The organism is Bacillus fungorum, assembly GCF_002746455.1.
Classification (GTDB): Bacteria; Bacillota; Bacilli; order Bacillales; family Bacillaceae_G; genus Bacillus_A; species Bacillus_A fungorum.
The window spans coordinates 114,855-172,525 of the sequence record NZ_NWUW01000007.1 but is presented as its reverse complement, the minus strand read 5'-3'; the positions used below and the strand labels follow the sequence as shown (position 1 = coordinate 172,525).

42 protein-coding genes and 5 pseudogenes (2 of these 47 cut by a window edge) are annotated in these 57,671 nt (G+C 35.6%); 13 read left to right on the top strand and 34 right to left on the bottom strand.

Annotated features, from left to right (window positions below; genetic code table 11):
- Positions 1-16: the end of a Sau3AI family type II restriction endonuclease gene (locus tag CO726_RS12735; protein ID WP_099684479.1), read on the top strand. The gene continues 1,376 nt to the left of window position 1, outside the view; 16 of the gene's 1,392 nt are visible here — the last part of the coding sequence; its start codon lies beyond the left edge, outside the window; it ends in the stop codon at positions 14-16.
- A 150-nt stretch (positions 17-166) separates the two neighbouring features.
- Here CO726_RS12735 and CO726_RS12730 read toward each other — a convergent pair.
- From CO726_RS12730 to CO726_RS12675, 13 genes and pseudogenes are all read right to left on the bottom strand, one after another.
- Positions 167-1,377 (bottom strand): annotated as a pseudogene (locus CO726_RS12730) (TerD family protein).
- Positions 1,378-1,508: 131 nt separating this feature from the next.
- Positions 1,509-3,275 carry a UvrD-helicase domain-containing protein gene (locus tag CO726_RS12725; RefSeq protein WP_099684478.1) on the bottom strand — a complete coding sequence of 589 codons (1,767 nt, stop codon included), beginning with the start codon at positions 3,273-3,275 and terminating at the stop codon, positions 1,509-1,511.
- Positions 3,276-3,546: 271 nt separating this feature from the next.
- Positions 3,547-4,095, bottom strand: a complete 549-nt coding sequence (locus tag CO726_RS12720) for a restriction endonuclease (protein ID WP_099684477.1) — start codon at positions 4,093-4,095, stop codon at positions 3,547-3,549.
- A gap of 37 nt (positions 4,096-4,132) precedes the next feature.
- Positions 4,133-4,330 (bottom strand): hypothetical protein, encoded by a 198-nt coding sequence (locus CO726_RS12715; protein ID WP_099684476.1) that lies wholly within the window; start codon positions 4,328-4,330, stop codon positions 4,133-4,135.
- Between the two features lie 163 nt (positions 4,331-4,493).
- Positions 4,494-4,875, bottom strand: a pseudogene (locus CO726_RS12710) (hypothetical protein).
- Between the two features lie 69 nt (positions 4,876-4,944).
- A complete protein-coding gene (locus CO726_RS12705) occupies positions 4,945-6,786 on the bottom strand; it encodes a PDDEXK-like family protein (RefSeq protein ID WP_099684475.1) in 1,842 nt (613 codons plus the stop codon).
- A gap of 131 nt (positions 6,787-6,917) precedes the next feature.
- A pseudogene (locus CO726_RS12700) lies at positions 6,918-7,463 on the bottom strand (hypothetical protein); the annotation flags it as partial.
- Between the two features lie 286 nt (positions 7,464-7,749).
- Entirely contained in the window at positions 7,750-8,067 is a 318-nt protein-coding gene (locus CO726_RS32415; RefSeq protein ID WP_245916632.1) for a hypothetical protein, read from the bottom strand.
- Between the two features lie 154 nt (positions 8,068-8,221).
- Positions 8,222-8,488, bottom strand: a pseudogene (locus CO726_RS32410) (IS4 family transposase); the annotation flags it as partial.
- A gap of 124 nt (positions 8,489-8,612) precedes the next feature.
- A complete protein-coding gene (locus tag CO726_RS12690) occupies positions 8,613-9,950 on the bottom strand; it encodes a hypothetical protein (RefSeq protein WP_245916629.1) in 1,338 nt (445 codons plus the stop codon).
- A gap of 42 nt (positions 9,951-9,992) precedes the next feature.
- Positions 9,993-10,703, bottom strand: a complete 711-nt coding sequence (locus CO726_RS12685) for a plasmid pRiA4b ORF-3 family protein (protein WP_099684473.1) — start codon at positions 10,701-10,703, stop codon at positions 9,993-9,995.
- A 106-nt stretch (positions 10,704-10,809) separates the two neighbouring features.
- Positions 10,810-14,031, bottom strand: coding sequence for a hypothetical protein (locus tag CO726_RS12680; protein ID WP_099684472.1), 3,222 nt, complete (start codon positions 14,029-14,031; stop codon positions 10,810-10,812).
- Positions 14,028-14,810 (bottom strand): hypothetical protein, encoded by a 783-nt coding sequence (locus CO726_RS12675; protein ID WP_099684471.1) that lies wholly within the window; start codon positions 14,808-14,810, stop codon positions 14,028-14,030. The genes CO726_RS12680 and CO726_RS12675 overlap by 4 nt, the downstream gene beginning before the upstream one ends.
- 235 nt (positions 14,811-15,045) lie before the next feature.
- On the opposite strand from CO726_RS12675, the gene CO726_RS12670 reads away from it, so the two are divergent.
- Positions 15,046-15,384, top strand: a complete 339-nt coding sequence (locus CO726_RS12670; RefSeq protein WP_099684470.1) for a hypothetical protein — start codon at positions 15,046-15,048, stop codon at positions 15,382-15,384.
- A gap of 103 nt (positions 15,385-15,487) precedes the next feature.
- On the opposite strand, the gene CO726_RS12665 is transcribed toward CO726_RS12670, so the two are convergent.
- Together CO726_RS12665 and CO726_RS12660 are read right to left on the bottom strand one after the other, a co-directional pair.
- Entirely contained in the window at positions 15,488-16,465 is a 978-nt protein-coding gene (locus tag CO726_RS12665; protein WP_099684469.1) for an ornithine cyclodeaminase family protein, read from the bottom strand.
- A gap of 19 nt (positions 16,466-16,484) precedes the next feature.
- On the bottom strand, positions 16,485-17,537 hold the full coding sequence (locus CO726_RS12660; RefSeq protein ID WP_136699597.1) for a proline racemase family protein: 1,053 nt from the start codon (positions 17,535-17,537) through the stop codon (positions 16,485-16,487).
- Positions 17,538-17,626: 89 nt separating this feature from the next.
- On the opposite strand from CO726_RS12660, the pseudogene CO726_RS32975 reads away from it, so the two are divergent.
- A pseudogene (locus CO726_RS32975) lies at positions 17,627-17,868 on the top strand (YflJ family protein).
- A gap of 137 nt (positions 17,869-18,005) precedes the next feature.
- Here CO726_RS32975 and CO726_RS12650 read toward each other — a convergent pair.
- From CO726_RS12650 to CO726_RS12640, 3 genes are all read right to left on the bottom strand, one after another.
- A complete protein-coding gene (locus CO726_RS12650) occupies positions 18,006-18,959 on the bottom strand; it encodes a TRM11 family SAM-dependent methyltransferase (RefSeq protein WP_099684467.1) in 954 nt (317 codons plus the stop codon).
- Between the two features lie 149 nt (positions 18,960-19,108).
- The gene (locus CO726_RS12645; protein WP_099684466.1) at positions 19,109-20,698 is read right to left on the bottom strand and encodes an N-acetylmuramoyl-L-alanine amidase; all 1,590 of its coding nucleotides are present in this window, start codon (positions 20,696-20,698) and stop codon (positions 19,109-19,111) included.
- Positions 20,699-21,103: 405 nt separating this feature from the next.
- Complete coding sequence (locus tag CO726_RS12640) at positions 21,104-22,153, bottom strand: M42 family metallopeptidase (RefSeq protein ID WP_099684465.1); 1,050 nt, start codon at positions 22,151-22,153, stop codon at positions 21,104-21,106.
- Between the two features lie 126 nt (positions 22,154-22,279).
- Between CO726_RS12640 and CO726_RS12635 the strand changes: the two genes are divergently transcribed.
- Positions 22,280-22,459 (top strand): hypothetical protein, encoded by a 180-nt coding sequence (locus tag CO726_RS12635; protein ID WP_098759176.1) that lies wholly within the window; start codon positions 22,280-22,282, stop codon positions 22,457-22,459.
- Positions 22,460-22,480: 21 nt separating this feature from the next.
- Here the strand turns inward: CO726_RS12635 and CO726_RS12630 are convergent, their stop codons facing one another.
- The 3 genes from CO726_RS12630 to CO726_RS12620 all read right to left on the bottom strand — a co-directional run bounded on the left by CO726_RS12630 (position 22,481) and on the right by CO726_RS12620 (position 24,035).
- On the bottom strand, positions 22,481-22,807 hold the full coding sequence (locus CO726_RS12630) for a nucleoside triphosphate pyrophosphohydrolase (RefSeq protein ID WP_098759177.1): 327 nt from the start codon (positions 22,805-22,807) through the stop codon (positions 22,481-22,483).
- Between the two features lie 17 nt (positions 22,808-22,824).
- On the bottom strand, positions 22,825-23,145 hold the full coding sequence (locus CO726_RS12625) for a hypothetical protein (protein ID WP_099684464.1): 321 nt from the start codon (positions 23,143-23,145) through the stop codon (positions 22,825-22,827).
- A 101-nt stretch (positions 23,146-23,246) separates the two neighbouring features.
- Positions 23,247-24,035, bottom strand: a complete 789-nt coding sequence (locus CO726_RS12620) for an enoyl-CoA hydratase (RefSeq protein WP_000454182.1) — start codon at positions 24,033-24,035, stop codon at positions 23,247-23,249.
- Positions 24,036-24,344: 309 nt separating this feature from the next.
- Between CO726_RS12620 and CO726_RS12615 the strand changes: the two genes are divergently transcribed.
- Positions 24,345-25,724: an O-antigen ligase family protein gene (locus CO726_RS12615; RefSeq protein WP_099684463.1), complete on the top strand. Its 1,380-nt coding sequence runs from the start codon at positions 24,345-24,347 to the stop codon at positions 25,722-25,724.
- A 53-nt stretch (positions 25,725-25,777) separates the two neighbouring features.
- Here the strand turns inward: CO726_RS12615 and CO726_RS12610 are convergent, their stop codons facing one another.
- The gene (locus tag CO726_RS12610) at positions 25,778-26,809 is read right to left on the bottom strand and encodes a hypothetical protein (RefSeq protein ID WP_099684462.1); all 1,032 of its coding nucleotides are present in this window, start codon (positions 26,807-26,809) and stop codon (positions 25,778-25,780) included.
- 9 nt (positions 26,810-26,818) lie between these two features.
- Entirely contained in the window at positions 26,819-28,276 is a 1,458-nt protein-coding gene (locus CO726_RS12605; RefSeq protein ID WP_099684461.1) for an MBOAT family O-acyltransferase, read from the bottom strand.
- A gap of 227 nt (positions 28,277-28,503) precedes the next feature.
- On the opposite strand from CO726_RS12605, the gene CO726_RS12600 reads away from it, so the two are divergent.
- Together CO726_RS12600 and patB1 are read left to right on the top strand one after the other, a co-directional pair.
- Entirely contained in the window at positions 28,504-29,919 is a 1,416-nt protein-coding gene (locus CO726_RS12600) for an MBOAT family O-acyltransferase (protein ID WP_099684460.1), read from the top strand.
- 163 nt (positions 29,920-30,082) lie between these two features.
- Positions 30,083-31,273: a secondary cell wall polysaccharide O-acetyltransferase PatB1 gene (patB1, locus tag CO726_RS12595; protein WP_099684459.1), complete on the top strand. Its 1,191-nt coding sequence runs from the start codon at positions 30,083-30,085 to the stop codon at positions 31,271-31,273.
- Between the two features lie 105 nt (positions 31,274-31,378).
- On the opposite strand, the gene CO726_RS12590 is transcribed toward patB1, so the two are convergent.
- The 4 genes from CO726_RS12590 to CO726_RS12575 form a co-directional block, all read right to left on the bottom strand.
- Positions 31,379-34,015, bottom strand: coding sequence for an S-layer homology domain-containing protein (locus tag CO726_RS12590; RefSeq protein ID WP_099684458.1), 2,637 nt, complete (start codon positions 34,013-34,015; stop codon positions 31,379-31,381).
- 713 nt (positions 34,016-34,728) lie between these two features.
- Positions 34,729-37,200 carry an S-layer homology domain-containing protein gene (locus tag CO726_RS12585; protein ID WP_099684457.1) on the bottom strand — a complete coding sequence of 824 codons (2,472 nt, stop codon included), beginning with the start codon at positions 37,198-37,200 and terminating at the stop codon, positions 34,729-34,731.
- Positions 37,201-37,878: 678 nt separating this feature from the next.
- Positions 37,879-38,982 (bottom strand): polysaccharide pyruvyl transferase CsaB, encoded by a 1,104-nt coding sequence (csaB, locus tag CO726_RS12580; protein ID WP_099684456.1) that lies wholly within the window; start codon positions 38,980-38,982, stop codon positions 37,879-37,881.
- A 140-nt stretch (positions 38,983-39,122) separates the two neighbouring features.
- Entirely contained in the window at positions 39,123-40,643 is a 1,521-nt protein-coding gene (locus CO726_RS12575) for a putative polysaccharide biosynthesis protein (RefSeq protein ID WP_099684455.1), read from the bottom strand.
- Between the two features lie 282 nt (positions 40,644-40,925).
- Between CO726_RS12575 and secA2 the strand changes: the two genes are divergently transcribed.
- Both secA2 and CO726_RS12565 read left to right on the top strand, forming a co-directional pair.
- Positions 40,926-43,292 (top strand): accessory Sec system translocase SecA2, encoded by a 2,367-nt coding sequence (gene secA2 / locus CO726_RS12570; RefSeq protein WP_099684454.1) that lies wholly within the window; start codon positions 40,926-40,928, stop codon positions 43,290-43,292.
- Between the two features lie 14 nt (positions 43,293-43,306).
- Entirely contained in the window at positions 43,307-44,188 is an 882-nt protein-coding gene (locus CO726_RS12565; protein WP_099684453.1) for an accessory Sec system S-layer assembly protein, read from the top strand.
- A 112-nt stretch (positions 44,189-44,300) separates the two neighbouring features.
- Here the strand turns inward: CO726_RS12565 and CO726_RS12560 are convergent, their stop codons facing one another.
- Both CO726_RS12560 and CO726_RS12555 read right to left on the bottom strand, forming a co-directional pair.
- A complete protein-coding gene (locus CO726_RS12560; protein ID WP_097950019.1) occupies positions 44,301-44,672 on the bottom strand; it encodes a hypothetical protein in 372 nt (123 codons plus the stop codon).
- Between the two features lie 198 nt (positions 44,673-44,870).
- Positions 44,871-46,349 (bottom strand): SulP family inorganic anion transporter, encoded by a 1,479-nt coding sequence (locus CO726_RS12555; protein WP_099684452.1) that lies wholly within the window; start codon positions 46,347-46,349, stop codon positions 44,871-44,873.
- Positions 46,350-46,536: 187 nt separating this feature from the next.
- Between CO726_RS12555 and CO726_RS12550 the strand changes: the two genes are divergently transcribed.
- Positions 46,537-47,001, top strand: coding sequence for a hypothetical protein (locus CO726_RS12550; protein WP_098759192.1), 465 nt, complete (start codon positions 46,537-46,539; stop codon positions 46,999-47,001).
- Between the two features lie 27 nt (positions 47,002-47,028).
- Here CO726_RS12550 and CO726_RS12545 read toward each other — a convergent pair whose 3' ends face one another.
- Both CO726_RS12545 and CO726_RS12540 read right to left on the bottom strand, forming a co-directional pair.
- Positions 47,029-48,585: a fatty acid--CoA ligase gene (locus tag CO726_RS12545; protein WP_098759193.1), complete on the bottom strand. Its 1,557-nt coding sequence runs from the start codon at positions 48,583-48,585 to the stop codon at positions 47,029-47,031.
- Between the two features lie 232 nt (positions 48,586-48,817).
- Positions 48,818-50,308 carry a coproporphyrinogen III oxidase gene (locus CO726_RS12540; RefSeq protein WP_136699595.1) on the bottom strand — a complete coding sequence of 497 codons (1,491 nt, stop codon included), beginning with the start codon at positions 50,306-50,308 and terminating at the stop codon, positions 48,818-48,820.
- A 257-nt stretch (positions 50,309-50,565) separates the two neighbouring features.
- Here CO726_RS12540 and CO726_RS31470 point away from each other — a divergent pair, with 257 nt between their 5' ends.
- On the top strand, positions 50,566-52,305 hold the full coding sequence (locus tag CO726_RS31470; protein WP_136699594.1) for an S-layer homology domain-containing protein: 1,740 nt from the start codon (positions 50,566-50,568) through the stop codon (positions 52,303-52,305).
- Positions 52,306-52,361: 56 nt separating this feature from the next.
- On the opposite strand, the gene CO726_RS12525 is transcribed toward CO726_RS31470, so the two are convergent.
- Together CO726_RS12525 and CO726_RS12520 are read right to left on the bottom strand one after the other, a co-directional pair.
- Positions 52,362-54,845: a SpaA isopeptide-forming pilin-related protein gene (locus CO726_RS12525; protein WP_099684451.1), complete on the bottom strand. Its 2,484-nt coding sequence runs from the start codon at positions 54,843-54,845 to the stop codon at positions 52,362-52,364.
- A 394-nt stretch (positions 54,846-55,239) separates the two neighbouring features.
- The gene (locus CO726_RS12520; RefSeq protein ID WP_098761282.1) at positions 55,240-56,112 is read right to left on the bottom strand and encodes a Cof-type HAD-IIB family hydrolase; all 873 of its coding nucleotides are present in this window, start codon (positions 56,110-56,112) and stop codon (positions 55,240-55,242) included.
- Positions 56,113-56,246: 134 nt separating this feature from the next.
- Between CO726_RS12520 and CO726_RS12515 the strand changes: the two genes are divergently transcribed.
- Entirely contained in the window at positions 56,247-56,864 is a 618-nt protein-coding gene (locus CO726_RS12515; protein WP_099684450.1) for a DNA-3-methyladenine glycosylase, read from the top strand.
- 21 nt (positions 56,865-56,885) lie between these two features.
- Positions 56,886-57,242 carry a hypothetical protein gene (locus tag CO726_RS12510; RefSeq protein WP_099684449.1) on the top strand — a complete coding sequence of 119 codons (357 nt, stop codon included), beginning with the start codon at positions 56,886-56,888 and terminating at the stop codon, positions 57,240-57,242.
- A 36-nt stretch (positions 57,243-57,278) separates the two neighbouring features.
- Here the strand turns inward: CO726_RS12510 and alsD are convergent, their stop codons facing one another.
- Positions 57,279-57,671, bottom strand: partial view of an alpha-acetolactate decarboxylase gene (gene alsD, locus CO726_RS12505; protein WP_099684448.1) — the 3' portion only. 366 nt of this gene lie beyond the right edge of the window; 393 of the gene's 759 nt are visible here — the last part of the coding sequence; the start codon falls outside the window, past its right edge — the gene reads right to left on this strand; it ends in the stop codon at positions 57,279-57,281.

Below are 57,671 nucleotides of genomic sequence, written 5' to 3'. Positions count from 1 at the left end.
CAAAACGAATAAATAATTATCTTTCTTATTAACAAAAATGGATTATATCTAGATAGTATATAAAAACTTACCTAGCTATAATCCATTTAATATATATCATAAAAATTAACACATATTATATACAATATTTAATAATACTTCCATCTATGCAAAATCAGTTATTTCTTCATTTCCCCTTAAAATACTTCTGATAATCCTCTTCATTTTTAAATTCAATCGCCCAACATCCATTCGAAACTTCCCGTTCTCGTACAACAGTGGTGAAGCCTCTGAATGGTCTTTTGAGTAACTTTCTACGTGTGAAATTTTCATCTCATTTGAATTCGTGAAATCAATATGAGCAATACACACCCAATAAGCATGGTCATTTATTTCTAATAATGGTGCTGTTACAACGCTTCCCATATGATTATCGACAACAGCTTTAGCCTTCATAGAATAGAAACTCCCTATCCCATTTCCGACAGCACTATATGCAGCAAATAAAACATATTTTAAAGCTTCTGGTCGATAAATACGGATTGTTTCTTTTCCTGGTTCTTGCGAATCACCGTCCAACACAATATACGGCGATACTTTAGACGAACCTAGATTTTTATAATAAACCTTTCCTATCTCACCCTTGGTTGTTACGTAAAAACAATATAAGTCTAAATCTTTATTTGTTTCCCACTCTAAAGTAGCGGTTACCATTTTAGATTTTTGTATATTTATAGATTGTTTTTTCTTCAATTCAACCTTCACTGCATTAATAGTTTTTTGTACTGGAGGCGGAGTAGGAACTACTTTCTTCTCTACAGGAGGGGCAGTTTGTTTTTCATCATCTGCGATCTCTATTCCAAAACTTGTACACAATGCAGCTAACCCACCAAAATAGCCAGCTCCAATAGGATTGAACTTCCATCCTCCTCCATGTCGATATAGCTCTCCAACAATAATGGCACTTTCATCCGTAAATGGATACGTGATAGGAAAATGAATAATTTCTAACCCTGATTGTGCGTTGTTTATTTTCAATTGAATATGGGAAACATCTCGTAGCGCCTGTTTCTTCTCTTCCGCATTATGAATTGTAATCGAAAATACAATCTTTTGTACCTCATCTTTTATATGAGTAAAATCTATCGAAAATCTTTGTTTACTTCCATTTGTTTCATTTTGATGCAATTGAACAGATCGACAACTAGAATAAGGTTGTCCATAGAAAACGAAATCTTCTTCTTTAGTAATTTTCCCATTAAACCCTACTAAAAAAGCTGATGCATCTACATCCATATTCATCGGGGCATTCCAAGTTAAATCTACCAGTAACCCTTTAATCTCTGGATGATTCTTTGTAACGTCTATCTTTTGTCCCCTTACTAAAGTATGTATCATCATAATTCCTCCGTCCTACCCCTTTAATATTTTATCATTCAGTTCAATTATACTCCTCTTCAGATTTCTAAGGATATTCTAATTATTATTTTCAACTTATATCCCTAAACATATAAACACCCTACATGTCCTCAAGATATTTCATGCCTTAATACCTGCCCAAAAGAAGGTTTATCATAACTTCCAGCATGAATGTATAAATGCTCAGATGATCTTGTCATGCCTACATATAATAGCTTACGTAGTTTAATATCATTTTGTTCGAGCTCCATTCTTTCAAACTTGTCCACATCAACTAAAAATACAATTGGTGCCTCAAGACCTTTCGACGAATGATACGTTGTTATAATTAAATGTCCCTCAGTAATATTTTTTGTAACTTTTACTTTTTGACGTATTTCATGATTTAGTTTTTCCTGTATACTCTCACAATCTTTTCGCTCTCTGCATAAGATCAATATATCTTCTGGCTTATAGCCCTCGCGCTTAATCAGCTGGTAAACTTTATTACTAATATCTTCATATGATCCTTCAATAAAACTAACTCCATCTTTCATTTCATTCTCAAAAGATAGTTCACTCATTGGACAATAAAATTTATTTACTTCCTCTTCCAACTTCTTTTCTTGTTTCAAGAAATTAAGGGCTAAATCTATATGTTGGCTACCGGCACGATATGATTTCTTTAGTAAAGAACTTCGCCCACGCATATCAATACCTAAGCTCTTCCAACTATGATCTGAGTTGTTATAAATACTCTGTAGTCTATCCCCTGCTAAAAATAAATTTATCCCAGTAACGGTTTCCTTTTGATTATTAATATACGTATGTTCTTTACAAGATTTCACACATAATCTAATCCAATCATCTAGAAAGTCTTGATATTCGTCCACTAAAACAGCATCATATGATGATTGCGCTCGCTGTATAGCTATTTCAGGCAACTCTTCATTCCACCATTTCACTGTATATTTTTTCGGTACGCATACACTCGCTGTATCTAGTGCAAATTTATGAAAAGTACTAACATCTATATTTTCCAAACGTACATTCATAAAAGTAAGATCAGCTGCTAAGGAATTCAATTTGTTTTCAATTTTTGTTTGTAACGACTTATTATACGTTAATATTTTTATTTTCCATTCTGGATGTTCACGTACCAGATGAATCGCACGAGCTAGCAATAAAACTGTTTTTCCACTACCCGGAACCCCAGTTACCATATAGTGACCATATGGTACACGTTTTGCAAAACGTTCTTGCTCTGCATCTAGTGCTGTAATTAATTCTTTTGTACTGATTTGATTATCACTACAACTAACTTTAATTTCCGGAAATAATAGAGTTCGTATTGCAATAATTTCATCTTCTTCTACGAAACTAAATTCATTTTTGAATAACTGATTTATATTTACTTTACTTAACATATCAGATGAAATATATTGCGCTGGTGGCTGATTAAATACTTGCTCTAATCCACTCTCTTCAATCTTATTAGAATGGAGATACGGAAATATAACATTAGTATGTAATTTAAACTTTAATTCGTTCCTTTCATTTTTCAAAATATCTTGTAACCTAAATAATCTCTGTGCTGCAGTATGGTATAAGTTAGCTTTACAAAATGGATTATCTACCTGTTTTCCATCTGCTAAATCTATTTTTCTTCTATCCGCTCTACTAATATAAGAAAGTTCCCAATCTTTCACTTCAAAGATTGTTACACCTCTTTGTGAATCAATTAAAATAAAATCAGGTTCTAAATGTCTAATTCTTGGCTGAATATATAAATACGCTTCTCTCTGCACATCTTTATATAAAGACCGAACCTTTTCAAGTACTTTTCTCTCACCTGGAGTCAAGCTTGGCAAATCATTCGGTATAATGTGTAAACCCACAAGAATCCCCTCTTTTTTCATATTATATATTTTCATAAAACTTTATATAACTATATATAAATGTTTTTAGTGCTAAAAATTTATCAAAACTACTCTTCTACTATTAAAAATATTATTATTGCAACATACTGTACTTTATGACAGTATGTTATTCTCATTTTAAATTATATACTAAAACATAATTTATCTGGATTATTTTTCTATATTTAAAACAAAAAGACACTTTTCATAGTGCCTTTTCATTAAATCCATATCAAGCTTTTTATATCGCTCATTTTTCTTTTCCTCGTTTACCTTGGCTGATTAGCTTAATAAGTTTCTCTCGATTAATTAACACAACCCGATTCACTTTAGCGAGTTTGTATGCTGCAGCTGTAAATTCACTATTTGTAACAACCCATGTTTCATCAGCTTTATAAAATTCTTTTGCACCAACAATCTCCTGAACAGATTTAATTCCAACGTTATTCTTATAGCGTTTGGCCTGTACAATAATTCTTTTATCATTTTTTCTCAAAATTAAATCTGCACCAAAATCGTTAGATGCTTTAGTAACCTCTGTTTTATAACCCAAAGCCTGAAATAGACTTCCTAAATATTTTTCAAACTGGTGTCCGCTCATTTTATCAATATCATAAATTCCTGATTGTCGAAATTCCCTTAGTTTTTTTACATTCACATACATATATAATAATATAATTGCTGCTGATACCATTACTATCGGTACTAAAAATTCCGGTTTCCACAACACTCCGAAAAATGTCATAACTAGTAAAGATCCCAATATTGATTCATCTTGCTTTTTCTTTCGCTTAGCCATTTCAACCTCTTTTCACTCATAAACCATACTAATTACTCTAATAAGCTATATAAAATATCACGCCTAAAATAACTAATGCTACAACACCTTTAATTATAGGTAGCACATCATCTGGTATATAAGATCTAATAATTACAAGCACAGTACATACAACAAATGTGACACCAAGGAGTATCCACCCGTCCCAAATTACTTCTTTTAATGATTCTGGTAACTCTATATTATTAACATCCATTTTATTTCCCTTTCTATCTTAACTTATAAAATTATAATAACGCATTATTTTTATAAAAGGAAATATTTATATAGACTCTTTTTTGATTAAACAGCTTCCGTAAATACTCAAAATCCATTTCTTAATCCACTCTTTTCCGTTCACTATACACACTTCCAAAACATCAATACATTACCCCAAAATGCACACTAGCACACCCCTGACATACGCCATCCTCAAAAAAATGTTCTGGCAAAGACTTTGTATTGCAAAACTTACACTGCTGATACCATACTAATACTCTCTTGAATTTCCACTACTTTCTTACTGTCACTTAATTCCTCTAGATGTTCCCATAATAATATATGATGCGTAAACCCTGGCATATCTGGTACGGCAGGACTATTCCATACCAATCTATAAAACCCTATTCCCCCTGCACGAATAAACATGTTCGGATCAAAATCCAGCCCTCGAACTGCGAACTCAACATCTAGTTCTTTCAACTCAAAAAGCTCCAATTGTTTTGCTATGAATTGTTGTATTTGTGTTTTTGCTAATGTCATTAGTGAATACTCTCCTTTATTACATGAAAACAAATGCCAAGTACATCCCTCTGTACTTGGCAATCCTTTTTAAATATGAACGCCCTCTTCAGCGATTTCTGTTAATATTTGAATCACATTTTGACATTTCGTATCATTGAATAACTCGTTCATAGCATGTATCACTATGGCTTCATCTGACCAATTGCTAATATTGTATGTGTTCGTATAAATTTTTGAATACAATGTTCCGGGTCTCTTCGCTGCTGCGCTTATTTTTTTGCCTTTACTTTCAAGTGTTGTTAAGAGCGAAACTCTCTTTTGTGACTCGAGTGGGCCAATTTCTAGGGTCAGTTTCAATCTATTGCCTGTCAAACGTTCAAACCACATAATCGTACAGTTGTTTAACCACCACTTCCGTTTCGGTATGCCAAATTGTTCTTCCAGTAAGCGAAACTCTGGCATAATAAATGACGGTTTTTTACTGCTCATTTTATAGAGACCTTCTTGAAGTTGATGTTGTTGAGTAAATACTTGGAATGCATTAGATAAAACATTTTCTTCTGTTTGATTACGTTCTTCAGCCGTATCATCTTCTTCTCCATTTATAAAGCTAGCTATCGTATCATCTATCGCGGAAACGACTTGATTAAAATCTGCACTGTTATAAATGTTATTCATCACTTGAAGAATCTCATCCTGATTCGCCCAATCTTTAACATCCATATATACTGTGTAAATTCGCGTAAACTTCGCTCCATTTTCTTTCGCTTTCTCTTTAATCGTTACACCATTCTCTTCTAGCTTACATAATAACTTTAATCGATTCTCATATTGTTCTAACGGACCTACTTCAATCGTAAGCTTCATACGCCCATCTGGTTCTCTTTCAAACCAAGTAATAAGAGCATTACGTAGCCACCACTCACCTTTTGGAACGCCAACAATCTCATCAAGTTGTCTCCACTCTTCGAAAATGAATGATGGAATACGAATATGTTCTTTATAACAACCATTTGGTATTTGATTTTGTTCTATAAACTGTAAGAACGCCTCTCTCATTACACTATTTCCAGCTTTATGTATAAAACGAAGTGTTTCAGCATACTTCTTATAGATTTTGCGAAGATCCTCTTTCACTTCATCATCCAATTTCTTCACAGCTCTTTGCAACTCTTTACTAACAAACTTTCCAACCACTTTTCCGTTACCATTTAAACATAGAAAATCAACAGCAACTTTATGGTTTTTATACACCGTTAAAGCTAGTTCAATGTCTTCCTCATCACGAACTAATTCTCCCTCTAATATATCAATATAATAGGAAATGAAATCTTTAATCGTACTAGACGTATACTCACTATAAATCTCCAATTGCGCTTTCAAGATATTTAAAATATCCCCGTAATCTAACGTAAGATACGACGTATGACTTGGCGCACTACCATCTAAACTTAAAAAGATTGGAATGATCGTATACCCTTCATATTTCTCACTAACAAAATTGATATAATTTTGTAATTGTCCATCTGATTCAGATGACTTATATTTATTTTCAATCAAAATAGCAACCTTTTGCGATTCTGATACTGCCAAAATATCAATTCTTTTATTATTTTCCGTCTGTACTTCACGAAAAACTTCTAAATCTTGAAGAGACTGCTTATGTAATTTAATAAAATTATATTGACCAATTAACTCCTCATTCTCCGCTTTTACAAACGTTTTAGAAAGCAACTTATTTACAAACATAGAACTTAAATGATGATTCTCCGTAGGATCAAGTAACCAAGCAATCATATTAGAATGCCGAATCTCAAACTTATCCACCTTCAATATTTTGAAAGGATTAAAACGATTAAACTTACTATGTAACTTCTCAAACTCCATCGAATCATCTAAAAGCGCTAAAATCTCAAAATTATAATCCATTCCCCACACCGCCGTTTATAAATTTGTGAATTAATTCTCTTTAATTTCATTAAATTGTTATAAATAGATTATAACTTATAATGTAGTAGTATTTATGTCGCATTAACAAATTCTTTACACTCTCACTATTACTCAAAATATGAATCGGCCTTTACCGATCCTTCTGGTTTTTCTTCTTTTGCTTCATTTTTATTATTTTGATTTTCCTCTTCTTGATTACCTCCATCATAAATAGAATGCAACATAGCGGCTGTTATAAGCTCGTTTTGCGCTATATCATTTAAAGCCATTGCTTTTAATTTGAAAGTTTGATCCTCTTTATTTAAAACAAATTGAATTTTAGCTTTTACTTCTTGTTCTTGATATACGCAATTTCCTGTAAACTCGACGATTTCTTCATGATCTTCCGAAATAAAGTATTTCCATTTCGAATTCTTAAAAAATTTATGAAAAGCTTCTTCTATCGTCACCTTCTCATAATTTGGTAATCTAGCAGTTTTTATTTGTTGTACATGTTCATGATCTTTTGTAGTAGCTACTACAACTTCTTCTTTTACTTTTTTATCTGCTTTATTTACAACTTCGTCCACATCATCACTACTACAACCTGTCGCCATTAAAATAGCGCTTAATAAAATACTCCCCATAACTTTTTTCATCTTATTTCCTCCATACATATCGAATTTGAATCAAGCGACTTGCCAAAACTCAGCTTTTAAATAATATTTCTTTGTTTATTTTATATATCGAATTATACTGAATTTAGGTGGACAGATTTTGTCCGTTTTTTGTTTTAGATAGATAAATCCAAGAACAAAAAAATCATCCTCTAAATGGCATAGCCATCAACTTTAAAGAAGTGTCTCCGATGCTAAAAGCATCGGAGACACTTTTTTTACAATCTTTGAATACAATCCTGTATTTTGGACATACTCAAATAGAACATCCTATGGTACCTATTTTTTATGAAGCCATTGGAAGTTGATCCGTTGATTTACCTATTAAGCCTAGGATCTCAAACGGTGTTCTTTTTTTATACCGCCGTGCTTTTCTCCCATTCTTACTGATATCTTGAAAGAGCCTGCTGAGCACTGAAACAGGATGTTGGACAGTATAAAAAAGTGCGGCGTGTATTTTTTTTAGATAAATCTGCACCATATAAGCACATTTCAACTCATTCATTTCTTTTCTTTTCCTTGCTTCTCCCATAAAAGCCTTCGCATTTGATAAGTAACGATTGCGACTAAACATAAACGCAAGAGTTGGCCATACAAATGACATTGAAATCGTTCTAGTTTCATTCTTTTACTTACATAAATACGAAATATACCTCTGGCAATTCTATCGTTTCTCCTTCTTCTAAATTCTTCGTTAAGGATTCCATATGTAATAAAATCCAATTTCCATCTTCCCCTTTTTGGTACACTTGCTTGTTCCAACGCTTATTAAGTGCCTCAGCTGAGAGACAAGTTCCTGTAGCTTCATTTAATTTTGTACAAAGACTAACTAGGGACTCAGAACTGATTGTTTGTCCCAAAAATACACAGAGTGATACAAGATCCTGTGCCTGAAATTTTCGCTTTCGTTGAATCATACCTGTTTGATACGCAAGTTCCTGTAGGTGATGAATAGAAAATTTGTTTTGGAATTCTTCTCCTAACATGCGTAGCTCCTCAACTGGTGTGTCATTGTTTATAGCCATAAATTAAAATACCCTTTCATGCAGTATTGCATGAAAGGGTGCCCTAATTTCGTTATTTTATTCATTTTCTTAAGTTGATGGCTATGGCTCTTCAGCGGTCTTCTTCCAATCTAAACTATATTCTTCACTCAAAAACCTTCAGCTCATCTAACAATGCTTTTTTCTTTTTATGATGTTCCTTCAAGGCCTTTAAGTTAAATTCCCAAGCCTCTTTGTCTTGTAATTTGTTTTCAAGAATGTCTTTTACTTTTTTGAGATGCTTTACAGCTTCTTTATAACGTTTACGATTTCCTTCTAGTATAAGAATACCGCCTTTATTCCAATAGTATTCAACAATTTCTTGCGGATATTTATCTATAAGTTGATCAGCAATTGGGTCTAAGTTTTTACCCAGATTATATTCATACATCGTTCTTGGTGATTTCGAAATAATTGCTAGCATTTCATTGTACATTTCATGATCATAGCAAATTTTCAAATAATCTATTACACTTTCTTTTTTTACAATTTCTATCATTTCTTCTCGTATTTTTTCCCAGTCTTCTACTGTTAGTTGCTCTTTCATTGTATTAAAATCAGCGTAATACTCTTTATGGTAGGAGTTTATCCGAAATGCTTTTACTAAAGTACTCTTTATTTTTTCATATTCATTTTTCTTTTTGAAATATTGAACAGCACATTTGCTTATCATATCGACATCGGATTCTATGTGAAATGCTTGCTCTACTAAATCTTGTATGTGATCTGTTTCTTCCCGCTCTGCATAATACTCAAATACAAATGCAAATAATTCTGTTAGTCTACCTTTCCCATTCTCTAAACCAGTTTCTGCAATTTCAACTGCCTTATCCAGCTGATTCATCGAAATGTAATATTCCGCCAAGTCCCAATAATCCATTCCATATTCCAACATTTTTAATCGCAACTCCAAGTATGCTTCACCATCTTGCAATTGCTCTTTATAAATTTTCATAATCAATTTTTGATCATATTCATCAGGAGATTTTTCAAGCAATTTAATGACATATTTCCAATCAGAATCCGATTGACATATTTCATAAATTGTATCCATTATGATATCGTTTAGTCCGGAGTTTCCAAGTTCGTATTGCACATATAGCCTCTTGATTAATAATCGTCTTTCTTCAGATAAAATAGGGTATTCAGATAATAAATCTATAATGCCCCTTACATATTCATATACGTCATACGCAAGGTGTTCCGGACCACCGCCATATTCATTAAACCTCTGGATTATTTCCTCCGCTCTTTCCCAATATTCCCAAAGTAAATGATTACTTACAGCCTCTTTCTTTCCCACTCTTTTTTGTGATGCATACCATTCCATCACAGCCGTATCTATACCCTCGTACTGATTCGAGAGATGCATCACTAAGTCCAACAATTGTTCTTTTTTCAATTCCGTACACAATTCTTGTAATGATAAACTCTTCCCCATCATACCCTCTCTCCTTTACAGTTTCATCAAAATGAAATGCTCCTACTACTCATCCAACTCCAACATATCATTCACATCATCTAAATCAAATTCCTCTGGATCAAATTCACCAAGCCACTCTAGCAAACCTTCATCCAGGTCACCTTCTCCTCGTAATGCCTTTTGGATTTCATTGTACATATAAGGGCCGCCACAGTCTTCAGGTGGACACGCTCTTTTTCCTTTTTGGCATATAGGGACTGTTGTCTTCTCATCCAGTGGTAATATTTTTTCTAATACGATTTCATGTTCCCAGCCGTCACCGAAATCATATGTGTATAAACACTTTTGTTTTTCCGCTGTTATTAATTCACCAATTTGCGTGTCTGTTGCATCATATTTCCCACTGGATGACGCGAACAGATCTATACCATCATATTGCTCTTCTATATATGAATCATTCGTATAGAAGTTATATAAATGGCAATCTTCCCAGCCCATTACGACTTGAATAATGTTATGGAATTCTTCAAAGGTTACTTCGTTATGGACAAGAAATCTTCTCCAGATTGGTGGACGTATGCCCTTTAGAGTAATTTTAAATTGGTAAATTGCAGGTTCTACAATATTTCTTTCTCCTATTTCTCTAATATTACTTCCGCCAAGAAACTCGATTATCTCTGCTAATCGCTCTTTTTCTGCAGAAGGCATCTCTTTCCAAAAACCATTTTTTTGAAATTCCTTAATAAAATCTAATATAAATTTATCAATCATCATTTACAATCACATCCTTATTTTCTTTATTTCCATATTAGCTGGTAATAAGACTCCCCTATCAAAATTTGATGTGAGAGTCAGGATGCCCGTTGGTGCGGGCTAATAATTAGTTCTCCTTGATTACAGTTTCCGTTTCTTCTACCGCCCTCTTAATCTGCAAAATCCGACTAATCGGCACACTCGCATCATGCATTACCGTCAGTGCTTGCGAAAAGTGTTGTAAGTAGTTTGGGTCGTGACTTTTTGGTGAGACGATGATCATTTTGCGGTTTAGTTCTTCTTCGAATAGGGTGAAAACCTTTTCTTTTCGGCTGTCGTCTAGGGCGCTGTCGTATTCGTCTAAGATGATGTAGCCTGGGGAGGCTTCGATTGTTTGTAGTAATGCTAGTGCGAATAGTAGGGATGAAAGGGATTCTTCTCCTCCTGATACACCGCTTCCTACTTTTCCTCCACGTCCTTTGGCGCTGATGTCTTCCATTTTGCCGCGGTGACCTTTTTTGCGCGCTTTTATGTATAAATAGTAGCGCATGTCGCCGTGTTTGTTTGTGTCCATATTCCATTCTACTTTTCCTTCGAAGTGGAATTGTTCCATGTATTGTTCGAACTTTTTATGGATTTTGTGAGCATTCATTTGAATAGTTGTTTCTAGGCGTTCTTTCATAAGCGCTATATTTTCGCGAAGTTCGTTCAATATTTGTTCTGCGTTTTGCAATTCAGCATTACTTTTTTCATTTTCTTCTTTCATCTTCGCGTAATTTTCTGGCGCCAGTGGATCAACCGTTTCACCGAGTGCTCCTTTTAGCGTAATCTCTGCGTTTTGTTTTTGAGAAAGTGCTTTCGCTTCAGACCATGTTTCTATTTGTTTTTCCCAGCCAAGTTGCTCTAACAATTTCCCGTACGTGTCATTCGCATCCTGGTTTTCTCTTTGTATGCTAATGAATTTTTCTTCTGTCGTTGTGAAATACTCTTGGATATGTTGTTTTTTCTTTTCTAAACGCTGAATATACGCATGTAATTCTTCTACTTCTTGTTTCTGCTGCTTCGTTTTTTGACTTACTTTATTATATTCAATTTCTAATCTATTACAAGCATCGTCAAGCTCGTCTCTTTCTTCTACTGCTCTCTTAAGCTCATCTAGTAACTTTTTATGAAGTTGTTCAAGTTGTTGCATATGTGCGATTTTCTCTTTTTCCTTATGCAGTTCTTCATATATCATTTCGTACTGTTCTAACGTTTCTAGGCGATCTCTTAAACGAGATATACACGTATGCAATTCTTGGTTAATTGCATATAGTCTTTGTATTTCTTGTTCTAATCTTTGTTTTTCTTCCGTTTTTCGTCTTAACTGTTCGATTCTAAATGTACGTTCGGCAGCTTTTTGTAAAACGGCTTCTGCATCTCTTACTCTATATACAATATCGTGAAGTTTTCTTTCCTGTTCTTGCAGCGTATGAATATCGCGCTCATATTGGATGAGCTGCTTTTCGTTTTCTTCAATCCATTTTCCTGTCTCTTCTAGACGTTGCATAATTGCTTTTTCACTTAAAATGTATTCCTGTTTCTCTTGTTCACCACGTAATCCTCTTATATCCATTAGACTACCTTTTTGAATACATGGCTGTTCACCTGTGAAAAATTGTTTTACCCACCATAAAGCTTTCATCGCTACAGAAACAAGTTTTTCATTATCTCCCTCTTTAATTCTTAACTGATACTGTGGTAAGGAAATAACACTTTCAGTTGGAACGATTAGTGGCAATGGTACGTAATACAAATCATTTGGTGGTATAAATTCTTTTGATTCTACGAAGATTGCATATTTAATTGTATTTAAAACATCTTCATTACGAAATTCTGCATCTGCTTCTAATTCAATTAAGTCTCGAAGTGGATACGCTTGTAACCCTTGTCTTCTAAAATATCGTAGAGCTTCTTCTTGCCTCGGACTTACGTAACGATTTAACTCTAGCTGTTTTTTCTCTTCATACTTTTGCTGAAGGTCTTTTTTCACCGTTTCTACAAGATCCTTCGTTTGCCTCATCATACCTTCTACCTTTTTATGCTTTTCTTCCATATAAAAGCTAGATTTATATTGCTCTATGTAATTCCTTGCAGAAACGACAGCTGCTTCATCATTATCTACTTGTACTTCTAGCTTCGCGACTTCTGACCTTAATTCATTTACATTATGGCTTGTCTCACTAATAAGCTGCTCTGTATATACTTTTTCCGTTTCAGTTTCTTGCAATTGCTGTTCTTTACTACTTTTTTCGGCTCTGACAACATCTTCGCTAATACCTATATTTTTCACACGATCCGTTACGTCTTTTATTTCCTCTTTAATCGCGTTCCATTCTCGCTCTTTATCTTTACTTTCCTTTTTGCACTGTAGTTGTCGTTCTTCCGCAATTTCACGCTCTTTTTCTACACTTTGAAACTCCGCTTGTTTCGCTAGTAACTCCGCCTCTAATTGTGCAAACTGTTTTTCTCCTTGCTGAGCTTCTTCATACTTCTCATCAAGGTTTTCTTTCATCTCTTCTAGCTCATCTTTATACTTCATACGCTCTGTATAATAATGATTTTCTAATGTACATAATGCGGTTTTATACTGTACAATCCCGCTCTTCATAAGATTTTGCTGATCTTCATAACGATTTTTTTCGTTTTCCCATCTTTCCAGCTCGAACTTATATTGAATTTGGTTGTTACGAGCTGTTTGTAAAATCGATTCCTTATCACGTTCTTGTTCTTTAAAGGACTCCCATGACTTTTGAATACTTTCAATTCCTGTCATTTCGCTAAAAATACGGAATCTTTCTTCTGGCTTCATGACAGCAAATTGATTTACATCTTGCTGGTACCAAATTAAATAGAACGCATCTGGGTCAATTTTATATTTTTGAAGAAGCATTCTTTTATACTCTCTAAAGTTAAAATGCTTATCCGAAGATGAAAAACGTGTTTCTTGCTCCCACTCATCTACCCGGTCGCCTTCTGCAATATAATATTCTTTTTTCAATGGATGACCTGGCTCCTGCTCTAGATCAAGTGTGAATCTCACAAATCGTGCTGCATCTATAAATCCATCATTTTCATATATAAGTTCGATTTTTGCTCGCCACACTCTATTGTCTGGAAGGTTTTTCGACCGAAGCCCTTCCACATTTACTTTCGTAGATGCCATAACAGCGCCCCAGCAAAACGTCAGCGTTGATTTCCCGGCACCATTTGCACCTGAAATTAAAATATGGTCACGTTTTCCCATTAAATGGATTGTTCTCGGCTTATAATCACGTATACCGGAGAAAGAAATACGGTATGGAATCATATCGTTTCTCCACCCCCTATGTTATAACGCTTAAAGAATTTCAAAACATCGTCCATATGGAGTTGTTGCGACTGACTGAACTCAGCTGCCCTATGCAAGAACGAATCGGAAAACATTCTACTTCCAATTGCCGTTAACGTATACGCCGCGCCAATCTCTTTCCAATCAAACGTACGCTTTTCACAACTCATTTTATATATGGCAAGTAGAAAGTCTACAAATAAGAGCCTCTTCTGAAACGACCAGCGTTTTTCATCTATAGAAGACAAATCACTTTCAATATCGCACAAAACATGCCACAATCTTTCCGTATACTCATTTATATATTTCGGCATAGATTGCTTTTCCTTCGCCCACTTTTGGAAAGCCTCTTCCTCTTTTACCTTTTCTAACTGCTGTTTCTTTTCCATGTATGTAAACAAACCATATCCCATTCGATAAAAAATGGAATGAACAGTTTTCTCATCTTTTTCAAAACGAACTTCCTTAATTAAAATCCCTCGTTCTATACAATCTATCATTTCATGTATTGTTAACCACTTTAAAACATCACTTTCTCTTTTCCTTACATTAGGTGAATAAAAGTTTTTTGTAATAGTAGTAGAAACCTCTGAAACTTCTTCTTCACTAAAAAGAAGTTCTGCTGTTTTTATAATCTTACGCGGGGTCTGCTTTATAATGGGGAGAGTTGTTATACCCTGTTCTTTACGTATATATAACTCATCAATTTTCTCAGCATTTTTCATGACGTACAATTGAACAAATTGTATACCATCCATACTCTCACTTCCTTACTTACGAGCTACTTCCATTGTAACATACGCTCGGACGGTTCTTTCTACCAATGAATGCCACCCTCTCAAAAAATATATCAGCGATTATTCAATTATATCGACTTACCGACAAATTTCGCAGAAACTAGCATCCTACAAAAAACCCCTCTAAAATAGTTGTTATATATAATCAAACATATAGAATGAGATTAAAGATAAAAAACACTCTTAGGAGGTTATCATGACATTTGATGAATGGAAAAAAAACAAACCAACAACCTCATGGGTTGAGTATGATGAAGATGGGGAATTTTTCACTGAAGAAAATATAAGTGCAACAAATAAAGTGCTCGACACTTACATTAACAATTTAAAGCAATTGGGAGAGAACCCAACCGAAGTCGAAATCATGCAAGTCGTCCAAGAGGTCGTTATTAACATAAATGAATTAAACGTCGAACATGACTACTTTATCGAAACAATGGAAAGAGAAGATCTCTATGATTTTATCGATACAGCAGCACAAATAGCTGGCTTAGTATCCGAAGAAGACATCACAGAAGAATGGCGAGAGTGGTAAAAAAGTTGCACCTCTACTTGCTAGAGGTGCAACTTTTTTCATACGCCAATTGAATTCATGATTTGATATCGGCACAAAAAAAAGACCACCAAAAGGCAGCCCCTCAAAATTCAATCCTATTCCCAATCCCGCGCTCCACCGCTTTCTCATACAAATACTTCGCAACGATAATATCCACTACCGCCAAACCAACTGATTTGAAAATAGTAATCTCCTCATCATTCTCCCTACCAGCTCTTTCACCGCTTATAATTTGACCAAGCTCGGCGTGAATGTCGCTTGCTTCAAATAAACCTTCTTGTATCGGAACTTGAAGATCACCCGTTTCTTCAAGTGCTGCCTCTTCTGATTCGACTACTACTTTGTTTGCGCTCGCGATGGCATGAGATGGTAGTTCTTGCATGTTCGGTCTAAATGAGCCGACGGCGTTTATGTGGACGCCTTTTTGTAGTTTTTCTGAGAAGACTGGTGTGGATGCGTTCGTAGTTGTGACGATGATGTCTGCTTCGCTTATTGCTTCATTTGCATTTGTGTGAACATAGGCAGGTTTATTGAATCTCTTTTGTATATACTGCGAGAATGCATACGCTTTTTCTTCTGTTCGATTGTATAAAATGACTTTTTCGATATCTCTTACCGCAAATACAGCTTCGGCAATCCCTTTTGCCTGTTCACCGGTCCCGATTATACATAACGTTTTCGCGTTATGACGAGCTAAATGTTTTGTCGCTACTCCTGATAGAGCCCCTGTTCGAATCATCGTTAAGTAAGATCCTTCTAAAAGTGCGAGCGGTTCTCCCGTTTGAAAGTCTGATAGCATCACAATCCCGTTTATCGTTTTCTTTCCTACCTTTTTATTCTCGGGGACTACTGTTACGACTTTTAAGCCAAGTGCCTCAAGTCCTTCCGCTACTGAAGGCATAATTAATGCCGTATTTTGTTCGCTTGCAAATGGTAGTGAGCCGCGAATTGGTGTGATCGTTCTTTCAGCAGAAAATTCTTGTAAAGCCAGCGCTGCGTATTCAATGACTTCGTTCATATTTACTAAGTTTCGTTGTTCGTTCGCGCTTATAACTAGCATATCTTTCCACCTCCTCCTCTTATCCTAACAAAAATCCCCGGTTCAAATCATCTCTCGGGTCTACAACGAATTGATGAAATCCTGTAATAAATGCATGCCCCGTTACTTTTGGAACGACGGCTTCATATGTATCTACCGCGGTTACCGACAATACTTCCCCCTCGAATTTCCCGTCAGTAATGCATTCGTGGACGAAAGTTTCTCCCTTTTGCAAGGCCTCTTTTTCAAAAAGAGTTGCGATTCTTGCAGAAGTTCCTGTGCCGCAAGGAGAGCGGTCTACTTGCCCGTCAGCAAAAATCGTTACATTTCGTAACGTAGCGTCTTCCCCTTTCGGTTCATCTGAGAAAATAACGCCGTATATTCCTTTTAACCCTTCTTCCAGTGGATGCTTTACTTCCATTTGGCTCTCAATATAGTGTTTAATTTTACCGCCCCACGTTTGAATAGCAGATAAATCTTTGAAATCCACTTTTAAACCGAATTCTTTACTATCCACAACAGCATAAAAGGCTCCGCCAAACGCGATATCCACTTGAAATTCATAGTCATCTATTTTAATAGGAACGTCTTTCTTATATACAAAAGAAGGAACATTTTCAAATGATACGGACTCTACTTCGCTCCCGTTATATGTTGCGTACGCAATCACTTCCCCAGCAGGGCTATCAATAATGAACTTTTGTTTCTCACCTGTTACTTCAAACATACCAGTCTCAATTCCGACTGTAATAACAGCGATAATGCCGTGCCCACACATCGTACTCCAGCCCTCATTGTGCATAAATAATACACCAAAATCAGCGTGTGCACTTGCAGGCGGAGTAATGATACAACCGTACATCCCGTGATGCCCCCTCGGTTCATACATAAGAACTTCACGAAGATGATCCAAATGTTCCATGCAATATGCACGTCTTTCCAGCTGCGTTTCTCCCTTTATTTCTGGCACGCCGCCTGTAATAATTCGAAGCGGTTCCCCAGCTACGTGAGCATCAATTGTCGTGTACACTTTACTAACCTTCATTTCTATCTCTCCCCTATATGTTGATACTATTTTCTTTGCAAATATCATGCCAACGCATAGGGTATAAATTTGTATACATTGTTTAAAAAAACATACATTACTGTCTACTTTGTTATACACTGTCCGGAAACTATTTTATGGGACACCTTAATAAAACCAGGCTTATTATTTTCAATGGAAAATTACTTCCACCTTCAACATATACTGTTCAAAAGCAAAAGGAAGTGATCCAATGTACTACGGAACAAAAGGCTGGTACGTAGCCGAACTAAAAAAACTAGGCATGCGCTATCATGAAGGACGCAAACTAGAGAGTTACCGCGGACACGTGTTACGCAATTTACTAACCGAACAGCAGAAGAAAACAAAAGAAAAGTAATCTGATATCGATTGATTCTAGAAATATATCGACTTATCAACAAATTCCGCTAATTCATCTATCTACACCACCAACCAATCACACATCAATACAATACAAAACAAAAAAAGGTCACCCAAATAGGTGACCTTCCTTTCTTATTCACAAACAAGAATTTGTCTAGAAAATGATCCTTTTCTTGTAATACAGCGATCTGTAATTTCAAATCCCGCTTCATGGATCATGTCGTCCATTGTTTCCATCGTGACAACGACAGCTTTTTTAGCGATGCGGCGCGCGCTTGAAAGAATGGAGAGCTGATCTTCTGGTGTTGCGTGCGTGAATAAATCATACGGCATATCGATAATTGCAACGTCGTAGTTCTCAGTAATTTCCTCGATTGGACCTTTTGTTACTGTTCCTTCAAACCCGAAATGTGCGATGTTTTTTCTCGTTCCAAGAACTACAAGTGGATTTATATCTCTACCAACGATGTTAATCCCCATAGAAAGTGCTTCTACTACTACTGTTCCAATGCCGCAGCACGGGTCAATTGCTCGTACTCCCTCTGGATTAGGTACAGCGATATTTGCAACTGATCTCGCAACACGTGTACTAAGAGATGTCGAATAACTATGCGGTTTTTTTATGTGATGGTACCAAACTGGCTCACTTTCTACATAGTGTCCGAAGTACCAGCGCCCTCCAAGAGGAACAATTCCAAATACACGCTCTGGATTACGAACGTCTGCTTCTCCTTCAATATGCATGCCAAGGTCACGTTCAATGAGACGTCTTTCTCCATATTCAATTTTATTTTCTCCAACGAGATCATTGATTTTAACGAAGATAACTTTGAATGTCGCCCCCGCCAAATCAATTTGTTCTACTTGTTTTAGAATACTTTCTAAGTCGTCCCCTTCATACATAACCTCAACGCGCTCTTTCATAAACGCACTTCTACTCGGATCAATTTTGACATTACTTTTCAAAATATTAACGTGAGACTCCATTCCAAAGAACGAGCGCATTTCCAAGTAACATAAAGCACGCTCCTCCTCGCGAAATGCATACGTATATATACATGCAGGTGTTTTACTATAATTATTCAATCTATGATCATCCTCTATCATTTAAAATTGTTATGATTACAATTGCTACAATACTTTTTCGTATAAAATTAAATGATATCACATGCCGGAAATAAAGAGAAACGTTAATAAATAAAAGAGACTGCCTATTGGCAATCTCTTTTGATTTATTAACGGAAAGAAGATACTTTATTACCCTTTGCTTCGTAATAATCTAAAATACCTTGATAAATCGCTTCTGCTGCACGTTGTCTTTGTTCTGGTGTAGCAATTTTATCTGCATCACTTTTATTATCTACAAATGCTAATTCTGTTAATACAGCTGGCATTGTATTTTCTCTAGTTACGTATAAGTCCTGATGTTTCACACCACGATCTTTTGTTCCAAGTGCTGCTACAAGACGGTCTTGAATTTTTTGTGCTAATAAAATACTGTCCTTTACATGTGGATTCGTTACTTTTGCTCTTGCTGACTGATAATATAATGTTTCTGTACCTTGCCCATTTTTCTGTTCAGAACCATTAGCATGGATACTTACAAAAATATCTCCATTATGTTGCTGTGCAAATTCTACACGTTTCTTTAATGAATCAGGAGCACTTGTTCCTGGGCGTGTATCATCTGTACGAGTGAACATAACAGTAAATGGTGCCTTTTGCTCAAATATTTTCTTTAATCGTAATGATACATCTAATACAGTTTTACTTTCTTTCTCGTAATAACCACCATTACCCGAGTCAATTCCACCATGACCTGGATCAATAATAATCGCTTTACCTTCTAAGAAGTTCTCTTGTTTTACTGGGTTTAATTGATTTTTATCAACCCACTGGAAACCAGCGCCTACACGGATACGAATCCAGCTTCCACTCTCTTCCATAATCGTTACTGTTTGTGCATCATATGTACCTAGCACTTTAGAACTATGTGAAGCTTCTGCATAAGTTGTAAATCCTTCATTAATCGTTTCTGTTTTTTCTTGTAGAGGTGTCCACTTCTCACCTTTACTTGTTACAATTTTCAACCAGCCGTCCGCTCTTTGTTCTGTCACTTCAACCATTTGTGGCTTATGTTGAACGTCAGTAATACCAGAGGATAATGATGGTTGATGATATGTAATAAAGTTTCTGTTCATATACATTCTTTTTGATGTACTTGTTTTATTTTGATCAGCCATCGCAATAAACTGAGCTGCTTCTGCACGAGTTACAGTTCCTTCAGGATTCCAGCCATTTCCCGTACCTTTAGAAATCTCTAAAGCTACTAAAATATTAGCTTGTTTCTTACCCCAATGAGGTTCCAAATCTTTGAACTGTGTTGGAAGTTCTCCAATAATTTTCTTATCTAATGAGTATGCTTGTACTAACATAGATGCCATAGATGCACGGTTAATTTGGCTGAATGGACTGAATTTACCAGTACCATCTCCACTAATTATACCTGCTTTTTCCACTGCAGCAATGTACGGAGCTGCCCAATGGTTTTGTGCATCTTTAAAAGATGGCTTTGCTTTTGGATCAACTGGTAAACCAAGAACGACTGCTAAGATTTTTGCAGCTGATCCTCTATCTACTGCTTCAGATGGAGAAAACGTTCCATCAGGCTTTCCATCAAGCGCTTTTTTTCCTACTAAATAATCAACTGATTCTTGCGCCCATGTAGGAACATCCGAAAACTTCTTCGCTGCTGCGAAACTACTTACTGGAGACGATAATAAACTTGCGGCTAAAATACCTGCCGCGACTGCACGATACTTCATAAAAAATAATACTCCTCTCGACAATCACCTTTTAATAACGCGTAATCTTAATATATAAATCCCGAAAAATCCGAACAAAAAAAATTAATGCGCCTCTATCATTTTATAATACTCGAATTATGTAGTAAACCTACTTTCTTAATATTGTAAAATAAAATACAATTAATTTACCTTTTGTTGAATAAAGTGAAAATGTATTCGGTGGGGTTTTGTTCAGCCCTCACCAATCGGGCTTTTACGGACAATTGATCCTTACCTATTTTCTTTGTTTTCACTAAATTTTGAGGTGGGGGTCTTACTGCCCGTTAATGCGGGGGAAAGTCGGTCAAACTATTTAAATCGATACACCTGTGTCGATTTCTCTGCAAACAAAAATAGGCTACTAGAGGTAGCCTATTTCTTTTCTTATTCTGCAATCATCTTTGATAATACATATGCATAAACAAGTGCTTCTGTATGTGCAATCGAACTTTCATGTGTACGCTCAAATGCATGAGAAGAATCAATACCCGCTCCAATTAATGCATGTTTCACATCAAATCCAGCGCGAATCGCAGCTGATGCATCCGATCCATAGTATGGATAAATATCTACTTTATATTCAATATTGTTTGTTTTCGCAAGCTCTACTAAATGTTTACGTAGTGCATAATGATACGGACCACTAGAATCTTTTGCACAAATAGATACTGTATATTCGTCAGATGCTTGTCCATCACCTAACGCTCCCATATCTACTGCTAAATATTCAACCGTTTCTTCTGGAATGTTAGAGTTACCACCGTACCCAATCTCTTCATTATTAGAAATTAAGAAATGAGTTGTATATGGTAATGTTACGTTTTCATCTTGTAATCTTTTAATTAATTTCAATAGAATCGCAACACTTACTTTGTCATCTAAATGACGTGATTTTATATATCCACTATCTGTAATTTGAACGCGCGGATCAAATGAAACAAAGTCTCCTACTTCAATTCCTAATTCACGTACTTCATCAGCTGAAGAAACACGCTCATCAATACGAACTTCAATATTTTTCTCATCGCGTTTCGCTTCACCTGCATCTTTATATACATGTACAGATGTTTGATGCATTAAAATCGTTCCTGTATATGTCTTACCACTTGACGTTTCAATCTCGCAATATTCCCCTTCTACAGAGTTCCAGCGAAATCCCCCAATCATAGAAAGACTTAGGCGACCATCAGGCTTAATTTCTTTTACCATCGCACCTAACGTATCAACGTGTGCTGTTAATAAACGGTGCTGTGCATCATTTTTCCCTTTTACCGTTAAAATAAGAGCGCCTTTATTGTTACGCTTCGTTTCTACATTCCACTCACTTACATAGTTTTCAATAAAACGAATGATTTTCTCTGTATTTCCAGATGGACTCGGAATAGAGACAAGCTCCTTAATAAGTTCCATCGTTTCTTTCGCATGATGTGCCATTGTCGTTTCCTCCTCATTCTATCTACTATTTAGTATACAAAATTTGCTATAAAACCTCTACTCATATAGCTTAATTTTCTAAATTATAGTAAAATTTACTTTAGTATACAAAAGGAGTTATAAAATATGAATATATCAAAAAAATATGTACACATTGCACTCATTTGGTTTTTAGCATCATTATTTTGTTTACAAGTTTCTTATGCAGTTCATACTACTACTTCTATTACAATTGGCTGGGTATTAACAGCTATCTTCTTCATTATTAGCTTAATTGCAACAAAAAAGCATAGCGTTAATGAGTAACGCTATGCTTTCCCTACAAATCTATTCTTCTGAAACATCCAATAAATAAATGCCTCTTTCAAACCCACCGCGCTCTATTTCTTTTTGCTTACGAAGGCGTTCTACATCTTCAATTGTTGCACCTTCTGCACGCGCTAATGAAATGATCACTTCCAGTGCATCCGCAAGAGAATCTAACGCATGTTCACGCTCTTTCATAGAAGCAAATTCACGAATTTCTTCTGCTCCAATTTTCGCTAAAGCTTGTATGTATGCTTGACCTGTTAATTTTTGTGCTGTATATGTTTTTCCAGACATTAAGATTTTCTCAGGAACACGATCTCTTACTAACTTGTTATATGCTGACATCATTCATCCTCCTATGTTTAATAACATCCGAGCTCTGCTTTATAGAAAAACCATTTTTTCTTCACGCATGCACTAAGCATATCAATTCCTGATCCATGTGCCCTTACGTGAGGAAAGAAATAGTGCTCTGGTTCTTCTTTCTTATCACCATATAAGGTTTGGTACTCATCAGGAATCGCCTCTTTTTTCACATCCCGTTCTTTCTTCACTTCACCTGAGAAAGCAACAATTGGATGCCCTTCAAAGAATAGTGCAGTCCGTACTGCAAGAGATGGTGTACTATGCAAAGCATAATATGTAAGTAAAATAATAACGATAACACCAATAATTTTCTTCATATATTACTCCTAAAAAAAGTGCTAACACAATTATACTAAAATGTGTTAGCACTTTCTCCCCTTTACCTTAAATTAATTGGCAGTAAAACTACCACCACACTTTATTCCCCTTTAAATGCTGGCAAACGTTTTTCTAAAAATGCAGCAATTCCTTCTTTATGATCCGCTGTTTGTCTCATCGCATATTGACCGCGTTTTTCAAGCTGCAATGTTTGTTCTAAATTAGAGCGATTTACTTCACATAAAATTTGCTTCGTTTGAATCATCGCTTTAATCGGCTTTTGTGACCATTCACTAATTTTTTGCTTCACAGCCGTTTGGAAATCCTCGCCGATTACTTCATCAATTAAACCGATATCAAGCGCTTCTGTTGCTGATAATTTCTTCCCTTCCCAAATAATTTGCTTCGTCATATTTTCACCGACGCGCTTTTGAAGGAAGAAATGACCGCCGCCATCTGGAATTAAAGCGATTCCAATAAAGTTCATCGCAATAATTGATGATATATCTGCCATCACATAGTCAGCCGTTAGTGCGATACTCAACCCAAGACCAGCAGTTGGTCCATGAATGGCACTAATAACAAGCTTCGGCATCGTATATAAAGTCACGACAACTTCAGAAATGGTATTCATAATACCATCAAACTTGCTTTCATCATTACTTGAAAGCATCGATTTAATATCTCCACCCGCAGAAAAACCGCGGCCGTTCCCGCATAACACAACAATGTGTGCAGAACTCTCCGCTACTTCTTTTAGTTTTTGTAATAGCTCTTTTAACGTTGGCTCATCTAATGCATTTAACACCTCTGGACGATTGACCATAACCGTTGCAACGCGCCCTTCATACTTCACAACGACAGATTCTGTTTTACTTGTTACTTCCATTATATATACCCCTCTTTTCTACATAAAGATTATACTTATATAATTATAGAAAGTAGATGAAAAACCCTTCTTTTTTTCTTAATTTTCTGTCTAATAATCTCGTAATTTGTATATGACCTTGTATAAAACATACAATTCCGTTGAAAAATATAGAAATTAAAGTCGGTTTATCACCTCTCTTCATCTATTTACCATTACAATAAAATGGTGTATTCTTAAGTCTGATATAAAAATCAAATATAGAAATTCATTCCCCTTCCTATTAATAAAGGGGTGCTGAAATAAAGGAATGAAGAAATGGAGGAACATATGGTTACTAAGTTAAAACAGACGGATAACTACTTTCCGCATTTCCTACTGCTATTCATTGTGTTTCAACCGATTTTAGATTTATTAACGTCTTTTTCAATCTATGTATTACACATGAGCGCAACAGTCGGAATCGTAGTCCGTTTCGCCTTTATGCTTTTTGCATTAGGTTATCTACTTCTTCATCATAAACAACAAGGTGCCAAAAAATATATTCTTTATTTATGCTTATTTGGCATCGTACTCGCAATTGGTCTTGTGAATAATTTAATGGTCAAATCTCCAGTTTCATTTGGAGAAGAAGTGAAATTTATTTTGAAAAGTGTATATCCAATTGTACTACTGTTTGGATATATTATCGCACTGAAAGAACTAAAGAATAACGAATTTGCGTTTCATAAAATCATTACGTATTTCTTATATGCAACGTTAATTTTAAGCATTTCAATCATCGCGGCTATGGCAACGGGTACAGATTTCCCAAGTTATCCAAACTCAAAAATTGGTTCAAGAGGATGGTTCTTTGCTGGAAATGATTTAAGTTCCATTTTCGCGATTATGTTCCCAATCGTTGTCTTATACTCGGTTCATAAAACGACTTCTTTCTCAAAAGTATATTACTGGATTCCAACTGTACTTGCGATGTATGCAAGCATTATGATTGGAACGAAAGTAGGCTATGGTGCCATCGTTATTACACTTGGCATCGCTCTTTTCTTCTTATTCATTGAATATATGATGCATCGTAAAAAAGAAGGAAAAGGATTCACATATTTTGTAAACACAGTCGTTGCTGCTGTCGTATTAGGTGGTTTATTCGTCCTTACACCGCAAACCCCTATCGCAAAAAACATGAGCATCCACTTACAAATATATGAATACAAAAAATCAGTACAAGAAGAAAAAGATCGAAAAGAAGGAAAAGTAGTTACAGAAGAAGAACATAAGCAAGGCGAACTAACAGACTCTGAAATGAAAAGTTTAATTTACAGTGATCGTGACAAGTTTTTAAAAGTATATAAACAATACTATAAAGAAGCACCACTATCGCAAAAACTATTTGGAATGGGATACGCTGGTAACTATACAACGAAAATGAAGTTAGTCGAAATGGATTTCCACGACCTATTCTTTGCATTCGGAATTGTCGGCTTCCTTATGTACTTACTGCCGCTTCTTTATTTCGGTATTAAAATATTCATTCGCTTGATCACAAACTTCAAGAAACTATTTAGCGTAAAACATATGCTACTAGCTAGCACACTCGTCCTATCGCTCGGTATCGGCTTTATGTCTGGACACGTATTAACAGCACCAGCCGTTAGTATTTTCTTCGTTGTGATACTCGCTTACTCAATTGTTGATTTAGAAATAGAATAGAAAAGAAGCAGCATCTATTGGGATGCTGCTTCTTGTTTATAAAACTATTTTCTCTATTGAAAAGACGCCCGAATTTCCTCCAGCACCTCATCAATATTATCTTTCGTAATAACAATACCGAAATCTTTCGGCACATTACTATCTTCTTCATTTACAACTTTATGTGCAATCATCTTCCCGACTTCTGGTCTGAAATGATGTCCATCCATATAATTATCTAAGTTCTTTGTTACTGAATTTAAATACATGAAATGATGTACTTCTCCAAATACATCGACAGCATCATGGAGCCATCTTTTATAATCTTCCCATCGTCCTGATTGAATCATCGTACGGAACAATGGCTCTGAAACAGGCGTTGTGAAAATATAAAACTTTGCATTCGGATTATGAGATTTTACAGTACCCAATATTTCCTTCATATTTTGATACTCATAATTCCCGCCATAGATCTCTCTACTAAATTTATCTACTTGCGCGGCAATTTGTGCATCCCGCTCCTCTTTCGTATACTCACGCATCGACTTTATATTATCACGATTGTATCGATCAATAGTCTTATTGTCATGAATGGAATTTTCAATTGTATTTCTAGAATATGTAATCCCATCCATACTCACATACGATTTAATTGGATATAGTAAGCTTTGCGCCTGATTAATATACACTTCTGGTTTATCAAAACCGATTTCTCTATTTTTGTTCGTTCCAAGGAAATCTAAACCAATCACAATGGAAGATAGTTCACTACCTTTTCGCTCTTTTGCATATTCAATGTACGCATCATATTCACGCGGATCCGTACTACTTACCGCATAATTAAATGCATGTAATCCGGTAAAATCATTTTCATTAATAAACGTTGTTCTACTACTTCCAAGTATAACGCCATCATAAGTAAACGGACGATATGTTATATAATTCGTTTTTTGTTGTCTCTCATTAAACCCAAACTGAACATCATTCCACTTATTTTTATGCGAGAATAACCAAAGTGAATCTGCATAGCCATTAAATATTCCAACACCTGTAAGCGGAACAAAAACACATACAAAAACGAAAATAAGCCACTGTTTGTTTTTCATATTCTCCACCTAGAAATTAAAGTATAAAAACTCACTAATACTCGTTAAATGCAGCACACTATACACAAGTAATATTGCAGTAAATAACGCCGTCCATACTGTCGGACGGAATGAGTCTTTTAACTGAATTGAATTTTTTAAGAAGAAACTAATACATACTGCCCCGAAAATGTACGCAACTATTTTCGTATCTAATAATGAAACATGGTATGCTTCAGTAAATGAAACACCGTACTCTTTTAAAAATTGTAGTTTCTCAATAATAAATACCGGGAACACGCTATTTGCTAGTTCGAATCCATTAAATCCAAACATTCCTTTTAACACTTTCACCGCATCATGCATCGATGTTGCTCGGAAGAATACCCACGTTATATTAATGAAGAAAAACGTCACGAGCCATCCTGCCCAGGCCGGCATGCGACCTCCTGCTTTATTCCACAAACGATGAACGACCGAAGCTAATCCGTGCAGAAATCCCCAGAAAATAAATGTCCAACCAGCACCGTGCCAAAGTCCACTTATTAAGAAGACAATCATAATATTGACGTATGTACGCGTAATGCCTTTTCTATTTCCTCCAAGAGAAATATACACATATTTCGTTAAAAACTGACTTAATGTCATATGCCAACGATGCCAAAAATCTTGTATACTCACCGCTTTGTAGGGGGAATTAAAGTTTTGAGGCAATTTAATATTAAACATTAACGCAATCCCAATTGCCATATCGCTATATCCACTGAAATCAAAGTATAGCTGGAATGTAAACGCTAATGATGAAAGCCACGCTTCAACAAATGTTAGCGACTGCTGTACATCAAATCCTTCCCGTACGACAGGAGATAAAACGTCTGCAATCCCTACTTTTTTGAAAATACCGATGGCAAATACAAAAATACCGAGAACGATATAATTTGATTGCCAACGCTTTTTACTACGATCAGCAAACTGCGGCATAATTTGCGCATGGTGCACAATCGGACCTGCAATAAGTTGCGGGAAAAATGTTACAAACAGAGCGTAATCAAGAAAATGACATGCCTCCGTTTCTCCGCGATATGTATCTACTAAAAACGCAATCTTTTGGAATGTATAGAAACTAATCGCAAGCGGTAACGTTAATGATAATAATGTAAAATGAGTTCCAAATAACGAATTCACATTTTGTAAAAAGAAATCATAATACTTGAAATAACTAAGCATTCCTATATTAAATATTAAGCCTACTGTTAAAAGAAGTTTACTCTTATACTGCACGAGCCTCATTCCGATACAGTAGTTCACAATGAGCGATACTAACATAAGCGGCAAATATTTTATGTTCCAATAACTATAGAAAAATAAAGATGCTGCCACAAGCCAGGCTTTCGCTAAAGTAGTTTGTCCAAATTTATTTAATAGAAAATATAAAAGAAATGCTATCGGTAAAAATAAAAAAATAAACTCAAACGAGTTAAATAACACACCATCTCTTCCCTTCTAAACAAATCACACCTTATTCATCTTATCTTATCCAGATAGTGGGTGTCAAAAGGATTCCATACCGCTTTCCTTCTATTATATAGAATAATTATTTTAATCGAATTATTAACATGCTAAAATATTAAAGGCACTATTATATAAAAGAATATATAATAGATATGTCGGTTTTTTTTGCATGAAATGTATTTTGAAAAAGTGAGGAGAGTCCTTTGGTATTTAGTAGTTCGATTTTCTTATTTATCTTTTTACCTCTCGTATTATTTCTCTATTTTATAGTGCGTGCCGAGCTACGTAATTTCGTATTACTTGCATTTAGTTTAATTTTCTATGCATGGGGCGAACCGCGTTTCGTTCTTTTAATGCTCTTTTCCATCGTATTAAACTACTGCTTTGGCCTACTCGTGCATCATTATGATAAACGAAAAAATATGAAAGTCACATTTTTAATTATGGCTGTGGTCGGAAATATACTATTACTTTCTTATTTTAAGTATATTTCATTTTTCACAGACATCTTAAACAATGTATTGCACTTATCTATTCATGTGGAACCTATTCCACTACCAATTGGAATTTCATTTTATACATTCCAAGCGATGTCCTATGTCATCGATATATACCGTAAAGATGGGGATGTTCAAAAAAATCCACTTAACTTAGCGCTATATATATCTATTTTCCCTCAGCTTATTGCCGGACCAATTGTTCGTTACAATATCGTCGCTGAACAAATAAAAACGCGCATTCACTCTTTTGAACGATTCACAGAAGGTATTCAAATTTTCGTTCTCGGATTAGCAAAAAAGATATTAATCGCTAACCAAGTTGGGTTTGTCGCTGATAAAATTTTTGCCTTACCACCATCTGAAATGAGTGTTGGAACGGCATGGATCGGTATTATCGCTTACACCCTGCAAATTTATTTCGATTTCTCAGGGTACTCTGATATGGCAATCGGAATTGGAAAAATGTTCGGATTTGATTTCCCGAAAAACTTCAACTATCCGTACATCTCTAAATCTATTTCAGAGTTTTGGAGAAGATGGCATATTACACTCGGCTCTTGGTTCCGCGATTACATATATATCCCGCTCGGCGGAAACCGCGTTTCAAAACTAGCGAATTATCGTAACCTCTTCATCGTATGGGGATTAACTGGTTTATGGCACGGGGCGAGCTGGACATTTATCGCCTGGGGCTTATATTACGGCTTTATTATTTCAATTGAAAAAGCTGGATTCGAAAAAATATTAAATAAACTATGGAAACCGCTGCAACATGCATACGTATTAGTAATCGTTATGATCGGTTGGGTCTTCTTCCGCGCTGACAACTTCGCTTACTCATTCCAATATTTAAAAGCGATGTTCGGCGTAGGTGGGCAATCTTTCATCGATGACAATACACTGTTATACGTACATGAATACATTATCGTATTTCTCATTGCCTTTATCGCAGCGACACCAATTTTAAAACGAATTAAAAACATACTAGAACTTGCGCCAAAAACGTATATGTTCACAATGCAAATTGTACGTCCTATATTATTACTAACATTATTTATGATTTCGGTTATGTACTTGATTAACTCAACATATAATCCATTTATTTATTTCAGGTTTTAACTTATCCCGCTATTTTCCGAGCAGTAAGCCCCCCCTCAGCGGAAGTAAAGAAGTTAGGTGGGGATCAACTGCCCGTAAAAGCCCGATTGGTTCAACTAATAATCAGTGGGGGATGCCCCCCCACTGATTAAAGTTTCACTTTATGTAGGAAGGAAAAGTTATTATGAAAAAATTGGGGAACCTTATCCTATTAATTGGTTTTCTCACCATTATCTTTTCATTTGGCATATTATCGTTACTCAAAACAGACCGAGACATTTCACCAGTTGAAAATCGGCCGCTCGCTCAAAAACCAGCACTTACGAAAGAAGCTCTCCTAACTGGTAGCTTCTTTAAAGATTTTGAAACATACACAAATGATCAACTAATCGGACGAGATGAGCTTATTAAAAACTATACGATTGCTCAAATTAATATGGGCAAATCTCTCATTAACGACATTATTTTAACTGATGATAAATGGCTCCTAAAAAACCCGGCGTGGACAAAAAAATATAATGAAATTGACCAATCCATGCCTGCTATAAACGACTTATCTCAGTTTTCAAAAGAACAAAACATTGAATTTTACTTTGCTTTGCCACCGTCAAAAACGAATGCATTATCATTTAAATTACCTTCTCATATTCACACATATGCAGAGGAAAATTTAAATTACTTTCTAAAGAAACTTCCAGCTGACGTAAAGCCAATAAAACTTATGGAACACTTTAAACAGAACTATACGAACGAAGAAATACAGGACATGTATTTCAAAACAGATCATCATTGGAATATGGACGGCGCCTTCTTAGGCTACCAATATATAATGAACACAATCGGGCAACAATCTTCTATATATAAAGGAAAAGAAATAAAAAAAGAAGACTACACTCGTACATGTGCGCAAAATAAACATTTAGTTGGAAGCTTCAACAACCAGCTATACCAACTCATCGATGCCAATGGTGAAAAATTGTGCTACTACACACCGAAAGACGGTTTCAACTTCACAAGCGTAACCGCAAAAGATGTGAAAGGTACTGTTCACCAAAACTTAGATGAAATATATGGCGTAGAAAAGCAAAAAGATACAACATCATACGCAGGTTATTACACGGACGACTATCCAGAAATCGTCATCGAAAATAACAATGCACCAAATGAAGTACGCGCCTTAGTCCTAAAAGACTCATTCGCAAACGCAATCGTTCCACACTTAGCACAAAGCTTTAAACATACATCTATCCTCGACCTGCGTCACTATCACGAAAAAGATGTATATCAATACATTAAAGACAACAATATTAACATGGTATTGTTCGTGTATAGTGATTCGAATTTGAGTGGGGATATGTTTAAGTTTAAGAAATAACTATTAAAAAATATGTCTCTTTAGAATCCTCTAAAGAGACATATTTTTTTCAAAACAAAAAACAATCCTCATGTCATAATGACATGAGGATTGCAAATCTAATCATTAGATTTTTTCTTTAATAACGTTGATTGTTACAGCTTTTGTACCATACTCAGTAGTTGGTGCAAATCTGTCTTTCACAACTTTAAAGATTACTGTACCTTTATCTCCAAATGCAGTTGTTACACCTTTGAAGACGTCGTTTTTCTTAGTAGCAGTTTCATCAGTTAAGAAGTTAAATAATTCATTTCCTTCTTTAGAAACTGTATCATTTGATTTAACAGCTGTTACATAACCAAGCGCAACATCGTTACCGTCGAATGTAGCATTGTCGTTACGATCTAGGTACACTTTGCCTTGCTCTGTACCTTCATCAACGATACGTACTTTATGTTCTGTTGAAATGTTTAATTTGATGCCATTTAGAACATCATCTTTATCACTCTTCACAACATCTAGTACTCTGTCAATATTAACTTTACGATTTTCAAATTGCTCAACCTCTACATCTTTAAATTTAACAGATGTAATTTGGATATTTTCTTGTGTAACAGTAATTGTTGCGTGTCCAGCTGTAGCGCCATCTTTCGTTAAGATAACATCTGTAACACCTGCTTTTTCACCTTTTACTAGTAAAGTTTTTCCGTCTTTACCAAATTCAACTGTAGCAATCTCACTATTTCCTACACGTACGTCATATCCTTCTAATTTTGCTGCATCAGCATATACGCCTTCTGTAGTATAATTAGATAATTGATATGCTACTTTATTACCAGCACCAAGTGTAGTATCTGCAGGTTGACCTTTTTGACCAGCTTTAGAAACAAGCTCTAAGCGTGGAGCTTCATGACCAACGTTGCTCTTCGTAACTTCAACATGAAGTGATCCATAACCTTCGCCACTTGCATTTTTATTTGGGTTTTGGAAGTGGATTGTACCTGCTCCAACTTTCTCACCTTTAACTAGAATAGAAGATGTTCCGATAGAGCCTTCTTTTGTTGTAATAACATCTAATACTTTTACAACACCTGTTTGTGGGAATACTTCTTTAATTGCATCAGTATCCGCACCAAATGGATCGCCGTATTGGTCAGTCGTTACGAATGTTACTGGTAACTCTCTTCCATCTACAACTTTTAATTGATCTGGGTTAGCTTTTACAGTTGTAAGTTTACGAGCATCCGTTTTTACAACGAAATCAAATGTTTTTGTTACATCGCCAACTTTAACTGTAAGTGTTGCTGAACCAGCTGCTTCTGCTTTAATTTCACCATTTTTAACAGAGATAACACCTGGATTAGATGATTTTAGGCTAATCGCGCTAGGATCAACAACTTTGTTTTCTTTATTAATTTGAGCAACAACTTTGTGGATACCAGCTTTTTCACCAGCAACTAAAGTTTTGCTGTTTAATGTGAAGTCTGTTCCACTTAAAGCTTTAGCGTAATTTACACCAGCTTTATCTGTATCTACTGCAAATACAACATCTTTAATTGCTGTTGCTTCTGCATCAAGATTTTTCACTTCGATGATACCAGTGTTAGAAACTGTAATGCCGCCACGTTTCGTAACTTGTACTTCCACTTTGTATTTACCTTCATCGATACCCTCTGCTAGTTTACCAGTTTTTGATTCTGCAGTTCCACCTTCAAAGATGTTTGCTGGCGTACCATCTAATTTATTCGCAACAAATTTCACATCATGACCAGCGATATCTAAATACTCGATATCAGCGTTACCTTTTTCATCATTTAATTTGAAGACAACTGCTTGATCTGCACGGTCGTCATCAAATGTAAGTTGTTCTACACGTAATTTCTTCACTTCGTATACATACTTCACATTAAATGAATCGCCTTTTACTTTAACAGGAAGCTCTTTATTTGGAGCAATTTTTCCGCTTAACGTTACAACTGCAGATTTCCCATCATTACTCGCTTCAAGTGCGATTGCTTTATTTCCTTCAAGCGTAACATCTTCAGCTGTTAGCTTGTTTAATCCTGTACCAGTTAACGTTAATTGTGTTGGCTCAGTAGCAGTAACGTTTGTTACTTTTGTAACACTGTTATCTGGTTTTGCGAATTTTTTATCTGTTAATGCGATAAATTGAGCTGCTTCTGCACGAGTTACAGTTTTATTTGGCTCCCATTTACCATCTATACCTACAGAGATTCCAAGATTAATTAGGATGTTAGCTTTCTCTTCACCCCAATGCCCTCTTAAATCATCAAATGTTGTAACTAATGTGCCGTTCACTTTTTCTTTTAAGTTATAAGCACTTACTAGCATAGACGCGAAAGAAGCACGGTCAATCTTTCCTTCAGGATAGAAATTATCTTTACCGTCACCTTTAACGATACCAGATTTTTCAAGTGCTGCGATATATTTTGAAGACCAAATATTTTTAGCATCTTTGAAAGAAGGTTGAGCATTGTCATCAACTGGTAAATTTAAAATTTTAGTGAAAATAACAGCTGCTGAAGAACGATCAATTGTCTCATTTGGACCATATGTACCGTCTGGTTTACCTGTAATTGCACCTTTTTCTACTAAGTAGTTAATAGAATCTTCTGCCCAGAATTTTGCTGGAACGTCTGGGAATGATTTACCTGCTGCTGCTACTGGAGATACAACTCCTGCTACCATTGCTGCTGTCATTGTACCTGCGATTACTTTTTTGTAAGAGTTAGTCTTTGCCATTTTATAAATTTCCTCCTTCAGGAATATGCTACTAGTTTCATATCATATTAAATTTGAAAACTAGCTAGTTAGAAAAGCCATAAAACAATAAAAACACAAACAAAAATACTATAATGAAAAGTAGTTCACATAACAAAATGATATAAACCGATAGATGTAAATATAAGGTTTAAATACCATTTTTTGAAACAAGTTCATCATACTATACAAAACCATTCGTTATCAAGAACTTTCTCAAAAGAAAATTCGACACATTCTGATAATTCAGTCTTTTTATTGTATTATTAGGATATAAATAATACTTAAATATAGAAATGAATAAACTGTATTCCTATAAACCACTCTCACTGCGCTTCGTATATTTTTCATATCGAATACACAATTGGAATTATAGCACATATTTCCACTTTATCACCTAAATATTTTTTACAATAAATACAATTTTCAGACTGTATTCGACTAAAATTATTGCATTTCGACATTTTTTTCTTCTTTTCGAATGTTTTTTTAACAAAAAAAGGTGTGGATTTACAAATAATTTACATATTAATGAGGTATTCTTCTATTTTCGAAAACGCTTTCGATTTATTTCTCAATAAAACAAACTAGTAATCTGCAAAATATGATTTATTTTTTAGAAATCGTTTATATAAAAATTAATCACAAAAAAGAGCCCACAAATTGTGGACTCTTTTCATTGAAATAAATTTCAATTAGCGAGTTGCTGTTACTGGTTTGAAAGCAACAAGTGCGTTTTCTGCTTTGTCAGTAGTTTTGAACTCATACTTAGCATTATTTTCTAGTTCTTTAGCTTTTACTGTTACTGTACCAGTTGCTAAGTTAACATCTGTTGGAGCTGTTACTTTAAGAACTACGTCTTTAGCAGCTTCTGCTTTTTCGTCAGCTTTTGCTACAGTTAATTCTACACCGTTTAAATCAACTGTGAAGTCAGCAGTATTAACGTTTACAGCTTCAGAGAATGTTAAAGTAATTTCTTTAGCATCAACTTTTGTAATTTTAGCTGATTTAAATTCAGGAGCTTTTGTATCTTTAACTTCTAGTAATAGGTTCGCTGTACCCATTTTTACTCCGTCTTTGTTTGCAACATTAGCTACTGTAAATTTAACTGTTTCTGATTTTTCAAAAGTAAATGTAGATGGTAATTCAATACTTGCTTTTGTACCGTCTAATACAATTAAAGTACCTTCTGGTAATTTAGCACCAGCTAACGTGTAATTATTTACATTAGCAGCTGATTCAGCAACCTGACCACCTTTTACTTCTTTATCAAAGTTTACTGTAATTTTATTTGTCGCTTTATCATAAGCTACAGCGTTTACTACTGGAGCTACTTTATCTGTTTCTTTTTCAGCTTCTTTTTCTACAACTTTTACTTCTTTAGTAAATGCTACAGACTCATTACCAGCTGCATCTTTTACAAGACCTTTTGTAGCAGCTACTTTGTAGTTACCTTTTGCTGGGAATGTTAATGTAATACCTTTTTTATTATCTTTAGCTGGTGCAACAGTTACATCAGCAGTTACATCTTTACTTGTATCTAAGTTAATCACACGAAGTTTTCCGTTTTGTGCAGTTACTTCTTTGTCAAAAGTGAATGTCGCTGCTTTATCTTGATCAGCTTCAACTTTTACGAAGTTAGGAGCTACAACGTCTTTTGAAACTTTTACTGCTTTAGATACTTTAGAACCTACGTTGTTAGCTAAATCTTTGTAGCCAACAAATTCAACTGTAAGATCTGCAGCAGTTTCTTTATCTTTAAGAGCGCCTGTTACTTCAATAACTGCCTTTGTTTTATCTTGCGTATCAACAGCAATTGTAGATTTTAATTCTTCTTTACCTTTTTTAACTACAACTGTTCCTTGACCATTTTTAGCAAGTTCTTCTGAGAAAGTAACTTCTAATGTTGCTTTACCTTCAGCAGTAATTTCTTTCACTTTAACATCTTTAACTTCTGGAGCTGTAGTGTCTTTTTCTACTTTATAAGTAGCTTTACCTTCGTACATTTCCATAGCGTTATTAGATAAATCTGTAGCACCAGTTACGATGATTGAGAATTCTTTACCATTCTCAAGATTTAGAGCATTAGTAGAAGTGAAAGTATTGTTTTCAACTTTACCCTCAACTTTTTGACCATTAACTACAACAGTTGCACCTTTTGTTGCATCTAATTTCTCACTGAACACAACTTTAAGTTTTCCGTCTGGAGTAGATACTGTAGATACAGTTGGAGCTACTTCATCGTTAAAGAAGATAACTTCTAATGCTTTTGGAATTTCTTTTCCATCAGTAGCTTTTAAGCCTTCAACAGTTAGAACATAAGCTTCTTTATTTTTAAGTTTCGCATCTCCATCTAATGTTAAGATTACAGATTTTTTATCTTCGCCAATTTTTGCAGTAACTGCTGTTGCATTAGTTCCTTGAGAAAGAGTGAATTTTGCGTTCTTCACATCTTCTTCTTTCACTGTAGCGCCAAGTTTAACTTCGATCTCTTTAGCATTGATTGCTTTAATAGACTCAACTTTAGCTTCTTCTTTTTGTCCACCGAACTGCTTGTCAGTCTTAGCAATAAATTGAGCTGCTTCTGCTTTAGTTACAGTTTTCTTAGGCTCCCATTGATCACCAGTACCAACAGAAATTCCTAATTCAACTAGGATGTTAGCTTTTTCTTTACCCCAGTTTAATGTTTCTAAATCTTTGAATTTAGTTGCTGGAGTACCGTTTACTTTAGTATCTAATTTGTAAGCTTCTACAAGAAGAGATGCCATTGAAACACGGTCGATTTTTCCGTTTGGCTCAAAGCCGTTGCCTGTACCTTTAATTACGCCAGCTTTTTCTACAGCTGCGATGAATGGAGTATACCATTGGTTTTGAGAGTCAGCGAAAGATGGTTTAGCATCTTTATCGATTGGTAAGTTTAAGATTTGAGCCATCATTGTAGCTGCTTCTGCACGAGTTAATTCTTTTCCAGGCTCGAACATTCCTTTGTCGTTACCTGTAACTGCGCCTTTTTCTACTAAGTAGTTGATAGAATCAATTCCCCAGTGATCAGCTGGAACGTCTGGGAATGTTTTACCTGCTGCTGCTACTGGAGATACAACGCCTGCTACCATTGCTGCTGTCATTGTACCAGCGATTAATTTTTTGTAAGAGTTAGTCTTTGCCATTTTATATATTTCCTCCTTAGGAATGTAATACTAGTTCCATAAGTTTTTAAATAGATATTCTATTTATTTTTGAAACTAGTAGATATAAATGTGGTTAAAGTATTCAATATATAGAATAATAAAATATTCCATAGAATAGAATCACAAAGAAATTATACACCATTTTTATCCAATTAAAAACCTCAAATTCGACAAATAAGTGAATTTTCTCAATTCTAGACGATCGTTTTTTCGACTTTTATTTTAAAAATCCAAATTATAAAATCAGAATATTTTAAACAGACAGAAAAAAGCGCCAGAATTACATTTCAAAAAATATTTTTATAACCATTTACAACTATAGCAGAAAAACGTTTCCAATTTCAATATTTAGTTATAAAGATATTACGACATTAATCGACAACTAATTTTTCTATAATTCGACATTTTTCTTACCATCTGTTTTTTTCGAAATTACCAGACCTATTTCCTTATAATTTACCAAATAAAATGTTAAACCCTAATGTTCTCTATATATTAATGTTCGGATTATTAAACATACATCTTATTTCTCAAACTGCTTTTTTTATGAGCACGAGCTGACAATCAATTATATAATTCGACATTTTTCTACAAATATTTCTTTTCTTTCGACATTTTATTTTTCTCGAAAAATAAAAAAGAGGATGTCCTCTTAAGTTAAGATTCCATTCCTCTTTTTTTGAACTCTTTAGAATTCAAGTCACTTATGATGTATCGAGACGCTGTTGAAATTTGCTCTCGCAATTCTTCTACTCTTTGTTCCAACGTTGCTTGTACATCTACTTTTTGCTCTAGTTGTTTTGTTGCCACGTTATACAAGGTTTCAGCTGTCCAGTCACCATCTACATTTCCGATAATTGGCTGATTTACTTGTTGTAAAAATGAATCGATCTTTGGATCATATGAAATACCGACCATAGGAATATTAGCAACCGCAGATAATATGAGAGCGTGAAGCCTCATACCTATTAGAAGTGAACATTCCGACAAAATTGAAATTTTCTCATGAATATCCAGCTTATACGGAAGCATATGAGCTTCTTCTCCTATTAAATTAATAATATCGCGTGATGCATTTTGATCGAATGGTCCGTGCATTGGTACGAATAAAATGTGGTAGCCTTCACGCTTAAACTTTTTCAGCGTATCTGCTAACTTCTTCATATAATCTTCTTTCGCGTCCCAATACCTCACACTAACCGCAATCACTTTCCCTTGAATCGAATGCTTTTGCAGCCACTCAGACTTCATTCCTTCTGGTTGACATGCCAATACTGGATCTGGAACTAGTTCGATATCTTTCTTAATACCAATTTCTTTTAAATACAAAAATGAATCTTCATCACGAACCGATATATATTCCGCTTTTGATACGTGCCATTTCACTAATAAACGATTTTGTCTTTTCGTAATTGGACCAATTCCTTGCGCATAAATATAATACGGCTTCTTCAAAAAACGAGCAATCCGCATAATGCCTGTATAGTACAAAATACTTTTAATACTCGTTTTATCTTGAAGGAGACTTCCCCCTCCGCTAATTAAACCATTACTTTTCTTTATTTCCTTATAAATTGCTCTTATATCCCAACGATTTACTGCCTCTACACCGTACATTTTTCTTGTATAGTCGGGGTCATTCGAAAGTACAACAAGCTCAAGAGTAGGATCCTCTTCATGAAGCGCTTTAATAATTGATTGCAAAATTGCTTCGTCCCCAACATTATAAAAACCATAATATCCTGATAAAACTAACCGCACTCTTAATCTCCTCCAACATTTCGCAATCAACTTTTTGTCATTCAACAAATTGCTATCAACTCTTAATAAGAAAAGTTGGATAACTTCAAATTGATTTCTTTCACAAACATATAAATAGCCATACTCATTTATGGACAAATTTACTTACGTAAAAATGGAATTTGCTTTTTGGATATCCAGTTCAACTTTAATGCGCATATGCCATATATGAACAAGGCCACACAAAATGCTAAACCACTATATATTATTGCAATAAGTCTAGAATCTACCACATTTATGAAAGTAGATGTGAAATATAATCCTATACCTACTATACTAGATACTCCAATTACAGCAAAAAATCTTCCCATGCGAATCGAATAAGCTAATTCTTTTCGAATATATATATAATTTACAATACAAATCATGATATATATGATAAGTGTACTATAAGCCGCACCAGTTATGCCAAATTGACTTACGAGTACTATATTTAATATGATTTTTACAAAACTCGCTCCAACAACTATCCACGCCGCTTGCTTAGAACGGTTAATTCCTTGCAAAATTCCTATTGATAATACCATAAGTGATGTGAAATACGAACTACCAATTAAAATAGCTAACATTCCGCTCCCTTTAGCATCTGTAAACAATCCAATATTTAACGGGACTGTAAGTGCCATGAGCCAGATTGTTATCGGCGTTGTTAAAACATGAGCAAGCTCATTTGTTCGTTCAATTGTTTGTTTTGCTAACGCTACATCCTTCTTTGTTAATGCAGCAGTTAACAACGGGATTAATGGAAATACCATCGCACTTGCAAACACGACAATTAATTGTGTAAACGCAAAGCCACGACTATATATACCAAATTGTTCTTGAATCGTTGTAGTGGATTCTTGTAACATATGTGGAATCGTTACAGAATCAACTAAATTTAACACCGGCATCGATAATGCTCCAATTGCAATTGGAATCGAAACCTGAAGTATTTTTTTTGCATTATCTTTAAAATCTTGCAGTGAATATGTATTACTTTTATAACGATATATACTTTTTACATACTTCAATCTCAAATAGATAAGTGACGTAATTACCCCAAGGCAAGAACCAATCATTGCGCCGCCTGTTACAACATCACTATCTTTATTCCATGATACAAATAAGAATGCAATTGCTAACATAAAGAAAACACGAATGAATTGCTCAATTACTTGTGACACCCCGGTAGGAATCATATCTCCAAAACCTTGGAAATACCCTCGATATACCGCCATATAGGGTGCGATTAATAAAGCAAACGAAGTGACAATTAATGGGAGTCTCGTATCTTGTCCGCCAAGCATATTTGCAAACATACTTGATCCAATCATAATAACCGAAAATCCAAGCACCCCAAATATTACTCCAATAATAGATGCTGACATAAATAGTTTGGCAATCCCATCCTGATCATTCTTCTCATGAAGTTCAGCGATTAACTGCGAAATAGCTAGCGGTACTCCCGCTACTGATAAAGTTAAAGCTATCATATATACAGGAAAAACAAGGCGGAAAATCCCAATCACTTCATCTCCTGCTATATTTTGTAATGGGATTTGAAAAAAACTTCCCAACACTTTCGATAAAAACGTTGTAATCGTTAAAATCGCAGCGCCTTTCACAAACTTATTATTCATCTTCTAGCTCTTTTCTTTCAATAGATAATTTCCATACATATTACATCATAAAACGAGATAGCTATATTCTTCTCTTTTTTGAAAAATTTCACTTTATCTCATTTAGCTATCATACCAAATTTCTTATACATTGAATACTCTCTTTCTTTATACGTTTTAAATACACCATATGCTATAGCCCCTTACTTCCATCCAGTTTTTTCTTCAATTTACTACTTCTACTTATTCGGGATAAACATGTGCTATAATGTAGCTATTGTCAGTAAGAGGAGTGTTTACAACATGCTGAATTCGGTAAAAAAGCTGTTAGGAGATTCTCAAAAGAGAAAACTAAAAAAATATGAACAACTTGTTCAAGACATTAATAATTTAGAAGAAAAACTATCTGATTTATCTGATGAAGAATTACGTAATAAAACGATCACATTTAAAAACATGCTACACGATGGAAAAACAGTGGATGATATAAAAGTTGAAGCGTTTGCTGTTGTACGTGAAGCAGCAAAGCGTGTACTTGGATTACGTCACTACGATGTGCAGTTAATTGGTGGTCTTGTACTATTAGAAGGTAATATTGCAGAGATGCCAACTGGCGAAGGAAAAACATTAGTTTCTTCTCTTCCAACATACGTACGTGCTCTTGAAGGAAAAGGTGTTCACGTTATTACTGTAAACGACTATTTAGCAAAACGAGATAAAGAATTGATTGGCCAAGTTCATGAATTTCTAGGTTTAAAGGTTGGATTGAATATTCCTCAAATCGATCCTTCCGAAAAGAAACTTGCGTACGAAGCCGATATTACATATGGTATTGGAACAGAATTTGGCTTTGACTATCTACGTGATAATATGGCCGCTTCAAAAAATGAGCAGGTACAACGTCCCTATCATTTTGCTATTATCGATGAGATTGATAGCGTTTTAATTGATGAAGCAAAGACGCCTCTTATTATCGCTGGTAAGAAATCAAGCAGCTCTGATTTACACTATTTATGTGCAAAAGTTATTAAATCGTTCCAGGATACGCTTCATTACACGTACGATGCAGAATCGAAATCTGCTAGTTTTACAGAAGACGGTATTACAAAAATAGAAGATTTATTTGATATCGATAACCTATATGATTTAGAACATCAAACTTTATATCATTATATGATTCAAGCATTACGAGCACATGTCGCTTTCCAATGTGATGTCGACTACATTGTACATGATGAAAAAATTCTACTTGTAGATATTTTCACGGGCCGCGTTATGGATGGTCGCTCTTTAAGTGACGGCTTACACCAAGCTCTTGAAGCAAAAGAAGGTTTAGAAATTACAGAAGAAAACCAAACACAGGCGTCCATTACAATTCAAAACTTCTTCCGTATGTATCCAGCATTATCAGGTATGACAGGTACAGCAAAAACGGAAGAAAAAGAATTTAATCGTGTATATAACATGGAAGTTATGCCGATTCCGACAAACCGTCCGATCATTCGTGAAGACAAAAATGACGTCGTGTACGTAACAGCCGATGCTAAATATAAAGCTGTTCGTGAAGACGTTCTAAAACATAATAAACAAGGACGCCCGATTCTAATTGGGACGATGTCTATTTTGCAATCAGAAACCGTTGCTCGTTACTTAGATGAAGCAAATATTACATATCAATTATTAAATGCGAAAAGCGCGGAGCAAGAGGCCGATTTAATCGCCACTGCTGGACAAAAAGGACAAATTACAATTGCGACGAATATGGCCGGACGAGGTACTGATATTTTACTAGGTGAGGGTGTTCACGAACTTGGTGGATTACATGTGATTGGGACAGAACGTCATGAATCAAGACGCGTTGACAATCAGCTAAAAGGTCGTGCTGGTCGCCAAGGTGACCCAGGGAGCTCTCAATTCTTCCTTTCTTTAGAAGATGAAATGCTACAACGTTTCGCACATGAAGAAGTCGAGAAATTAACTAAATCACTGAAAACAGATGAAACAGGACTTATTCTAACTTCTAAAGTCCATGATTTCGTGAACCGTACACAATTAATTTGTGAAGGTAGCCATTTCTCAATGCGTGAGTACAATTTAAAGTTAGATGATGTAATAAATGACCAACGTAACGTTATTTATAAATTACGTAATAACTTGTTACAAGAAGATACAAATATGATTGAAATTATTATTCCAATGATTGATCATGCTATAGAAGCCATTTCTAAGCAATATCTTTTAGAAGGTATGCTTCCGGAAGAATGGGATTTTGCTCGTTTAACGGCAAATATAAACGAAATTTTACCGGGCGAAAACATACCATTACTATCAGCGAATAATGTACATTCACCGGAAGATTTACAATCCATTTTAAAAGAAACAGTATCTCTTTATAAAGAGCGCGTAAAAGAACTAAATAGCCATACTGATTTACAACAGTCGCTACGATATGTTGCCCTTCATTTCCTAGATCAGAACTGGGTCAATCACTTAGATGCAATGACCCACTTAAAAGAAGGCATTGGGCTAAGACAATATCAACAAGAAGATCCTACTCGTCTTTATCAAAAAGAAGGTTTAGATATCTTTTTATACACATATGGTAATTTCGAAAAAGAAATGTGCCGCTATGTTGCAAGACATTTAGGTGTTCCTGAAAACGTACAATAACGAGGTGAAAGATTATGTTATCATTCCTAAAAAAAGCTAAGAAAAACGGAAAAGATACGACTGTCTCTAGTAGTCAATTATTCGGACAAGAAGACACAAATACTGAAAATAAAACTGTAAAACCAACGCTTTACTTCCATCCAAGCTGGGGTACAGTAGCACAAGAACAAAAATACATTTATCAATTTTTACATAAAGAACTACCACGTTTACAAGAATATCAAATTTCTTTATCTGGAATTGAGATTGAAAAACGTGATAGTGGTTATGACGTAGCTGTATTTATTCGCAGCACTGTTCCGAAACCAATTTCTTTCGAAGAGGTTACATTAATTCTTCTAAATAAAGAGAAGAAACTATGCGCACGTAAAACATTTAACCTTTCTGCATTAGGTGATATTCCTGCAAATGTAAATATGCCATTTATCTTTACATTTGAGCAAGAAACAATTACAGATGCTGAATTATCGCAAACAGATTGGGAATTAGCGTTTGAACTTGAAAGTAAGCATGCATTAGATCTAGATCCATCTTGGGAAGCTCAGTTACCTGAAGCAAGCAAAGAAGCTTTACGTAATTTCGTAGACAATTTAACACCTCCAAATGATGGTGAAATTAACTTCCTAGGCCTGCAAGCTGCACGAAAAGAAAACGGTGATTTACATACAACGCTTCTTATTCGTAACGGTTGCAAAGACAACATTCAACTAGAGCAACTTCCTCTTCATATTGAAGATGCCACAGGTACAGTTGTTGTTAAAGGTGCTTTCACATTACCGAACCTTGAAATTAAAGCGAACACTACAAAACCGTGGTCATTTGTCTTCCCTGCTTCATCAATATTAAAAGAAGATATGGATCTATCATCTTGGAAAGCATTTGTACCACAAGACTAATAATAAAGAGAGTCCGCTTCCAAAGGCCTCTCTTCTTCTTTTCATACAAAAAAGCCTGTTCAAAAAGATGGTCATCACACCTCCTTGGACAGGCTTTTTCTTTATGTAAAATTTATTTCGTTACTAATAAACGTTCAATATGATATTCAGCTTCTAATTTGCACATTTCATCTGCATGCTTCACTTTATTTCTCTTTAATTGCTCCACTTGCTCTTCGCTCGGTTTTTCATTAATAAACTCGTTAATTTTTTCATTTACTTTCATCGCCAATGCTTGATGGAAATCTGGATGTCCTTTCAACTCATCATCTACTTTATTGATCCAAGTTGATTTTGTGTATAAATACTGTTTCCACTGTTCAACAAATTGTTGCATATCAAACTTTTCTTCGTTCCATTCAATTTCTTTCATATACTTCTCAAAAGAAACAACAATTGAGCGTGTAATCCCAATCTTCACTCCGTGTGGTAACTGTTTGTACATCAATTATTCCCTCCAGCTCAAAGCTCTTCCTTCTGAAAAAAAGGAATCTCAAAATTCATATACATTATTATAATATCACATACCTAATCTAAAATGTTACTATACTGCTAAGATTAATAAATGTCAATAATCACAAAAATATCTCCATATACAGATATTAAATAAAATAAAAAAACACCCTCATACAAGGGCATTTCCTTACATAACATCAGCTTCTGCAAACTGTAATTTTTCTTTCTGCTCCGTACTCGCCATCGTTACTAATGTTTTTTCAATATGAGTAGGCACTTGTTCTAGCGTCACACTCACTCCTGACTTATCCGACTGCTCAATGAAATTCAATAACGCCATAGCTCCTGATACATCCATATAACGCACATCTTTCATACGTAAAACAGCCGGAGACTTTACGTCTTGTAAAGCATAAAAAACACGATCCACTGTTAAAAACGAAAGTGGGCCTTTAATTTTATACGTCGCTTCCTTTTCTTTTACAATAGAAGCTTTACGTTCTTTACATTTCACCATGTATATAATGAACGAAAGAATAATACCGAACGCAACAGCGATCATTAAATCAAACTTCACTGTGACAACCATCGTTACGAGCATAACAATGACATCACCTTTTGGTGCTACATGCATTTTCTTCATACTTTCCCAATCAAACATGCCAATACCAGTTAAAATTAAAATACCTGATAATACAGCAAGTGGAATGTATTGTACGACCGAGCCAAGTCCCATAATGAAAATAAATAATATCACACTATGCATACATGCTGAAAGCGCCGTTTTACCGCCACTTCTTATATTAACGATTGAACGCACAGTCGCACCTGCCCCTGCTAATCCGCCAAACAATCCGCTCATCATATTACCAATACCTTGTCCGACCAGTTCTTTATTACTTTTATGACGTGTCCCCGTCACATTATCCATTACGACCGATGTTAACAACGAGTCAATCGATCCTAATAAAGCAATACTAAGCGCTGGTAAAATGAGTTCTGCTATGCCTGTTCCACTTAAAGATGGAATATGAAGCGTCGGCATCGCTTCTGGAATCATTCCAATCTTTTCAATTACTTTATTTAGTGAAAGGTTTCCGATAACCGGTAACCTCACTGTAAGTCCTTCTAACGCAGAAGAAAATAAAGGAAGCATAGCTGTCACACCAACTAATGCAACTAAACTAGATGGAATGGCCTTAATCCATTTTCCAGAAACAACCATTACAATAATCGTTAATACGACAAGTAGAAAACTATTTTGCACATGTTTCATTTCACCTAAAATAATAATCAATGCGATACCGTTCATAAATCCTGAAACGACAGGATACGGAATATATCGAACGTAAGATCCAAGCTTACATACACCGAATAAAATTTGAAACAGTCCCGCCATCATAAAGGCTATAAAACTCGCCTCTAACCCGTGCGTCGCAATAACCCCTGTTGCGATAACCGTAATCGGTCCAGTTGGCCCCGTAACCTGCCCAGGTGTACCACCAAATAACGCCGCAAATAAACCTGCAAAAATCGCACCATACAATCCGACTAGTGCGCCCTCAGACGTTCCTGTTGCAGCAATACCAAATGCAATGGCAAGTGGCAACGCAACGATCGCAACAGTAAAACCCGCTAAACATTCCTTTGCTATTTTTTGAAACATATAATAACCACCTTCGTATAAAGTCCACATTCTATTGTACACCTAAAAAGATACATTCGTTAGTCCACTTTTTACAGTATCGTGACGTAAACGTATTCAATTACAAGTGCCTACCGCACCTTTGGAAACCATTATAACTATGTTATAATGAACAAATTAAATCTTTTATTATATATTTGGAGGCACTATGCTAACTTTTGAAGAAAAATTATCGATCATTGAATCTTTCCCTGAATTAGAAAGAAAGAACGTATCATTAAAACGCGTGAACTTTCACTTCGAAGAAAGTCGTTTAGATAAAAAGAACGTTGTTTATCACTTACATCCAAATGGAAACGGCTTTGTATATGCAAGTGGTATTAAAGGTTATAAAACGGATGATAAAGGTATGGTTAACATCCGCGAATTTTCAGCAGATGAATTACGCTCAGTAATCGAGCAATCAATTGAATTACTTTCACAAGAAGAAGTAGTAGTTCCTGCAGAACCTGCGAAAGAAGAAGAATGGCATAACGAAGACGGTCATATCCTTACTCTTATCTCTGAGGATGATATGTGGAACGTGTACGCTGGTGTAAACTTAGACGGTACATTCAACTCTTATCCAGAAGCTGCGGAATACCTTGATGAAGAAGGGTTTTCACGTAAATAAAAACAGAAAGTGGGTATCCCCCACTTTCTATTTTTTTGCGCCCTTCAACGACTCTCTCAGGACAAATTTTTGTAATTTTCCACTCGCATTACGAGGCAGTTCATCCACAAATAAATAGTGACGAGGACGTTTATAATCTGCTAATTCATCACTTTCTTTACAATATGTTTCTAAATCAGCCTCTGTAATATGTTCATCTTTCTTTACAACGACTGCCACAACACGTTCTCCCCATAATTCATCTGGCTCACCAAGCACGGCAACATCTAATATACCCGGATGACTATGAAGGAAATCTTCAATTTCACGTGGATAAATATTAACGCCGCCACTAATCACCATATCATCCACACGATCTGCGACGAATAAATAACCATCTTTATCGAAGTAGCCTAAATCACCAGAATGATACCATCCTTTATACATCGATTTTGCATTTGCTTCTTCTCGGTTATGATAACCAGCCATCATAGTTGGGCCGCGCAAAATAATCTCTCCTACTTCATAAGTGGGCAATACATCATCTGGTTCTGCTGGTGCATCATCACTTGGTTTTACAATTCGAATTTCATGACTAAAGCATGGTGTTCCCGCTGAACCTGCTTTCGTAATTTGATCTTCTTCTACGAGAAACGCAACAACTGGTCCCATTTCTGTCATTCCGTATATTTGAACAAGATCAATATAAAGACGTTCTTTACATTCCTTTACTAATGCCGGTGCCATTGCAGCTCCGCCGTATATACCGATCTTCATCGACGTTAAATCATACTGCGTTAAGTCTTTTTGCAACAGCATATTCCACATCGTCGGTGCTGCAAAGAACGTCGTAATCTTCTCTTCTTGAATCGTATGTAATACTGTTTCTGTATCAAAGTGATGTAAAATAACATTCTTTCCGCCAACTTGAATGCGCGGAATAATCCCGGCATTTAACTCACCGCAGTGATATAAAGGTGCAACAACAAGTCCAACACTATCTCGATTATATTTAAGGAAATACGTACAAATCATACTATGTTCAGTCATTTCACGATGACGATGTAATACACCTTTCGGATGCCCTGTCGTACCGCTCGTATACAGCATAGAACAATAATCCATTTCATCAATTTCGATATCTATTTTCTCAGAAGATGCTGCATTCACTTTTTCATGGTAGGAACTTGCATAGGAAGGTGTATCGTCTTCTACATACCAAAAAGATGTATTTGGGAAATCTCGTTCAATGATAGCAACAGTTGATTCAACTGCTTTTTCAAAGACAACGACTTTGGAGGCTGCGTCCTGGAGAATATACGATACTTCTTTTGCTTTTAAGCGGAAATTAATCGGGTTAAAGATCGCTCCAATTTTCGCACAAGCTAAGTAAACGTTTACAAATTCACAGCAGTTATATAAGTAAACAGATACAGTATCTCCTTTTCTTACCCCTTCTTCTAATAGAGCGTGCGCCGTTTTATTTATTTGCTCATCCCACTGTTTATACGTCCAGCGAATATTTTTTTCTGGTTCCACTAACGCCTCTTTATTCGGATACTTACCAACAGATAAATCAAAAATTCTCCCTATCGTCATGTACATGCCAACAATTTCCCCCTTTTCTCTTTCATAAATCTATCATTTCGTCCATAAGTAGACATTGTCCTCTAACTATTTGACTAATTTTTCTGATTATTATCGACATAGTTTTACAAACAGCGCCGTTAGACGCTAAATGAAATTATGTCGACGATTTCCCGAATATATTGACTTACCTACAAAAACTGACAATATAAAGAAGAAGCTGTTCCAAATCGGAACAGCCCCCTTCTCCTTATACAAATAGCTCTTCTAAAATTTTCAGTTTGTCTTCTGTATATTTTACGAAGCCATCATTATATGATTTTGGATCTTTCGGATTAGCGAAGTGCGTAATTGCACCTGTCTTCGGGTGAACAAACTTACTTGATGCACCACAGCCAAGTCCGATAATCGATTGTACTTCTTCCATAATGACAATGTTGTAAATACTTTCTTGCGTCGGCATTGCATAACCAACGTTCTCTAAGTTACCTAAAATATTCTTTTGACGGTATAGGTAATATGGTACGTAATTATGCTTTTGCGTCCACTCTTCTGCTTCGTGCATCATCGCTGTAATTTCTTCGCGACCTGCTACTTTATATTTACGTTTGTTTTGCGTCATTTCAGAAGCACGTTTAAATGATAACGTATGAACTGTTAATGATTCTGGCATTAACTTTTCTGTTTCATCTAACGTATGCTTGAAGATATCTAACCCTTCACCAGGAAGACCAATAATTAAGTCCATATTAATATTGTTCATTCCCATTTCACGAGCTAAATGATACTTCTCAATTGTTTCTTCTACAGTATGGTGACGTCCAATTGCTTTTAGTGTCTCTTGATGGTATGACTGCGGATTAATACTAATACGGTCAATGTTCCATTTATTTAACACTTCTAGTTTTGCTGGCGTAATTGTATCTGGGCGACCTGCCTCAACTGTTACTTCACGCACATTTTTCACATCTGGGAACGCTTCATACATTTCTTCATACAGCATATCCATCTCTTCTGCTGTAATACTTGTCGGTGTACCGCCGCCGTAATAGATCGTCGTAACTGTTACACCTTTTTCTTTTAAAAACTTACCAATTTCACGAACTTCATAATGTAAACCACCTAAGAATGAATCAACAGAGCCTTGGCGTCCGTTAATTGCATACGCCGGGAATGTACAATATGCACATTTTGTTGGGCAGAATGGAATACCGATATAAATACTTACTTCCTCTTTCAAACGGTATAAATCCGGAACTACCGCTAATTGGCAATCAACAATACGCTGAAGAAGTTCAATTTTCTCTTCATGAATTAAATAACTTTCACGAAGTTCTTGGTGTGCTTCTTCTTTTGACATACCATTTTGAAGCATTTTATGAAGAAGTTTCGTTGGACGAACTCCCGTTAAAATACCCCAGCTTTGTTCAATACCAGTTAACTGCTGAAGAACAGAAAGATATACATAAGAAACAACGTGCTTCACTTGCTTCATACGCTCTTTTTCATCTGTAAAAGCAGATAAATCTTTTGCGAATGTTTCTTCATACACATTTCCAGTCGCAACGTCTGTTAAACGAGCTGATGCTTTCACATTCTCTTCAATGTGTATATCAACGATAAGATTTGCTTCCGCTTGTTCAAATCCAATCGTACTATCTTCAAAAAATAAGCCGCCAATATTTTGTAGCGGACGTAAAAAACGATCATCTTGTAACGTTTTAATTGAAATTAACAACATTATCACCTTTTCATTTGCAAACTCTCTTTAGTTTACTTGAAGGGCGTTTGCAGGTCAATACAGAAGGTTTTACCTTATTTTGATATCCTATTTAAAACAAACTGAATATTGATTTTTAACGAACTTTTTCTATTTATATAGACATTATAATATACTCTTGTTACAATCTAGAACGTATTAGTACTTGCTACTAATTTAAATACATCTAAAGGAGGACTGTTAACACGACATAGAGACTATAACGTGTTAAAACAACTATGAAAAAAAAGTTTTACAACATTTTAGCACTATCTTTGGCATTACAAACATTTGTAGCACCTACTTATTCATTCGCAGAAAATATAGAGAAAACTGCGGAATTGTCTATGGATGAACAAGCTTTAAAAAGCATTGAAGAACATGCAAAACAGCATAGACATGACGAAGAAAACGACCTTGAAATCTCGGGTGAATATCTTCTCCACTTATCCACAAAACTTCCACTATACGATTCAAACGACTTAAAAACCAAAACAAATATTGAAATTGCTGAACCTGTGGTAAAGGCAACGAAGAAAAAAGGTAATGCATATTACGTACAAACTACATTTGGTTCTGGCTGGGTTAATAAAGAAAATAATAGTTTAGAAGTACAAGAGATTCATAAACTCTCGAATCAAAAACTAATTGTAACAGAAGAAGCATCAGTATATTCATTCCCTTTCCAATCGTTTAAAGAAGAAATGAAATTACAGCCACAAACAGTAGCTCCTACTGAACAAGCTGGGAATTGGTTCAAAATTCCAATGAACGGAACTGAGAAATGGATTTATGCTCCTTCAGCTACTTTTGAAGGTACGAAAGCATCATTATTCGAAAAACCAATTACAATTGAAAAGAGAAGCGCAGCGTTTTTCAAAACACCATCTAATTTGCCTACAAATAACGTTTATGGTGTTACATTTAAAGAAATGATCGTTCCAAAAGGTAATGAAAACATTCGTCCTGGCTACGCAATGGAACCGAAGTACATTACAATTCACGAAACTGCTAATACAAGTAAAGGCGCTAACGCGTTAAATCATGCAAAGTACTTAGATAATCAAGCACGAGGGAAAACTGACCGTTCAGCATCTTGGCATTTTACAGTAGATGACAAAGAAATTTATCAACATCTTCCATTAAATGAAGTTGGTTGGCATGCTGGAAATAAAACTGGAAACTATGAATCTATCGGTATTGAAATTGCTGTGAACAGTGATGGAAATTATGCTAAAGCGGTAGAAAATGCCCGGAAATTAGCTGCTTATTTAATGAACGAATTAAATATCTCCCTCGATCACGTTCAAAAGCATCAATTTTGGAGCGAAAAAAACTGCCCTGCATTTATGATTCAACGCGGACAATGGGACGCTTTCTTAACGGGCACGAACGCTTACTATAATGAACATCGTAAAGAGGTTATTCCGCCGCCAGAAGTCCCTCATGAAAAAGACGACATTACAGGTGGATGGTATGAGCAAGACATTCGTCAATTGGCTGCTAGAAAAATCATGTTCGGTGACGGAAATGGTTCTTACTGGCCAAACCGCCTCGTAACACGAGCTGAGTTTGCAAATTTAATGTCGAGAGCTTTAAAATTACCTGCTGGAAACGCTAAATTTACAGACTTAAACGAAGCACATCCATCTTTAGTAGATGGAATTAATCGTGCCGCTAGCGCAGGTATCATTAGTGGTCGTGGGAATAATAAATTTGATCCAACTGCTACAATAACACGTGATGAAGCTGTTATTATGATTGACCGCGCATTAGAATATAACTGGATTTATAGAAAAGAAGTGAACTTACCATTCACTGACCAAGATTTAGTATACGCTAAGAAAGCATTACAAAATGTTTACGCATACGGAATCGTAAAAGGGAACGAACGTAATGAATTCGTACCAAAAGGCACAGCAACACGTGCTGAATCAGCCGCATTTTTAAATCGAATGCTTAAAGTTATTGAAGCTTAAACAAAAAACGAAAAGGCATAAGAGATAACATTTCTCTTATGCCTTTTATAAAACTATTAACTATTTTTAATTATAAATCTAAGACGTATTCCTAATAACACAAGAGCAAAACCAATGAATGGAAGATAATTCATATCATGTCCTGTGGCTGGAAGGCGTTGTGCATGAGACGCACCTTGTCCTTTTTCTGGTAAGGTAGGTTGATCTTTATCTACGTTTTCCATTCCTTCACCTGGTTTTTCTGCTTCTCCACCTGGCTTTTCTGTTCCTTCACCCGGTTTCTCTGTTCCTTCACCCGGTTTCTCTGTTCCTTCACCTGGTTTTTCTGCTTCTCCACCTGGTTTTTCTGCTTCTCCACCTGGTTTTTCTGTTCCTTCACCTGGTTTCTCTGTTCCTTCACCCGGCTTTTCTGCTTCTCCACCTGGTTTTTCTGTTCCTTCACCTGGTTTTTCTGTTCCTTCACCTGGTTTTTCTGTTCCTTCACCTGGCTTTTCTGTTCCTTCACCTGGCTTTTCTGTTCCTTCACCTGGTTTCTCTGTTCCTTCACCCGGCTTTTCTGCTTCTCCACCTGGTTTTTCTGTTCCTTCACCTGGTTTTTCTGTTCCTTCACCTGGCTTTTCTGTTCCTTCACCTGGCTTTTCTGTTCCTTCACCTGGCTTTTCTGTTCCTTCACCTGGCTTTTCTGTTCCTTCACCTGGTTTTTCTGCTTCTCCACCTGGCTTTTCTGTTCCTTCACCTGGTTTTTCTGTTTCTTCACCTGGCTTTTCTGTTCCTTCACCTGGCTTTTCTGTTCCTTCACCTGGCTTTTCTGTTCCTTCACCTGGCTTTTCTGTTCCTTCACCTGGCTTTTCTGTTCCTTCACCTGGCTTTTCTGTTCCTTCACCTGGCTTTTCTGTTCCTTCACCTGGCTTTTCTGTTCCTTCACCTGGCTTTTCTGTTCCTTCACCTGGCTTTTCTGTTCCTTCACCTGGTTCTTTTTCATTCAATACTTCTTGTTTCGCTACTTTATTTGCTACAACGTTTACTTCTACTGTAACTTCTACCGCTTTGTATCCTTCTGGCGCTTTCGTTTCTTCTAACGTATACTTACCTGGTACTAAGTTTTCGAATGTAACAACACCATCTTTATTTGTGGTTTTCGCCTCTCCAACTATTTGACCATTTTCGTTTTTCAGTCTAAATTCCGCGCCTTCTAGCACATTTTTGCTCTCAGCATCCTTTTTGACTACCTGTAAGCTTCCCAACTCTTTCGCATTTTTAACTGTTACTGGTACTACTTTGTTCGCCTCCACAGTAACTTCAATTTCTTCTTTTAATGATTTATATCCTTCTGGTGCTTTCGTTTCTTTTAATATATATTTACCTGGTTCTAATTTTTTAGAAATTACTTTACCTGTTTTATCTGTTCGTAATGTATCTATTTTTTGATCCTCTTTATATACTTCAAATTCTGCACCTGGTAATAACTTTGTTTCATCACTTGCATCTACTTTTACAATTTCAAATTGACCTGTTACTTTTTCAACTGATGGCTTATTCCATTTTGGCCAATTAAATTTAAAGTTATGAACCTCAAATCCATCTCTTTGGTTTAATCCACCAACAAAGGCTTGTCCGTTAATAGAACCACCCTTTGTCTCTACAACTGCATTAGGCGCAAATACACTTCCTATTACACCATATCCTTTAGTTGTTATGTTTTTAGCATTTGGAAACACCCAAATTACTTTACTAGCTAATTCAGTAAAAAAGGAATTAGGGTCATATGTTTGAGATGTATTAACTAATGTGAATCCTTCCTTATCTGTTGTCTCATACAAGATTGCACCGCCACCAAAATTCACTTCTTCTGCATCTGAATAAATAACAATAAAGTCTTTATTACTTACATTCGGAAGATAAACATCACTTACATCAAATGTTTTCTTGCCAGTTTGACCTGAAGAGACATAAATGTTAGGATTTTTTACATCTTCACCGATTCCAAAGGTCATACCCGGTTTTGGTTTATCAGTGTGTAATTGGCCAGCATCCCCAATTACACTATCAACGTCTTTTCTAAACTCCTTAAATTTAGCATCAATCTCCGCTTGCTCTTTATAAGAAATATGGCCATATGATGATTTCATTGCACCTTCTGGGTCACCATCTTTTGTCATCGCCACTGTTCCATCTTGAATAATTACTTGTCCTGTTCCCGCTTTCGTAAATTGACCGCCTAGTAATAATGATGGATATCCTTCATCTACCCATGTTGCCCCGGCTAAGTTATGCGCTCCAGTTGCAGCCGCTACGACTGTATAACTTGATGCATTCATATTTTTTTGAATAGCCATTGCACCCTCAATATCCGCACTCGTTGCACTATGATCTCCAAAAATGATTGCATTGTAATAAGATACATCACCTAAACCTTTTAATTCTGTTGTAGCTGCCTCTGCTTTATATGGTAAATGGATTAAAAAATTCATACATACTAGTAACACAACTATAAAACTACTACTTAATTTTTTTATTTTTTGATTAAATGATTTCCTCAAAAAATTCATTCCCCCTTTTATAATTCCTAAATTTACGAAAAGAAGCACATTTCATATGTACCAATTCTTACTCACATTAACTTAAAATAATCCATTTAAATAAACCACAGAAACTCTACAACTGATTAATAAAATTACTACAATTCATTTTTGAGATAATACGTGAACTAAACTATCATGCAGAAATGTTTTTACATATGGGCGCTCAATAAAATTAATCTGAAGAATATTTCATGTAGTGTAACTGTTTTGGCAACATCATTCACTCTACAACAGTTTCCCAGAGTATTCAAGTGAATTGTATAGATTTCATACACAATTCATAATTTAAAACGTTTTCATTCATTTTAATAAGTTCAACAAAAAAACGTAGCCCAAAAGCTACGTTTTTCTTTCATCGTTTCGGTGTATTTTTATGATTTTTCAAAAACGGAAGTGGGAATTGCTTACGGAAATGTTCTTTAATCATATACTCTACACCGTTCTCACTATTTGAACGTGTAATCCAATCTGCTACTTGCTTTAACTCTACAGGTGCGTTCCCCATCGCTACCCCGAGCCCTACATTTTCAATTACCTCTAAATCTTCCATGCTATCCCCAATCGCAACCATTTCGTTTAGCGAAATATTTAAATGATCTCCAAGTAATTGTAATCCGCGTAGCTTCGATACATTTTGCGGTAAAATTTCTATTCGTTTTGAATCACACTCCACATACTCTATATCTTGAAACGCTTTTCTTAATGTATTCAGTCCTCTTTCTTTTTCACCTTTCGTTTGGAAAATAACATCAATTTTTGGCGCCGCTACTGGATGATCACGAAGCGCATCACCTAATGAATCGACAAATTGAACCGGATAAAATAGCGGATCTGCGCTTGATAATACAGTACGCGCAATTAAGTTTGGTGTATTTCTCTCACGATTTCCGATTGAAAACCGTTCATGCGAAATGCGGACGTTACAATCGAAGTGCTCTAATACTTGCACAATGTTAAACGTCTTCTCTTCCGACAACCTTCTTTGAACGTACGGCTTATCTAACGTCGCTGAAACGAAAGCACCGCCGTGTGTCACTAATATAGAATCTAATTTTAACGCCTTTGCTACCTTATAAGCGGACTGAAAATTACGGCTCGTAAATAATGTAACGTATACATCTTTTCGTTTCACAAATTCAATTGTTTCTCGTAATCCTTTTGCAATTTTTCCGTTGTTGTATAGTAGTGTCCCATCTATATTAAGAGCTAGTAAGCGATAAATCATGTCGCACTCCCCCTCTTCGCTGTTGTACTCTATCCATAATTTATGAAATAAATGTAGCAAATAGAACGAGTTAGAATTACTACTGAAAATTTGGTTTACTATATACATATACACTCAGTAAAGGAGATAGTACAATGCAGGCACCTCCTTCCTTTTATGAAGGCGATACGTTAGAAGTAGCAAAAAAATTACTCGGGCAGAAACTCATTCATATTGTAGACGGAATAAAGCGAAGCGGAATCATTGTAGAAGTAGAAGCATACAAAGGTCCCGATGATAAAGCCGCACATAGCTACGGCGGCAGACGAACGGACCGCACAGAAGTCATGTTTGGCGCACCAGGACATGCTTACGTATATTTAATTTACGGTATGTACCATTGTTTTAACGTCATTACAGCGCCAGTTGGCACCCCGCAAGGTGTTCTCATTCGAGCACTTGAGCCTGTAGATGGAATAGAAGAAATAAAGCTCGCACGTTACAACAAAATCGACATTACAAAGGCGCAGTATAAAAATTTAACGAATGGCCCTGGCAAACTATGCCGTGCCCTCGGAATTACTTTAGAAGAACGAGGCGTATCATTACAAAGTGACACATTACATATTGAACTCGTCCCAGAAGAAGAACACATGTCATCACAATATAAAATAACAGCAGGTCCTCGTATTAACATCGACTATGCAGAAGAAGCTGTACATTATCCGTGGCGTTTTTATTATGAGGGGCATCCGTTTGTTTCAAAGAAATAAACATATGTAAAGGGAGAGACTATGAGGGGCAAACCTGAACTAAAAATAGAATCAGAAAAAGTATATAAAACGAAGAAAAATCCTAATGAAATGTTTGTAGCAAAAATACTACAAATTCCAAAAGAAGAAGATAAACTAGACTTTGTCCTTATTCTACAAAATAGAAAAACAAAAAATATTATTTATAACAAAGTTTTAGTAACAACAGATAATAACTATTATTCTTTCCGACTCGCTCGTGGAAATATAGAATGGTCATCCTTATATACTGTTACAGTATGGGACGGGCTTGGACATCAATTGGTAGAAGTATCAGCCTTAACTGGTAAAGAGAATTATTTCATTTCTGATGAGCATCGTTCCGCATATCGGGAATAACCCAAAATAAAAGAGAAGCCAAATCGGCTTCTCTTATTACTCCGCACCTTCCGCAGTCGCAATATTATCCTCTAAATTTTCTCTAGATAATTCAGCCGCCATAAAATCAGCTGTTTCTGGAAGTGCTAAATGCATATGAGCTTTTTGACAAATTTGGATCGTACAGTTTTCAACAACATAATCAAAAACATGTCCGCCTCCGCTTCTTTCGTCGTCAATGTAATGTAAGTGGAAACCAGCTACACCAATACCTTGCGCATAATCTGGTGTCCAAAATCCAGCTAGCGTACCTTCTGTATGTTTAAATGAGAAAATTGGTTGTGATTTCGTCACTTCAACGAGCGGTGTATACGGTTTTTCTTGTCTTGGAACAGTTCTCGTTCTTACTTCACGGAACGTACCGTCCATTCGAATACCGTAAAATAAGTT

What these genes read in the sequence shown, in the direction of transcription:
- CO726_RS12590 (WP_099684458.1), bottom strand. Translation starts at nt 34,015, where the DNA reads ATGGCAAAGACTAACTCTTACAAAAAAGTAATCGCAGGTACAATGACA.
- CO726_RS12685 (WP_099684473.1), bottom strand. Translation starts at nt 10,703, where the DNA reads ATGATGATTGATAAATTTATATTAGATTTTATTAAGGAATTTCAAAAA.
- CO726_RS12635 (WP_098759176.1), top strand. Translation starts at nt 22,280, where the DNA reads ATGAATATATCAAAAAAATATGTACACATTGCACTCATTTGGTTTTTA.
- CO726_RS12625 (WP_099684464.1), bottom strand. Translation starts at nt 23,145, where the DNA reads ATGAAGAAAATTATTGGTGTTATCGTTATTATTTTACTTACATATTAT.
- CO726_RS12510 (WP_099684449.1), top strand. Translation starts at nt 56,886, where the DNA reads ATGAGGGGCAAACCTGAACTAAAAATAGAATCAGAAAAAGTATATAAA.
- CO726_RS12550 (WP_098759192.1), top strand. Translation starts at nt 46,537, where the DNA reads ATGCTAACTTTTGAAGAAAAATTATCGATCATTGAATCTTTCCCTGAA.
- CO726_RS12705 (WP_099684475.1), bottom strand. Translation starts at nt 6,786, where the DNA reads ATGGATTATAATTTTGAGATTTTAGCGCTTTTAGATGATTCGATGGAG.
- CO726_RS12645 (WP_099684466.1), bottom strand. Translation starts at nt 20,698, where the DNA reads ATGAAGTATCGTGCAGTCGCGGCAGGTATTTTAGCCGCAAGTTTATTA.
- CO726_RS12545 (WP_098759193.1), bottom strand. Translation starts at nt 48,585, where the DNA reads ATGTACATGACGATAGGGAGAATTTTTGATTTATCTGTTGGTAAGTAT.
- CO726_RS12630 (WP_098759177.1), bottom strand. Translation starts at nt 22,807, where the DNA reads ATGTCAGCATATAACAAGTTAGTAAGAGATCGTGTTCCTGAGAAAATC.
- CO726_RS12615 (WP_099684463.1), top strand. Translation starts at nt 24,345, where the DNA reads ATGGTTACTAAGTTAAAACAGACGGATAACTACTTTCCGCATTTCCTA.
- CO726_RS12670 (WP_099684470.1), top strand. Translation starts at nt 15,046, where the DNA reads ATGACATTTGATGAATGGAAAAAAAACAAACCAACAACCTCATGGGTT.
- CO726_RS12680 (WP_099684472.1), bottom strand. Translation starts at nt 14,031, where the DNA reads ATGATTCCATACCGTATTTCTTTCTCCGGTATACGTGATTATAAGCCG.
- CO726_RS12515 (WP_099684450.1), top strand. Translation starts at nt 56,247, where the DNA reads ATGCAGGCACCTCCTTCCTTTTATGAAGGCGATACGTTAGAAGTAGCA.
- CO726_RS31470 (WP_136699594.1), top strand. Translation starts at nt 50,566, where the DNA reads ATGAAAAAAAAGTTTTACAACATTTTAGCACTATCTTTGGCATTACAA.
- CO726_RS12720 (WP_099684477.1), bottom strand. Translation starts at nt 4,095, where the DNA reads ATGGCTAAGCGAAAGAAAAAGCAAGATGAATCAATATTGGGATCTTTA.
- CO726_RS12575 (WP_099684455.1), bottom strand. Translation starts at nt 40,643, where the DNA reads ATGAATAATAAGTTTGTGAAAGGCGCTGCGATTTTAACGATTACAACG.
- CO726_RS12520 (WP_098761282.1), bottom strand. Translation starts at nt 56,112, where the DNA reads ATGATTTATCGCTTACTAGCTCTTAATATAGATGGGACACTACTATAC.
- CO726_RS12675 (WP_099684471.1), bottom strand. Translation starts at nt 14,810, where the DNA reads ATGGATGGTATACAATTTGTTCAATTGTACGTCATGAAAAATGCTGAG.
- CO726_RS12620 (WP_000454182.1), bottom strand. Translation starts at nt 24,035, where the DNA reads ATGGAAGTAACAAGTAAAACAGAATCTGTCGTTGTGAAGTATGAAGGG.
- CO726_RS12610 (WP_099684462.1), bottom strand. Translation starts at nt 26,809, where the DNA reads ATGAAAAACAAACAGTGGCTTATTTTCGTTTTTGTATGTGTTTTTGTT.
- CO726_RS32415 (WP_245916632.1), bottom strand. Translation starts at nt 8,067, where the DNA reads ATGTCATTTGTATGGCCAACTCTTGCGTTTATGTTTAGTCGCAATCGT.
- CO726_RS12640 (WP_099684465.1), bottom strand. Translation starts at nt 22,153, where the DNA reads ATGGCACATCATGCGAAAGAAACGATGGAACTTATTAAGGAGCTTGTC.
- CO726_RS12715 (WP_099684476.1), bottom strand. Translation starts at nt 4,330, where the DNA reads ATGGATGTTAATAATATAGAGTTACCAGAATCATTAAAAGAAGTAATT.
- CO726_RS12660 (WP_136699597.1), bottom strand. Translation starts at nt 17,537, where the DNA reads ATGATATTTGCAAAGAAAATAGTATCAACATATAGGGGAGAGATAGAA.
- CO726_RS12560 (WP_097950019.1), bottom strand. Translation starts at nt 44,672, where the DNA reads ATGTACAAACAGTTACCACACGGAGTGAAGATTGGGATTACACGCTCA.
- CO726_RS12565 (WP_099684453.1), top strand. Translation starts at nt 43,307, where the DNA reads ATGTTATCATTCCTAAAAAAAGCTAAGAAAAACGGAAAAGATACGACT.
- CO726_RS12690 (WP_245916629.1), bottom strand. Translation starts at nt 9,950, where the DNA reads ATGATGGGGAAGAGTTTATCATTACAAGAATTGTGTACGGAATTGAAA.
- CO726_RS12585 (WP_099684457.1), bottom strand. Translation starts at nt 37,200, where the DNA reads ATGGCAAAGACTAACTCTTACAAAAAATTAATCGCTGGTACAATGACA.
- CO726_RS12540 (WP_136699595.1), bottom strand. Translation starts at nt 50,308, where the DNA reads ATGTTGTTAATTTCAATTAAAACGTTACAAGATGATCGTTTTTTACGT.
- CO726_RS12555 (WP_099684452.1), bottom strand. Translation starts at nt 46,349, where the DNA reads ATGTTTCAAAAAATAGCAAAGGAATGTTTAGCGGGTTTTACTGTTGCG.
- CO726_RS12665 (WP_099684469.1), bottom strand. Translation starts at nt 16,465, where the DNA reads ATGCTAGTTATAAGCGCGAACGAACAACGAAACTTAGTAAATATGAAC.
- secA2 (WP_099684454.1), top strand. Translation starts at nt 40,926, where the DNA reads ATGCTGAATTCGGTAAAAAAGCTGTTAGGAGATTCTCAAAAGAGAAAA.
- patB1 (WP_099684459.1), top strand. Translation starts at nt 30,083, where the DNA reads ATGAAAAAATTGGGGAACCTTATCCTATTAATTGGTTTTCTCACCATT.